This window comes from Bradyrhizobium sp. MI1.10, assembly GCF_055811035.1.
Map to the genome: position 1 here is coordinate 37,512 of NZ_JBVVPN010000014.1, position 56,279 is coordinate 93,790.

The 56,279-nt window shown below is 63.3% G+C and carries 48 protein-coding genes; 26 read left to right on the plus strand and 22 right to left on the minus strand.

All coding sequences use genetic code 11. The features are described 5' to 3' along the window. The first annotated feature begins 355 nt into the window (after positions 1-355). Complete coding sequence (locus AC0L3K_RS16465; RefSeq protein ID WP_473366361.1) at positions 356-2,623, plus strand: cation:proton antiporter domain-containing protein; 2,268 nt, start codon at positions 356-358, stop codon at positions 2,621-2,623. Here the strand turns inward: AC0L3K_RS16465 and AC0L3K_RS16470 are convergent. Beyond that, positions 2,620-5,778, minus strand: coding sequence for an efflux RND transporter permease subunit (locus tag AC0L3K_RS16470; protein ID WP_473366362.1), 3,159 nt, complete (start codon positions 5,776-5,778; stop codon positions 2,620-2,622). The genes AC0L3K_RS16465 and AC0L3K_RS16470 overlap by 4 nt on opposite strands. 15 nt (positions 5,779-5,793) lie before the next feature. Next, positions 5,794-6,987, minus strand: a complete 1,194-nt coding sequence (locus AC0L3K_RS16475) for an efflux RND transporter periplasmic adaptor subunit (RefSeq protein WP_473366363.1) — start codon at positions 6,985-6,987, stop codon at positions 5,794-5,796. A gap of 255 nt (positions 6,988-7,242) precedes the next feature. On the opposite strand from AC0L3K_RS16475, the gene AC0L3K_RS16480 reads away from it, so the two are divergent. Then, positions 7,243-8,061 (plus strand): ABC transporter substrate-binding protein, encoded by an 819-nt coding sequence (locus AC0L3K_RS16480; RefSeq protein WP_219684269.1) that lies wholly within the window; start codon positions 7,243-7,245, stop codon positions 8,059-8,061. Between the two features lie 129 nt (positions 8,062-8,190). Here AC0L3K_RS16480 and AC0L3K_RS16485 read toward each other — a convergent pair whose 3' ends face one another. The 4 genes from AC0L3K_RS16485 to AC0L3K_RS16500 form a co-directional block, all read right to left on the minus strand. Beyond that, positions 8,191-9,264 (minus strand): hypothetical protein, encoded by a 1,074-nt coding sequence (locus tag AC0L3K_RS16485; RefSeq protein WP_473366364.1) that lies wholly within the window; start codon positions 9,262-9,264, stop codon positions 8,191-8,193. Positions 9,265-9,305: 41 nt separating this feature from the next. Next, entirely contained in the window at positions 9,306-9,755 is a 450-nt protein-coding gene (locus AC0L3K_RS16490) for a cupin domain-containing protein (RefSeq protein WP_007595617.1), read from the minus strand. A 77-nt stretch (positions 9,756-9,832) separates the two neighbouring features. After that, positions 9,833-11,674: an ATP-binding protein gene (locus AC0L3K_RS16495; protein ID WP_473254557.1), complete on the minus strand. Its 1,842-nt coding sequence runs from the start codon at positions 11,672-11,674 to the stop codon at positions 9,833-9,835. Between the two features lie 142 nt (positions 11,675-11,816). Then, entirely contained in the window at positions 11,817-12,449 is a 633-nt protein-coding gene (locus tag AC0L3K_RS16500; RefSeq protein ID WP_007595614.1) for a cupin domain-containing protein, read from the minus strand. A 220-nt stretch (positions 12,450-12,669) separates the two neighbouring features. Between AC0L3K_RS16500 and AC0L3K_RS16505 the strand changes: the two genes are divergently transcribed. From AC0L3K_RS16505 to AC0L3K_RS16535, 7 genes are all read left to right on the plus strand, one after another. Then, the gene (locus AC0L3K_RS16505) at positions 12,670-14,361 is read left to right on the plus strand and encodes a peptide ABC transporter substrate-binding protein (protein WP_007595606.1); all 1,692 of its coding nucleotides are present in this window, start codon (positions 12,670-12,672) and stop codon (positions 14,359-14,361) included. A 27-nt stretch (positions 14,362-14,388) separates the two neighbouring features. Continuing rightward, positions 14,389-15,339, plus strand: a complete 951-nt coding sequence (locus tag AC0L3K_RS16510; protein ID WP_219684265.1) for an ABC transporter permease — start codon at positions 14,389-14,391, stop codon at positions 15,337-15,339. 3 nt (positions 15,340-15,342) lie between these two features. Continuing rightward, complete coding sequence (locus tag AC0L3K_RS16515; protein ID WP_473254558.1) at positions 15,343-16,218, plus strand: ABC transporter permease; 876 nt, start codon at positions 15,343-15,345, stop codon at positions 16,216-16,218. A gap of 58 nt (positions 16,219-16,276) precedes the next feature. Next, positions 16,277-17,605, plus strand: a complete 1,329-nt coding sequence (locus tag AC0L3K_RS16520) for an NAD(P)/FAD-dependent oxidoreductase (protein ID WP_473254559.1) — start codon at positions 16,277-16,279, stop codon at positions 17,603-17,605. Between the two features lie 12 nt (positions 17,606-17,617). Continuing rightward, positions 17,618-18,544: a 2-hydroxyacid dehydrogenase gene (locus AC0L3K_RS16525; protein WP_473366365.1), complete on the plus strand. Its 927-nt coding sequence runs from the start codon at positions 17,618-17,620 to the stop codon at positions 18,542-18,544. 201 nt (positions 18,545-18,745) lie between these two features. Next, positions 18,746-20,614 carry an ABC transporter ATP-binding protein gene (locus AC0L3K_RS16530; RefSeq protein ID WP_473366366.1) on the plus strand — a complete coding sequence of 623 codons (1,869 nt, stop codon included), beginning with the start codon at positions 18,746-18,748 and terminating at the stop codon, positions 20,612-20,614. A gap of 270 nt (positions 20,615-20,884) precedes the next feature. Beyond that, positions 20,885-21,811 (plus strand): AraC family transcriptional regulator, encoded by a 927-nt coding sequence (locus AC0L3K_RS16535; RefSeq protein ID WP_473366367.1) that lies wholly within the window; start codon positions 20,885-20,887, stop codon positions 21,809-21,811. A gap of 2 nt (positions 21,812-21,813) precedes the next feature. Here the strand turns inward: AC0L3K_RS16535 and AC0L3K_RS16540 are convergent, their stop codons facing one another. Then, entirely contained in the window at positions 21,814-22,740 is a 927-nt protein-coding gene (locus AC0L3K_RS16540) for a catalase family peroxidase (protein ID WP_473366368.1), read from the minus strand. 570 nt (positions 22,741-23,310) lie between these two features. Between AC0L3K_RS16540 and AC0L3K_RS16545 the strand changes: the two genes are divergently transcribed. Together AC0L3K_RS16545 and AC0L3K_RS16550 are read left to right on the plus strand one after the other, a co-directional pair. Continuing rightward, a complete protein-coding gene (locus tag AC0L3K_RS16545) occupies positions 23,311-23,826 on the plus strand; it encodes a hypothetical protein (protein ID WP_007595598.1) in 516 nt (171 codons plus the stop codon). A 317-nt stretch (positions 23,827-24,143) separates the two neighbouring features. After that, on the plus strand, positions 24,144-27,473 hold the full coding sequence (locus AC0L3K_RS16550) for an adenylate/guanylate cyclase domain-containing protein (protein WP_473366369.1): 3,330 nt from the start codon (positions 24,144-24,146) through the stop codon (positions 27,471-27,473). Between the two features lie 129 nt (positions 27,474-27,602). Here the strand turns inward: AC0L3K_RS16550 and AC0L3K_RS16555 are convergent, their stop codons facing one another. Further along, positions 27,603-28,826 carry a polyhydroxyalkanoate depolymerase gene (locus AC0L3K_RS16555; RefSeq protein WP_007595596.1) on the minus strand — a complete coding sequence of 408 codons (1,224 nt, stop codon included), beginning with the start codon at positions 28,824-28,826 and terminating at the stop codon, positions 27,603-27,605. A 182-nt stretch (positions 28,827-29,008) separates the two neighbouring features. Here AC0L3K_RS16555 and AC0L3K_RS16560 point away from each other — a divergent pair, with 182 nt between their 5' ends. Then, positions 29,009-29,665 (plus strand): glutathione S-transferase family protein, encoded by a 657-nt coding sequence (locus AC0L3K_RS16560; protein WP_007595595.1) that lies wholly within the window; start codon positions 29,009-29,011, stop codon positions 29,663-29,665. 278 nt (positions 29,666-29,943) lie between these two features. Here AC0L3K_RS16560 and AC0L3K_RS16565 read toward each other — a convergent pair whose 3' ends face one another. Further along, positions 29,944-30,168 (minus strand): hypothetical protein, encoded by a 225-nt coding sequence (locus AC0L3K_RS16565; protein ID WP_007595594.1) that lies wholly within the window; start codon positions 30,166-30,168, stop codon positions 29,944-29,946. 181 nt (positions 30,169-30,349) lie between these two features. On the opposite strand from AC0L3K_RS16565, the gene AC0L3K_RS16570 reads away from it, so the two are divergent. Next, positions 30,350-30,703: a hypothetical protein gene (locus AC0L3K_RS16570; RefSeq protein ID WP_007595592.1), complete on the plus strand. Its 354-nt coding sequence runs from the start codon at positions 30,350-30,352 to the stop codon at positions 30,701-30,703. A 9-nt stretch (positions 30,704-30,712) separates the two neighbouring features. Here AC0L3K_RS16570 and AC0L3K_RS16575 read toward each other — a convergent pair whose 3' ends face one another. Then, entirely contained in the window at positions 30,713-31,816 is a 1,104-nt protein-coding gene (locus AC0L3K_RS16575; RefSeq protein WP_473366370.1) for a mandelate racemase/muconate lactonizing enzyme family protein, read from the minus strand. Positions 31,817-31,995: 179 nt separating this feature from the next. On the opposite strand from AC0L3K_RS16575, the gene AC0L3K_RS16580 reads away from it, so the two are divergent. The 4 genes from AC0L3K_RS16580 to AC0L3K_RS16595 all read left to right on the plus strand — a co-directional run bounded on the left by AC0L3K_RS16580 (position 31,996) and on the right by AC0L3K_RS16595 (position 36,347). After that, complete coding sequence (locus AC0L3K_RS16580; RefSeq protein ID WP_354201382.1) at positions 31,996-32,829, plus strand: AraC family transcriptional regulator; 834 nt, start codon at positions 31,996-31,998, stop codon at positions 32,827-32,829. A 134-nt stretch (positions 32,830-32,963) separates the two neighbouring features. Further along, entirely contained in the window at positions 32,964-33,890 is a 927-nt protein-coding gene (locus tag AC0L3K_RS16585; RefSeq protein ID WP_473366371.1) for an SMP-30/gluconolactonase/LRE family protein, read from the plus strand. 200 nt (positions 33,891-34,090) lie between these two features. Continuing rightward, entirely contained in the window at positions 34,091-34,684 is a 594-nt protein-coding gene (locus AC0L3K_RS16590; protein ID WP_473366372.1) for a GNAT family N-acetyltransferase, read from the plus strand. Between the two features lie 16 nt (positions 34,685-34,700). Then, a complete protein-coding gene (locus tag AC0L3K_RS16595; RefSeq protein ID WP_473366373.1) occupies positions 34,701-36,347 on the plus strand; it encodes a GMC family oxidoreductase in 1,647 nt (548 codons plus the stop codon). A 553-nt stretch (positions 36,348-36,900) separates the two neighbouring features. Here AC0L3K_RS16595 and AC0L3K_RS16600 read toward each other — a convergent pair. Then, positions 36,901-37,830, minus strand: a complete 930-nt coding sequence (locus tag AC0L3K_RS16600; RefSeq protein WP_473366374.1) for a LysR family transcriptional regulator — start codon at positions 37,828-37,830, stop codon at positions 36,901-36,903. A 95-nt stretch (positions 37,831-37,925) separates the two neighbouring features. Between AC0L3K_RS16600 and pcaH the strand changes: the two genes are divergently transcribed. Continuing rightward, positions 37,926-38,714, plus strand: a complete 789-nt coding sequence (gene pcaH, locus AC0L3K_RS16605; protein ID WP_473366375.1) for a protocatechuate 3,4-dioxygenase subunit beta — start codon at positions 37,926-37,928, stop codon at positions 38,712-38,714. A gap of 4 nt (positions 38,715-38,718) precedes the next feature. Beyond that, positions 38,719-39,345, plus strand: coding sequence for a protocatechuate 3,4-dioxygenase subunit alpha (gene pcaG / locus AC0L3K_RS16610; protein WP_473366376.1), 627 nt, complete (start codon positions 38,719-38,721; stop codon positions 39,343-39,345). Between the two features lie 18 nt (positions 39,346-39,363). Here pcaG and AC0L3K_RS16615 read toward each other — a convergent pair whose 3' ends face one another. Both AC0L3K_RS16615 and AC0L3K_RS16620 read right to left on the minus strand, forming a co-directional pair. Next, positions 39,364-39,975, minus strand: a complete 612-nt coding sequence (locus AC0L3K_RS16615; protein ID WP_473254572.1) for a LabA-like NYN domain-containing protein — start codon at positions 39,973-39,975, stop codon at positions 39,364-39,366. 361 nt (positions 39,976-40,336) lie between these two features. Next, positions 40,337-41,242: a helix-turn-helix domain-containing protein gene (locus tag AC0L3K_RS16620; RefSeq protein ID WP_473366377.1), complete on the minus strand. Its 906-nt coding sequence runs from the start codon at positions 41,240-41,242 to the stop codon at positions 40,337-40,339. Positions 41,243-41,290: 48 nt separating this feature from the next. On the opposite strand from AC0L3K_RS16620, the gene pobA reads away from it, so the two are divergent. Beyond that, positions 41,291-42,463, plus strand: a complete 1,173-nt coding sequence (gene pobA, locus AC0L3K_RS16625; protein ID WP_473366378.1) for a 4-hydroxybenzoate 3-monooxygenase — start codon at positions 41,291-41,293, stop codon at positions 42,461-42,463. Between the two features lie 35 nt (positions 42,464-42,498). On the opposite strand, the gene AC0L3K_RS16630 is transcribed toward pobA, so the two are convergent. Next, positions 42,499-44,649: a CHASE2 domain-containing protein gene (locus AC0L3K_RS16630; protein ID WP_473366379.1), complete on the minus strand. Its 2,151-nt coding sequence runs from the start codon at positions 44,647-44,649 to the stop codon at positions 42,499-42,501. Between the two features lie 18 nt (positions 44,650-44,667). Beyond that, positions 44,668-45,339 carry a hypothetical protein gene (locus tag AC0L3K_RS16635; RefSeq protein ID WP_473254576.1) on the minus strand — a complete coding sequence of 224 codons (672 nt, stop codon included), beginning with the start codon at positions 45,337-45,339 and terminating at the stop codon, positions 44,668-44,670. Positions 45,340-45,963: 624 nt separating this feature from the next. On the opposite strand from AC0L3K_RS16635, the gene AC0L3K_RS16640 reads away from it, so the two are divergent. After that, the gene (locus tag AC0L3K_RS16640; RefSeq protein ID WP_007595548.1) at positions 45,964-46,422 is read left to right on the plus strand and encodes a hypothetical protein; all 459 of its coding nucleotides are present in this window, start codon (positions 45,964-45,966) and stop codon (positions 46,420-46,422) included. A 40-nt stretch (positions 46,423-46,462) separates the two neighbouring features. Here AC0L3K_RS16640 and galE read toward each other — a convergent pair whose 3' ends face one another. Together galE and AC0L3K_RS16650 are read right to left on the minus strand one after the other, a co-directional pair. Beyond that, positions 46,463-47,455, minus strand: coding sequence for a UDP-glucose 4-epimerase GalE (galE, locus tag AC0L3K_RS16645; RefSeq protein ID WP_473366380.1), 993 nt, complete (start codon positions 47,453-47,455; stop codon positions 46,463-46,465). Positions 47,456-47,461: 6 nt separating this feature from the next. Next, complete coding sequence (locus AC0L3K_RS16650) at positions 47,462-47,611, minus strand: hypothetical protein (protein WP_473366381.1); 150 nt, start codon at positions 47,609-47,611, stop codon at positions 47,462-47,464. 239 nt (positions 47,612-47,850) lie between these two features. Between AC0L3K_RS16650 and AC0L3K_RS16655 the strand changes: the two genes are divergently transcribed. Both AC0L3K_RS16655 and AC0L3K_RS16660 read left to right on the plus strand, forming a co-directional pair. Further along, positions 47,851-48,135 carry a hypothetical protein gene (locus tag AC0L3K_RS16655; RefSeq protein ID WP_473366382.1) on the plus strand — a complete coding sequence of 95 codons (285 nt, stop codon included), beginning with the start codon at positions 47,851-47,853 and terminating at the stop codon, positions 48,133-48,135. Between the two features lie 138 nt (positions 48,136-48,273). Beyond that, positions 48,274-48,720, plus strand: coding sequence for a CHRD domain-containing protein (locus tag AC0L3K_RS16660; protein ID WP_473366383.1), 447 nt, complete (start codon positions 48,274-48,276; stop codon positions 48,718-48,720). A gap of 43 nt (positions 48,721-48,763) precedes the next feature. Here AC0L3K_RS16660 and AC0L3K_RS16665 read toward each other — a convergent pair whose 3' ends face one another. From AC0L3K_RS16665 to AC0L3K_RS16675, 3 genes are all read right to left on the minus strand, one after another. Continuing rightward, the gene (locus tag AC0L3K_RS16665) at positions 48,764-49,129 is read right to left on the minus strand and encodes a VanZ family protein (protein WP_473366384.1); all 366 of its coding nucleotides are present in this window, start codon (positions 49,127-49,129) and stop codon (positions 48,764-48,766) included. Between the two features lie 121 nt (positions 49,130-49,250). Continuing rightward, positions 49,251-50,840, minus strand: coding sequence for an EAL domain-containing protein (locus AC0L3K_RS16670; RefSeq protein WP_473366385.1), 1,590 nt, complete (start codon positions 50,838-50,840; stop codon positions 49,251-49,253). Between the two features lie 597 nt (positions 50,841-51,437). Further along, the gene (locus tag AC0L3K_RS16675; RefSeq protein ID WP_162847250.1) at positions 51,438-51,611 is read right to left on the minus strand and encodes a hypothetical protein; all 174 of its coding nucleotides are present in this window, start codon (positions 51,609-51,611) and stop codon (positions 51,438-51,440) included. 1,009 nt (positions 51,612-52,620) lie between these two features. Here AC0L3K_RS16675 and AC0L3K_RS16680 point away from each other — a divergent pair. Genes AC0L3K_RS16680 through AC0L3K_RS16690 form a run of 3 tightly spaced genes read left to right on the plus strand, consistent with a single transcriptional unit; the run spans position 52,621 to position 53,843 of the window. Next, positions 52,621-52,908 carry a hypothetical protein gene (locus tag AC0L3K_RS16680; RefSeq protein WP_473254580.1) on the plus strand — a complete coding sequence of 96 codons (288 nt, stop codon included), beginning with the start codon at positions 52,621-52,623 and terminating at the stop codon, positions 52,906-52,908. 41 nt (positions 52,909-52,949) lie between these two features. Next, positions 52,950-53,366, plus strand: coding sequence for a hypothetical protein (locus tag AC0L3K_RS16685; protein ID WP_007595535.1), 417 nt, complete (start codon positions 52,950-52,952; stop codon positions 53,364-53,366). 57 nt (positions 53,367-53,423) lie between these two features. After that, entirely contained in the window at positions 53,424-53,843 is a 420-nt protein-coding gene (locus AC0L3K_RS16690; RefSeq protein ID WP_473366386.1) for a hypothetical protein, read from the plus strand. A 20-nt stretch (positions 53,844-53,863) separates the two neighbouring features. On the opposite strand, the gene AC0L3K_RS16695 is transcribed toward AC0L3K_RS16690, so the two are convergent. Both AC0L3K_RS16695 and AC0L3K_RS16700 read right to left on the minus strand, forming a co-directional pair. Beyond that, the gene (locus AC0L3K_RS16695; protein WP_473366387.1) at positions 53,864-55,069 is read right to left on the minus strand and encodes a hypothetical protein; all 1,206 of its coding nucleotides are present in this window, start codon (positions 55,067-55,069) and stop codon (positions 53,864-53,866) included. A gap of 773 nt (positions 55,070-55,842) precedes the next feature. Then, positions 55,843-56,235, minus strand: a complete 393-nt coding sequence (locus AC0L3K_RS16700) for a hypothetical protein (RefSeq protein ID WP_473366388.1) — start codon at positions 56,233-56,235, stop codon at positions 55,843-55,845. Positions 56,236-56,279: the final 44 nt, after the last annotated feature.

Sequence of the window (56,279 nt, forward strand, 5' to 3'; positions counted from 1 at the left end):
CCCCCCCCACCAACCCAACATGCCCCCGGGGCCGCCGGGGTGGTGGGCGCGGGGGGCCCCCAATGGACGGGGGATGAGGAGGCACCCTGCGCAGACCACTCATGATGCCACCATGCCAGTGTTTTGCCCGACGGCGCAAGCAGTTTCGGCAAAGACGAAATTTGAGTTTCGCAGAGACAAAATTTTTCTTCAGTCTTTTCAACCTCATCCCTACTGTGCATGGGGTTGTTTTCGCGTTTTTTGGTGTTGTCCCCTTACCCGGCCGCGAACTCAAGGAACTCCGGTTGCCTGCCGCGGGTTCTATCCCCGTCATCCCGGCACCTCGCCGGACCAGACGAAGGGGGAAGAATCCTGCATGCAGTGGAGCCTGCTCCGAACGGTCGGCCTTGCCCCCGCGGCGCTTGTCCTCACCACAATTGCGGCCAGTGCCGAGGGCGGCAAATCGGCCGGTCCGTCCGAATTCCTGCTGGTGGCGCAGATCGTGCTGTTGATCGCGGTCGGCCGCGGTCTCGGCGAGATCATGCAGCGCCTCGGCCAGCCCTCGGTGATCGGCGAATTGCTCGCCGGCATCCTGCTCGGGCCGTCGCTGTTCGGTTGGGTCTGGCCTGACGCGCAGCACGCGATCTTCCCCAAGACGCCCGAGCAGAAAGCGATGATCGACGGCATCGCCCAGTTCGGCATCCTGCTGCTGTTGCTGCTGACCGGCATGGAGACCGACCTCAAGCTGGTCAGGAAGGTCGGCAAGGCCGCGATCGCGATCTCGATCGCCGGCATCCTCGTGCCCTTCGCCTGCGGCTTCGCGCTCGGCGAGTTCCTGCCGGACACGCTGTTGCCGAATCCCCAAGCCCGCCTGGTTGCGTCGCTGTTCATGGGCACGGCGCTGTCGATCTCCTCGGTGAAGATCGTCGCAGTGGTCGTCCGCGAGATGAACTTCATGCGCCGCAATGTCGGCCAGATCATCGTCGCCACCGCCGTCATCGACGACACCATCGGCTGGATCATCATCGCGGTCATCTTCAGCCTGGCCTCGCAGGGGGCGTTGGATATCGCCTCGGTGGCGAAAGCCGTGCTGGGCACGCTCGCCTTCCTCGCCATCAGCTTCACCATCGGCCGCCGCCTCGCGTTCCAGCTCATCCGCTGGGCCAACGACAATCTCGTCAGCACCGCGCCGGTCATCACGGTGATCCTGCTGATGATGTGCGCCATGGCGCTGATCACGCATCTGATCGGCGTTCACACCGTGCTCGGCGCCTTTGTCGCCGGCATTCTGGTCGGCGAGTCCCCGATCCTGACGCGGCAGATCGACGAGCGCCTGCGCGGGTTGATATCCAGCTTCTTCATGCCGGTGTTCTTCGGTCTGGCCGGCTTGAGCGCCGACCTCACGGTGCTGCGCGATCCCCATCTGCTGATGCTCACCGGCCTGCTGGTCGTGATCGCCAGTGTCGGCAAGTTCGGCGGCGCCTTCGTCGGCGGAACCGTGGGCGGGCTGAACACACGGGAGTCGCTGGCGCTCGCAAGCGGGATGAACGCGCGCGGCTCGACCGAGGTGATCATCGCCACCATCGGTCTTTCGATCGGCGTGCTCAGCCAGAACCTGTTCACGATGATCGTGACCATGGCGATCGTGACCACGATGGCGATGCCGCCGATGCTGCGTGCGGCGCTGGCGAAGCTGCCGATGAACGAGGAGGAGCAAGAGCGCCTGGAGCGCGAAGAGTTCGAGAAGCGCGGCTTCGTCGCCAATCTCGAACGTCCCTTGCTGGCAGTAGACGAAAGTGTCAACGCCACCTTCGCCGCCCACATTGCCGGCCTGATCGCCGGCATGCGCGGTCTGCCGATCACGGTGCTGCACATCGGCAAGCGCGCCAAGGATCAGGAGAAGGGACGCGACGAGGAGGAGAGCCCCGAAGCCGTGGTGAAGAAGGCCGCCGAGACCGTCTCCGCCCATGGCGATGGCGACGCCGGCAGCGTCGATGTCGTCACCCGGGCAAAGCGTGCGGAGCTCGGCGAGGCCATCGCCGACGAAGCGCGCAAGGGCTTCGATCTCCTGGTCATCGGCGTCGACAAGGTTGCTGCCGCCAAGGATCGCTTCGATAGGAAGATCGAGGACATCGCAGCGAAGTTCGAAGGACCGCTCGCGATCGTGGCGGCCAAGGGCAAGCACCTGAAGCAGCCGATGCCCGAGGCGCTCAACATTCTCGTTCCGGTCTCCGGCAGCAGCGTCTCCAAGCGCGGCGCGGAGGTCGCGGTCGCGCTGGCGCAGGCGGGATCAGGCTCGCTCCGGGTGATCTATGTCGCGACGACGCGCGACAAGGGCGCGCAACGCGGGGCCTCTCGGGGTCTGAGTCACGAGGCCGGCATCCTGAAGGACGCCAGCGATCTTGCCGCCCGCTACGAGGTCGACATCACCACGACCTTGCGCGCGAACCGGGCGCCGGAAGCGGCGATCCTGCGCGAGATCGAGACCACTGACGTCGATCTCGTGGTGATGGGCGTCGATCGCATCCAGGCCGATCACCTCTCCTTCGGTGGCGTCGCCGACGCCGTGCTCAGGCAGGCAAAAGTCTCGGTGCTTCTGGTCTCAAGCGGCGAGGCGCGGCAGGTGGCTGCGGAGCAAGCCTAGGACTTCACCTCGGCCACTGCCACCGCCTTCGGAATCTTCTTCGACGCACGCCAATTCTCGAACCGCTGCACCACCACGAAGAACGCCGGCACGAACAGCACCGCAAGGCAGGTCGAGGCCAGCATGCCCGAGAACACCGTGATGCCGATCGACTTCCGCGCGCTGGCGCCGGCGCCGGTCGCGATCACCAGCGGCACCACCCCGAGGATGAAGGCGAACGACGTCATCAAGATCGGGCGGAAGCGGGCGCGCGCAGCTTCGATCGCGGATTCCAGCACCGGCTTGCCATCGCGGCCGTGCAGCTCGAGCCCGACCTCGACGATCAGGATGGCGTTCTTGGCCGACAGCGCGATCAGCAGGATCAGGCCGATCTGGCAATAGAGGTTGTTGTCGATCTTCAGGGCATTGAGGATCAGCATGGGGCCGAGCAACGACAGCGGCACCGCCAGGATCACCGAGATCGGCGCGTACCAGCTCTCGTACTGGCCGGCGAGCACGAGATAGACCAGCAGCATGGCGAGCCCGAACACCCAGTAGATCTGGTTGGAGACGGCCTTCTCCTGATAGGACATCGCGGTCCATTCGTAGCCGGTGCCCGGCGGCAGCGTCTTGTCCGCGATCTCCTCCATCAGCTTCAGCGACTGGCCGGAGGAGTAGCCCTGCGCGGGGAGGCCGATGACGGTTGAGGACGGATAGAGATTGTAGAGGCTGATCAGCGACGGACCGGTGGCCGGCGTGATCGTGGCGACCGTGCCGATCGGGATCATGTCGCCGTTCGAGTTGCGCACCATCATGTTGGCGATGTCGCGCTCGGTGACGCGGAAGGCCGGATCGGCTTGCGTGTAGACCTGGAACACGCGGCCGAACTTGTTGAACTGGTTGACATAGGACGAGCCGAGATAGGTCGACAGCGCCGCGAACACTTGGTCCGTCGTGACATGCAGCGTCTGGGTCTTGATGCGGTCGATTTCGACGTTGAATTGCGGCACCGAAGAGCGGAACGAGGACTGGACGCGCTGCAGCGCGCTCTGGCTCTGGCCATTGCTGACCATCGCGCCCGTGATGGCCTGGAGCTTGGCGAAATCGCTGTTGCCGTCGCGCAGCTCGACCTGCATCGAGAAGCCGGCCGCGTTGCCGATGCCCTGGATCGGCGGCGGCGGCAGCACCAGCGTGCGCGCCTCCATGATGACCGCGAGCTTGTCGTTCAGCCCGTAGACCAGCGAGCGCAGATCCTCGCCCGGTCCTTTGCGCGCGTCCCAGTCCTTCAGGATGATGTAGGCGACGCCGGCGTTGGCAAGGCTGGCGCTGTTGTCGAGCGCGGAGATGCCGGCGATGGTGATGACCTGCTGGACTCCGGGCGTGTCCTTGATCAGCTCGCTCGCTCTGTCGAGCACCTTCTGGGTCCGCTCCAGCGCGGCACCGTCAGGGAGTTGCACGGCGGCGATCAGATAGCCCTGGTCCTCGATCGGCAGGAAGCCGGTCGGCACGCGGGACAGGCCATAGCCGCCGATCACGATCAGCACCAGTGCGATCGCGACCGAGATCGTGCTGTTCCTGCACAGCACGCCGATCAGTCGGATGTAGCCGCGCTCGACGCGGTTATAGACCGCGTTGAAGCCGCGATAAAAGAAGTTGCGCTGCTCGGGCGGCACTGTCGGCCGCAGCCAGAGCGCACATTGCGTCGGCTTCAGCGTCGCCGCGTTGATGGCGGACAGAAGCGCGGTCGCCGCGATCACCAGCGCGAATTGCGAATAGATGCGGCCGGTGAGCCCGGCGAGGAACGACGCCGGCAAAAACACCGAGATCAACACCAGCGTGATGCCGACGATCGGCGCGAACAACTGGTCCATTGCTTTGATCGCGGCGTCGTGGCCGTTCATGCCCTGCTCGATGTTGTGGGCCGCGCCTTCCACCACGACGATGGCGTCGTCGACGACGATGCCGATCGCGAGGACGATCGCGAACAGCGTCGACATGTTGATGGTGAAGCCGAGCGCCGCCATGGCGGCGAAGGCGCCGATGATGGTCACCGGCACAGTGGTCGCCGGCACCAGCATCGCGCGCCAGTCCTGCAGGAACACCAGGATGACGACCAGCACCAGCAGGCCGGCCTCGATCAGCGTCATGTAGACCTCGTGCACCGAGGCCTGCACGAATTTGGTGGTGTCGAACGGCGTGTCGTACTTCATGCCCTGCGGGAACGCCTTCGCAAGCTCCGCCATCTTCTTCTCGACGGCCTGTTCGACCTGGAGCGCGTTGGCGCCCGGCGACTGGAACACGCCGATGCCGGTGGCCGGCTGCTTGTTTAGCGAGAAGATCTGGCTGTAGGTCTGCGCGCCGAGCTCAACCCAGCCGACGTCGCGCACCCGCGTGACGTCGCCGCTGGTGCCCGATTTGACGATGATGTTCTCGAACTCGGTGGTGTCGTCGAGCCGGCCGTTGACGTTGAGTGTGTACTGAAACGCCTGGCCCGGCGGCGTCGGCGGCGCACCGACCTGGCCGGCCGAGACCTGCTGGCTCTGCTGCTGGATCGCCTGGATGACGTCCTGCGGCACCAGGCCACGGACCTGCAGCTTGTTCGGATCTAGCCACACCCGCATCGAATACTGACCGGCGCCGAACACGGTGACGTTGCCGACGCCGGGCAGGCGCGAGAGTTCGTCGCGGAGGTTGATGGTGGCGTAGTTGCTCAAATAAAGGCTGTCGAACGTCTTGTCGGGCGAGGTCAGCGTCACGAATAGCAGGATCGAGGTCGATTTCTTCTGGACAGTGACGCCCTGGTTCTGCACGGACTGGGGCAGTTGCGACAGCGCGCTGGAGACCCGGTTCTGCACCAGCACCTGCGCGAAGTTGAGGTCGGTGCCGATCTTGAACGTCACGGTCAACGTATAGGTGCCGTCGGAGCCGCTGTAGGACTGCATATAGAGCATGTCCTCGACGCCGTTGACCTGCTGCTCGATCGGCAGTGCCACGGTGTCGATCACGGTCTTGGCGCTGGCGCCGGGATAGCGGGTCGTGACCTGCACCGTCGGCGGCACCACGTCGGGATACTGCGCGATCGCGAGGTTGAACAGCGCGACGCCGCCGATCAGGATCATCAACAGCGCGATGACGTTCGAGAGGACCGGCCGCTCGATGAAGAATTTTGAGATCATGGCAGGCGCTCCTACTTACTTGGCAGACGCCTGCGGCTGCTCGATCTTCGTCACCTGCGGATCGATCTTCTGGCCCGGAATCACCCGCAGCAGTCCTGCGGTCACCAAGCGGTCCTCCGGCTTCAAGCCGCTTTCGATGACGCGCAGGCCGTTGTCGACGGGACCGATCTGCACCTTGCGCTGCTCGACGACGTTGTCGCCGTTGACGACGAGGAGATAGCGGCCGCCCTGGTCGCTGCCGAGCGCGGTGTCGGGCACAAGCAGGGCGTCCTTCTCCTGGGTGAAGGGCACGCGGACGCGGACGAAATAGCCGGGCAGCAGCACCCGCTTGTCGTTGGGGACGAGACCGCGCACCGCGAGCGTGCCCGTCGACTGGGTGAGGGTCGGGGCGACATAGTCGAGCTTGCCCTCATGCGGATAGCCGGCCTCGGTCTGCAGGCCGACTTGAATCGGAAATTGCTTCATGTCGGCGGCGGTGAGCCCCCGGCGGGAGGCCTCGGCACGGATGCGCAGCACGTCCTGCTCGTTGACGGTGAAATTCACATAGATCGGGTCCATCGCGACGATGGAGGCGAGTTGAGTCGGGGAGGAGACCCCGACGAGCTCGCCGATCGAGACCATATGCGCGCTGACGACGCCGTCGAATGGTGCGCTCACCTTGGTGTAGCCGTAGTTGACTTCGGCGAGGCGGGTGTTGGCCTGGGCCTGCTGGAGGTTGGCCTGTGCGTTGTCGCGGTTCGAAGTCGAGCTGTCCAAAGTCGCTTGCGAGACCGCTTGCCGCTGCACGAGATCGCTCTGCCGCTTGAAGTCGGCTTCCGCCTGCCGGAGCGAGGCCTGCGCGCCGGCCTCGGCCGCCTGCGCCTGGTCGAGCTTGAGCTTGTAGGTTTCGGGCTCGATCGTGAACAGCTGGGCGCCCTGCTTGACGAAGGCGCCGTCCTGGTAGTCGATCGATTGCAGGAATCCCTGCACGCGTGCGACGAGATCGACATTCTTGACCGGCGCGGTGTTGCCGGTGGCCTCGACATACCGCGTCACCGGGCGCTGTACGGGCGTAGCCACGTCCACCTTGGGCGGGGGCGGGGCGACGAAACTGTTCTTGTCCTCGCAGCCGGTGAGTGCGGCCACGGCCATCGCGGCGGCCAGTGCCCGCCCGACATGTCTCCACGCTCCGTTGCTTCGTGCGGGAGATGCGGGATTCGCGCAGGTCATTCGGTGGCCCCCGGTTGCTGTCTGTCGGGGCGGGAGGCTATCAACAAATGCCCGGACGTGGAACACCATAGCCATGGCAGTCGTCGGCCTTGCACCGCAGACTGCGCTGTGGCCTTTGGCAGCTTTGCCGTCACAAACCGCTTTTCATCGCGCGCACGATCGACCAGAATTATGTCACAGGCTGAGCGACGGCGCGCGAAGCGGTCGGGACAAAAAAGAGAAGAATAAAAGAAGAAAAGGTCGGGAGATCATGACATGCCCACGCCTCTCCAGTCGGTGCTTAAATCGGTCCTTGCCGGCCTCGTTCTCGCCGCGGCGGTTGCCATGCCCGCGCTAGCCGATGGCCTGAAGGACGAGATCGCGCCGACCGGCAGGCTGCGGGTCGCGATCGCGATCAGCCCGGCGGGCGGCGCGTTCTGGTCCACCAAAACCGAAGCCGGCTATGCCGGCGTTCCGGTCGATCTCGGCAAGGAGATGGCCGCCCAGCTCGGCGTGCCCGTCGAATATGTCGTGCACCAGAATTCCGGCCAGATCACCGATGCCGCATCGAAAGGCACTCTTGAAAAAGGTGCTTGGGACGTCACCTGGCTCCCCAAGGATCCCGAGCGCGAGAGCAGGATGACGTTCGGTCCGATCTACGAGGTCGCGGATGCCACCTACATCGTCAAATCAGGCTCGAACGTCACCAATTTCGCCACGCTCGACCAGGTGGGCATCAAGGTCGCGGCCGTCAACGCCACCACCACCATGCGCGGCGCGGTTGCCCATCTGAAGAATGCGAAGGTCACGGGCTACCAGACCTATGACGAAATCTTCGGCCTCCTGAAGAGCGGCGAGATCGACGCCTTCGCGCTGTCGCGCGACCAGCTCAACAAGATGGCGCAGAAGATTCCGGGCACGCGAGTGCTCGACGAGACCTTCAAGAAGACCGTCACCGCGGTCGCCGTCCCGCTCGGCCATCCCCAAGCGCTGACCTTCGCCGCCAAGTTCATGAACGAGGCGGTGACGAACGGCACCTTGCGCAAGGCGTATGACAGCAATGGCCTGAAGGACACTCCGATCCGCACCGAGTAGGACAGGCCAGTGCGATCGGATATGAACAGCTAGGAGGCTGCCGATCATGCTCGGCCTGCATGGTTCGAGATGCCCGCTTTGGCGGGCTCCTCACCATGAGGGTTTGATGTCCCGCCGCAAACCGCGACCTCAGCGCGGCTTGATCTCCGCATACTTCGCCATCGCCTTCTCGAATTTCCGCTTGAACAGCCACATTGCGCCAAGGATCTCGCGGAAGCTTGCCGAGGTGCGCGCCCGGTCGGCCTGTCCGAATGCGAAGATGCTGTTGTTGCGCAGGTGCTTCATGATCGTCGGACTGGACACCCTGTAGTTCAGGAGATCGCCGGACTTGAGCGCCGACCGTGTCGGCGTAGGAATGATCTGGATCAGCTCGAACAGCTTCATCTGCTCGATCCGGTCGGGCAGCGTCTTCACGATTCCTGGGATCTCCCGGAAAACATCCGCATGCGAGTTCATCAGGCCATCGCGTACGTTGGTCCAGTGATTGAAGCGATGATCGGTACCGCTGGCCCGCGCCTCCTCCTTGTCGTCGCGCGCACTCAACCCGGGATCGGCCGCCGCGATCTCGCCCTTGATGGCTTCCCATTTCCTGCGGCCGTTGCGGTCCTCGGACGGGCCGGTCTGGAAGCTACCCATATAGGTGTTCGAGCGTCCGTTGCGGACGTTCTGCTTGCCGTTGGTTTCGGCGAAGAACAGCCCGAGGCTGATCCGGCCCGCGGCCTCGGCGTGGTCAGGCGCCAGCCCCTTCGCGCGTGCGATCGCGACCGCGAGATCGACCACGTCCTTGAACGGCGTCGCCGAGTTCTGCGCGCCCGCCGGCGGCGCTTCCATGATGTCGAACAGTATTGAGTATTCGTCGATCAACGGTTCGATATCGGCGTCGAAATAGGCTGGAGGAATTTCGAATTTGTTGGGCCTGCCGATCCGGGACGGCATGGCGTCGGTGAGATCCTTGTAAGCACTGATCACGGCGACGCGTGCCAGATACAGCGCTTGGCCCGGCAGGTTCGGCAGCGGCTGCTTCGCCTCGATCTGGCGCCGCCGCTCGGCCAGGATTGCCTTGAAATCGCCGAGCGCACGCTCGTAGGCCGCAACCGCTTCCGCTTGCCTGGCCGTGAGCGTTTGCGCCTGGCTCGGAACGAACGTCGTAAGGAGCAGTCCAAGCGCCGCGATGATGGCGAGGAGTTGACGTCGTGCAGTCATGGCCGGTTCCCCCAACGATTCGTCGGTCGGGGGATCGTAGCCTAGTCGTTGGCTTCGGGCGGCAGGAAGTCGACCTCGTGCAGCGCCGAGATGCGCACGACCTCGGCCGGGTCGGTCAGGTCATGGAGCTGATTGAACAGCGCCTCCAGCTTCTGCATCGGCGAGACCCAGAACAACGCGCGGGCCGGTTTGTCGGATTTGTTGAAATAGCCGTGCGGGATGCCGCGCGGCAGGCGCACGAGATCGCCGGCATGGGCCTTGACCCATTTGCCGTCGAGCTTGAGGTCGAGCGTGCCTTCCTGCACCAGGATGAATTCGTCCTGGGTCGGATGGATGTGCACCGGCACGAACTGGCCAGGATCGCTGTTGGTCTCGAACGCGAAAGTGGACTCGGTGACGGCCTTCGGGAAGTAGACCTGGCCGAGGATGTTCCAGGTCTTGCCGCCATAGCCCGTACCGTTCGCGGTGATGCCCTTTTCGAGTGCAGTCATGGCTCGCCTCCAATGGGATTGTAACCGAGACGGAGTGTTGCGCAGCAGCCATGCGCTGTCCATGCGCAAGACGCGCCCTACCGCCTGTCGCGTTCAGCGGCCTGCCTGCGCAGAAAGCCTTCGAGATCGGCCTGCACGGAATAGGGCGTCGGGATCGGATCGCCCGCGTCGTCGACGGCGGTGTCGAGAGAGCGGCGCAGCATGCGCGCGAGCTCGGCCTTGCGGTAGGGCTTTGTCAGAAGCGGCGCGCCCTTGGTGGCGCGTCCCTGCGCATGCGGGGCGTCGTAGGCGTAGCCCGACGTGAATAGCACCCGCAGCGAGGGGCGCGCAGCCACCATCTCGTCGGCGAGCTCTCGTCCATTCAAGCTGCCGGCCATCACGATGTCGGTGAAAAGCAGGTCGAAGGGCGTTCCTTCGGCGGCGATGGCGAGCGCCTCGGCCGCATTGGCGGCCGGGATGACCTTGTAGCCGAGGCTTTCGAGCTGGACCGTGACGTACTGGCGGACGTCGCGGTCGTCCTCGACACAAAGAATGGTTTCCGTCCCACCCACGACCTTGCGCTCGTCATAGCCGGCGGGGCGAAGCGTGCTCGCCTCCGCCTTCGGCAGGTAGATCGTGAAAGTCGTGCCGCGTCCTTCCTCGGAAGCGACCTTGATGCCGCCGCCGGACTGCTTGATGAATCCGAACACCATGCTGAGCCCGAGCCCCGTGCCCTTGCCGACGTCCTTGGTCGAGAAGAAGGGATCGAAGATTCGCTCCAGAATGGCCGGCGGAATGCCGGTGCCGGTGTCGGCGATCTCGATCTCGACATAGTCGCCGGCATAGCCGGCCCCGACCGCCACCGCCTCGCGGACGCCGAACACGACGTTGCGCGTCGTCAACGTCAGTCTGCCGCCATCCAGCATCGCGTCGCGGGCGTTGATTGCGAGGTTGAGAAGCGCCGAGCTCAATTGGCCGCGATCGACCAGGGCGAGCCAGACGTTGCCGTCGAGCCGGGTCACGATCTCGATCTTCTTGTCGAAGGTTGCCAGCAGCAGCTTTGCGAGCTCTTCGAGCAGTTCGTTGATGTCGCTCTCGGCCGGCTTGAGCGCCTGCTTGCGGGCAAAGGACAACAGGCTCGACGTCAGCGCGGCGCCGCGGTCGGCGGCGTCGCTGATCAGCTTGGTGATGGTGGCGAGCGGCGGATTGTCCTTCACTGCGTCGGCGAGGATCTCGATCGTGCCCGTGATCACGGTGAGCATGTTGTTGAATTCGTGCGCGATGCCGCCGGTGAGCTGGCCGACAGCCTCCATCTTCTGGGCCTGGATCAGCTGCTCCTCGGCGGCGCGCTTCCGCGTGACGTCCTTGACGAAATTGTTGATGAGGGTGCGTCCCCCGAGGTGGAGCGCCGTGCTGGACGCCTCGATCAGGATGTCATCGCCGTTTCGGTGCAGCAGGGTCGCTTCGAACCGGATGCCGATCGGCGTATCCGACAATTCCGGCAGCAGCCGCATCATGCGTTGCCTGAAGCCGTCGCGCAGCGGCTCGGCGATGAGGAGGTTGACGACGTCGGTGCCGAGCGCCTCCTTGCGCGTCCATCCGGTCAGGGCCTCGGCCTGAATGCTCCATTCCAGCACGATGCCGTTCTGGTCGGTCTGGACGAAGGCATCGAGCGCGGTCTTGATGACGGCTTGCGTCAGCTGTGCGCTGGCCCGCGCCTGCTCGGTCAGTTGCGCGGCGGCGCGTTTGTCCTGCGCCGTTTCGATCGCGCGCGTGCACAGACGAGCCAGCAGGGCCGCAATGGCGCCGCTTGCGAGCAGCGCGACGATCTGGGCAATGCCGAACCCGGTGCCGATCGCGGCATAGGAGACGAGGAGAGCCGCCGCGGTCACGATGACCTGCGCGGCCATCGCGAGTGTCAGAAGCCCCCTGAGTTTCATGGTCTCACACCAACGCGTCAGTCGCAGACCCTCGTGTCCGCCCTGTCAATGACCGGCTCCACCTGAGCTACAGATGTGAGCTACAGATTCCGCGCGGCGGCGTCGAGGGGCAATTTGCGGTGGTACCGGGTAGGCCGGCGCTTCAACCTGCCGGCGAATCGGTCTGGCGCAGCGTCGTCACCCAGATCACGCGTGCCGTCTGCTGGGTCGGGTTGTCGAACATGTGCGGCACGATGCTCGGAAAGCGAAAGCTGTCGCCGGCCTCGAGCAGATGGGCCTGGTTGTCGAGCCACAGCCGCAGGCTGCCCGAGAGGATATAGCCCGCCTTCTCGCCGGTGTGCTGCAGGAAGTCGGTGCCGGACGAGGCGCCGGGATTGAGCGTGAGCTCGTAGAGTTCGAGCTGGCCTTTGTCTGCCGGCGTCAACGCTTCCTTGACGACGCCGCTGGCGGTGAGCCGCAGCAGGCGCCGGCTGTTCTTGCGCACGATGTAGCGCTGCACGTCGGCGGGATCGGTGGTCTCGAAGAAATAGGAGATCGGAACGTCGAGCGCGATGCTGAGCAGGCGCAACGTGCGGATCGACGGCATGGCACGCGCGCGTTCGAGCTGGCTGATCATGCCGTTGGAGAGGCCGGTCTTGTTGGCGACGTCCTGGATCGACAGGCCCGCACGCTGGCGCAGCAGCCGCACGGTCTCGCCGAGGCGCTGGTCGACCGCATCGTCGGCCTCGATCGCCGGTGCATCCTTCGGATCGTTGATCTCGCCGCGACCATCCATGTCGCTCTCCCATACATCATCTCAGCCCCGGACAATGGCGGTCTGGAGCTTCAGTCGGAGTGAAAAGGTCGCGCATCCTACCAATCCGATTGACAGCTGTATTTAGTCGTGATGAACTTTTGATAGAAAAATTTAGAAGCACTAAAGCCCACTCCTGTCCTTTTGCCGGGGATCTCGGGGGCGCGGGAGACGGTGCCGCGTGCGAAAACGGAGAGTGGTCATGGCGGACGACACCGGGAAGTTCGGCGTTGGGGCACTGCATCTCGGCAATCCGAACCGCCGTCAGATCTTTCAGCTCGGCGCGGGCGCCGCGGCGGGATGGACGCTTTCGGGCCACGCGTTTGCGCAGACCGAACGCCCGACCAATCCGCCGGACAAGCCGCGCGGGCAGGTGATCGCGGCGCTGTCGCAGGAGCCGACGGTCTTTCATCCCCTGATGCCGGGCATCGAAGTCGATCAGGGCATCTGGTGGCAGGTGTTCTCGCCGCTCTGGTTCATCGATCCCGACGGCAAGTTCGTTCCCGACCTCGCCCGCGAAGTCCCGACCATCGAGAATGGCGGCCTGTCGGCCGACGGCCTGACCTGGAAGATCAAGCTCCGCAGCGACGTGAAATGGCACGACGGCACGGCGTTCACGGCCGAGGACGTGAAGTTCTCGCTCGAGCTGATCAACAATCCCGATTTCCGCGCGCGCAGCCGCGTCGGCCATAGTCTCGTGAAGGACATCAAGGTCGTCGCGCCCGACGAGGTTCACTGGCGCATGGAAGCTCCCTATTCGCCCTACATGTCGATCCTGGGATCGCTGACCTTCATCGTGCCCAAGCACATCCTGGAGAAGGTGACAGATCCGAACGCCTCGCCGTTCCACAATGCGCCCGTCGGTACCGGACCGTTTCGCTGGGGCGAGCGCGTGCCCGGCGACCACATTCAGCTGAATGCCCATACCGGCTATCACGGCAAGGGACCTTACGTTGAGCGCGTAGTGTTCAAGTATATTCCCGACCTGACCGTGCTCTACACCCAGTTCCGCACCGGGCAGGTCGACTACACCGGCCTGCAAGGCATTTTGCCGAACTTCGTGCAGGAGGCGAAGACGCTGAAGGGGCGCAAGATCTTCGTCTCCTCGACGTCGTCGGTGGAGCACATCGCTCCCAATCTGGAGTTCGGCGCGTTGGCGGACCGCACCGTGCGCGAGGCGCTTTATCTCGCGATTAATAAGCAAGCGATCATCGACGCGCTGAACTACGGCTTGCCGACGCAGACTGAAAGCTTCGTGCCGCAGCAGGCCTGGTCATTCCAGCAGGGGCTGCCGCAGCACAAATACGATCCGGCCAAGGCCAACACGCTGCTCGATGCGGCCGGCTGGGTGCGTGGCTCTGGCGGGGTGCGCGAGAAGGGCGGCGTCAAGCTCGAATTCACCAATTCAACGACGTCGGGCAATGCGGTGCGCGAGCAGACCCAGCAATTGCTGATCCAGGACTGGCGCGCGATCGGTGCCGCGATGCGCGTGAACAACATGCCGGCCGCGGTGATCTGGGGCGACTTCTGGCAGCAATCGAAATTCAATTCGGTGATCGTGGGGGTGAATTTCATGCTCGGCAGCGACCCCGACGTGACGCCCCGCTTCGGCTCCGGCGCCATTCCTGCCAAGGGTGGCCGCGGCTACAACACCTATCAGTATCGCAACCCGGAGGCCGATCGGCTTCTCGCAGAAGGTGCCAAGCAGTTCGATCTGGCGCAGCGCAAGACGACCTATGGCACTCTGCAGAAGCTCATCCGCGACGACCTCGCGATCCTGCCGCTATTCCAGGGCTTCATCGCCGAAGGCGTGAAGGAAGGGCTGCAAGGTTTCCGCCCCAACATCAACATGTCGATCAACTGCTGGAACATCCGCGAATGGTATTGGGCCTGATGGTTCAGGTGCGCGAGATCGCCTGAGATGGCCCGTTACGTCGCCAATCGCCTGGCGCAGGCGATCATGTTGCTGGTGATCGTGTCCGCGATCGGCTTCGCCATTCTGCATCTGGCGCCCGGCGGTCCGCTCTCGCAATTCGCGGCCTCCGCGCAGATGACGCAGGAGGATCTCGATCGCGTCACCAGGCAGCTTGGCCTCGATCGTTCGCTGCCGATCCAGTATCTCGACTGGTTCGGCCGGATGCTGAGGGGGGATTGGGGCCACTCGTATCGCGACGGCGAGGCGGTGCTGTCGGTGATCTCGTCGCACCTCGGCGCCACGCTGGAGCTGATGGCGACGGCGACCATCATCGCGGTGCTGCTCGGCGGCTGGATCGGTGTGCTCGGTGCGCTGCGCCGCTATTCGCTGTTCGATTCGCTCGCGACCGTCGGCGCCATGATCGCATTGTCGATCCCGACCTTCTGGTTCGGACTCGTCACGATTTATATCTTCTCCGTGAAGCTCGGCTGGTTGCCGGCCGGCAACCGCGAGACCGTCGGCGACGGCTCCTTCCTCGACCTTCTGCATCATCTGATCGCGCCGGCCCTGGTGCTGGCGCTGGTCGAGACCGCGATGTGGGGCCGCTTCATGCGTTCCTCGATGCTCGAGGTCATCAACCAGGACTACATTCGCACCGCGCGCGCCAAGGGCATGCCGGAATGGCGCATTCTCACCGTGCATGCGCTGCGCAACGCCCTGCTGCCGATGATCACCGTTGCCGGCCTTCAGTTTCCGACGCTGCTCGGCGGCGCGCTGGTGGCCGAAACTGTGTTCACCTGGCCCGGCATGGGGCGCCTGTTTCTCGATTCCATCGGCTATCGCGACTACCCCGTGGTGATGGGCATTTTGATGTTCTCGGCGATCATGGTGCTGATCGGCTCGCTGCTCGCCGACATCCTCTATGCCGTCGTCGATCCCAGGATACGGGTGGGCTAGGCGATGACGAGCGCAGCCCTCTCGACCGTTCAGCTCGCGCCGGGCCATGCCGCCTGGCGCCGCTTCCGCCGGCACCGGCTCGCGCTCGCGGGCGCCGTGATCATTCTGGTGCTCGTCCTCGGCTCGGCCTTTGGTCCCTATCTGCTGCCGTTCGACGACACTTATATCGATATCATGAAGCGGTTCGCACCGCCGCTGTCGGGCGCGCACATCCTCGGCACCGACGAACTCGGCCGCGACGTGCTGGCGCGGCTGATGATGGGCGCGCGCGTCTCGCTGTCGATCGGCTTCGTCGCGATGGTGATCGCGATGGCGGTGGGCATCGCCGTCGGCGCCTTCGCCGGCTTCTATGGCGGCGTCATCGGCGCGGTGCTGATGCGGCTCGTCGATGCCATGCTCTGCTTTCCGACCATCTTCCTGCTGCTTGCGCTCGCGGCGCTCATCGAGCCCGGCTTCGTCACCACCACCGTGCTGATCGCGGCAACTGCCTGGATGTGGGTGGCCCGCGTCGTCGAGGCCCAGGTGCGCTCGCTGCGGGAACGCGAGTTTGCGGTAGCTGCACTCGCGTTCGGCTCGTCGAACCTGCGGATCATGTTCCGCGAACTGGTGCCCAATGCGATCGCGCCCATCGTGGTGGCGGCGACGCTGAACGTCGCCAAGTCGATCCTGCTGGAATCCTATCTCAGCTATCTCGGTTATGGCATCCAGCCGCCGGCCGCGAGCCTCGGCAACATGCTCAACAACGCGCAGATCTATCTTACCAGCGCGCCCTGGCTTGCGATTGCGCCGGGCCTCGCCATCACGCTGGCGGTGACGAGCTTCAACTTTCTCGGCGACGGCCTGCGCGACGCGCTCGATCCGCGAATGAACATCCCATGATCTGCAAACTAGCGATGAGCAAGCTTGCTCCGATCGAACTGAATATCTGGAGTGCCCCATGTCCCCGCCGCTCACCCGTATAAACAGCGATGAACGCCTGCCGGCGCAGGTGGACGTCGTCGTCATTGGCGGCGGCGTCATCGGCGTCTCCGCGGCCTATCATCTCGCGAAGAAGGGTCTCTCCGTCGCCCTGGTCGAGAAGGGCCATGTCGGCGGCGAGCAATCGAGCCGCAATTGGGGCTGGTGCCGCCAGCAGGGTCGCGCGCGTGAGGAGATCCCGCTGGCCCGCGAGGCGCTGCGCCTGTGGGAAGACATGCAGAACGATGCCGGCGTCGATGCCGGCTTCCGCCGCACGGGCGTGCTGTTCCTGACAAAGAGCAAGGACGAGCTCGCCAGCTGGGAACGATGGGCGGCAACGGCGCGCGAGATGCAGGTCCACTCCACGGTCCTGACGCCGGCGGAGGTCGCCGAGCGTCTGCCCGGCAACGCCGAAAAATGGGTTGGCGGCCTGCACACGCCGAGCGACGGGCGCGCCGAGCCCTCGATGGCCGTGCCTGCGCTTGCCACCGCCGCGCGAAAACACGGCGTCACCATTCATCAGGGCTGCGCCGCGCGTGGACTTGAAACGCAGGGCGGACGGGTGAGCGCCGTCGTCACCGAGAAGGGCACCATTCGCACGCAATCGGTGTTGCTGTCCGGCGGCGCCTGGTCGTCGCTATTCTGCCGCCGCCACGGCATCGAGTTGCCGATCGGCCTTGTCAATGCGACCGCGTGCCGGACCACGCCCGGGCCGGAGATTACCTCCGGTGCGCTCGGCACCGATTTCTATTGCATCCGCCGCCGCCTCGACGGCGGCTTTACGCTGGCGCTGCGCAACCGCGGCACGGTCGAACTGTCGCCCGATCTGTTCCGCTACGCGCGAACCTTCTGGCCGACCTATCTGCATCGCAAGAACGGGTTGAAACTGTCATTCGGCAAATCCTTCTTCGACCAGCTCACGCGGGGCACCAGTTGGAGCTTGGACAAGCCGTCGCCGTTCGAGACCGAGCGCGTGCGCGATCCCGCGCCTGACATGTCGCTGGTCAATGCCGCGCTGGCTTCGCTGATCAAGTCGAATCCTGAATTGAAGGACATCGAGATCGCGGAAGCCTGGGGCGGCACGATCGACTGCACGCCGGATACCATCCCGGTCATCTCGCCGGTCGACGCCATGCCCGGCTTCTTCCTCGCTACCGGCTTCTCCGGCCACGGCTTTGGCATCGGTCCTGCGGCCGGCAAGCTCGCCGCCGACATCGTGACGGGAGCGACGCCGCTGGTCGATCCCGCGGCCTACAGCCACAAGCGCCTGATTGATGGCCGCCGGCTCGCGCCGGTCAGCCCGTTCTGAGGGTTTTGCGGCATGACGCTTCTCTACAAGGCCAACATGGTTCGCGGCGCTGAATGGGCGGGCTTCTTCGCCGAGCGCGCGCCCGATGTGCCGTTCCGGCTCTGGCCCGACATCGGCGATCCCGCCAACGTCCGCTATCTCGTGGCGTGGGTGCCGCCGGACGACATCGCGACGACTTTCCCAAATCTCGAGCTCGTCTTCTCGGTCGGTGCGGGCGTCGACCAGTTCGACGCGTCAAAAGTTCCGCCGCACATTCCGCTGGTGCGCATGCTGGAGCCGGGCATTGCCGAGACGATGGTCGAATACGTCACCATGGCGGTGCTCGCGCTGCATCGCGACCTCCTGCCCTTCATTGCCCAGCAGAAGGAACAGGTCTGGCGCGAGATCCGGATCACGCCGGCCAAACGTCGGCGCGTCGGCGTGATGGGCCTCGGCCAACTCGGCCAGGCCGTGCTCGAACGGCTCAGAGCTTTCGATTTTCCACTTCTCGGCTGGAATCGCTCGCCGCGCGAGATCGAGGGCGTCGCCTGTTGCGCAGGCATGGAGACGTTGCCGGATTTCCTTGCGCAGACCGACATTCTCGTCTGCCTGTTGCCTTTGACCGATGAGACCCGCGGCATCCTGAACGCGGATCTGTTCGCGCGCCTGCCGCGCGGCGCGTCGCTCGTCAACGTCGGGCGAGGCCCGCATCTGGTCGAAGCCGACTTTCTCGCAGCGCTCGACAGCGGCGCGTTGTCGGGTGCCGTCCTCGATGTCGCCGAGCCGGAGCCGCTGCCTGCGGGTCACCCTTTCTGGAGCCATCCGCGCATCCTGGTCACGCCGCACAATGCCAGCATGACCACGCCGGATACGGCGGTCGATTTCGTGCTGGATGTGATCGCGCGCCACCGCCGCGGTGAAGAATTGCCGGGGCGTGTCGATCGTAAGCGCGGTTACTGAGGATGCGATGATGATGGTGACATCGATCCAGCCACGCGGTCCTCTTACCTCTCCCGCTTGCGGGAGAGGTCGCGCCGAAGGCGCGGGTGAGGGCTCTCTCCTCTTGGGGGTTCTCGACTGCGGAGATACCCTCTCCCCAACCCTCCCCCGCAAGCGGGGGAGGGAGCGCGCTGTCTCCGCGGCAGGCCTTAGGGGGTATGCATGAGCAGCGGCGCAAGCGTGCCTGACCACGTCGCTGCCAACGCGCAGTCGCCGGTGCTGTCGGTTTCCGGCCTGACGACGTCCTTCATGCGCGAACGGCAATGGAGTCCCGTCGTCCGCGACGTATCGTTCGATGTCGCCTCGCGAGAAACGGTGGCGATCGTCGGCGAGTCCGGTTCGGGCAAGAGCGTCACCGCGCTCTCGATCATGCGGCTCATTCCGAAGGAGAACGGCCGAGTCGAAGGCCGCGTCCAGCTTGCCGGCCGCGACCTGCTGACGCTGCCCGAAGCGAGCATGAAGGACGTTCGCGGCAACGAAGTCGCCATGATCTTCCAGGAGCCGATGACGAGCCTCAATCCGGTGCTGACCATCGGCTTCCAGATTGCGGAAGCGCTGATCCAGCACCGCGGTCTGTCGCGTGCGGCGGCGGAGGTCGAGACCATCCGCCTGCTCGATCGTGTTCGCATCCCCGCGGCGAAATCGCGCTTCCACGAGCATCCGCATCGCTTCTCCGGCGGCATGCGCCAGCGCGTGATGATCGCGATGGCGCTGGCCTGCAAGCCGAGGCTGCTGATCGCGGATGAGCCGACCACGGCGCTCGACGTCACGATCCAGGCCCAGATCCTGGAGCTTCTGAAGGAGCTTCAGCAGGAAGAGGAGATGTCGATCCTCTTCATCACCCACGACATGGGCGTGGTTGCCGAGATCGCGGACCGCACCGTGGTGATGTATGGCGGCCAGGCGGTGGAAACCGACCATACCTCGCGCATCTTCGCAGCCCCTTCGCATCCCTATACGAGGTCACTGCTCGCGTCCGTGCCGCGCCTCGGCTCGATGGATGGGCGGACGCGGCCGATGCGTTTTCCGATCGTGGACAAGCAAACGGGAACCTCGGACGAGCCGGCGGAGACGCCCGATACGGTCTCGATTGCCGAGCGACCGCTGCTCGAAGTCTCCAACCTCACGACGCGCTTTCCGATCCGCTCGGGCCTGTTCGGCAAGGTCTCGGGCCGCGTCCATGCGGTCGAGAACATCTCCTTCACCCTGCGCGCCGGGGAGACGCTGGCGCTGGTCGGCGAATCCGGCTGCGGCAAGTCGACGACGGGCCGCTCCATTCTCAAGCTGACGGAGCCGGACAGCGGCACCGTTCTGATCGACGGGCGGGATGTGCTGGCCATGAACCCCCGCACCTTGCGTGACTTTCGCAAGCAGATGCAGATCGTGTTCCAGGATCCGTTCGCGAGCCTCAACCCCCGCATGTCGGTGGGAACGGCGATTGCGGCCCCATTGCTCGCCAACGGGCTCGCCACGGCGTCGCAGGCGCGGGAGAAGGTCGCCGACCTGCTCGTTCGCGTTGGTCTCACCGCCGACATGGCCGCGCGCTTTCCGCACGAATTCTCCGGTGGCCAGCGCCAGCGCATCTGCATTGCCCGCGCGCTCGCGCTCGGACCCAAGCTGATCGTTGCGGACGAAGCTGTCTCGGCGCTCGACGTTTCGGTCAAGGCACAGGTCGTCAATCTGATGCTGGACCTTCAGGCCAGCATGGGACTTGCCTATCTCTTCATTTCCCACGACATCGCGGTGGTCGAGCGCATGAGCCATCGCGTCGCGGTGATGTATCTCGGTGAGATCGTCGAGACCGGTCCGCGCGCGGCCTTGTTCGGCAATCCGCAGCATCCCTATACGAAGAAGCTGATGGCGGCCGTGCCGGTGCCCGATCCAGCGCGCCGCGGCACCAGGCGCGAGGTAGCGAACGACGAGATCAGAAGCCCGGTGCGCGCGGCCGACTTCCAGCCACCCGTTCGGCAATATCGCGAGGTGTCGCCGGGCCACGTCGTCCAGATCTGGGGCGAGGAATGGTCCAACTGACGTGCGCAGGCCGCAGATCCTTTCCAAAATGCACGATGAGGTCGCGCAGCGATCTGCCGGGCAGGTCAACGGTGTTGTCTTTCGCCCTGCCGGGCCTGTGACATCACGCTGAAATCACAATGAAATCATCGCGTCGCGACCCGGTGCGACGGCCGGCCGCGCCAGCTTCGTGCTATGCGCTGCAGCTGGACCGTTGGCCGTCGATCTCCGATAATGCGCGGATCTCGGGAAGGCCGGCGAAGGCGTGCCTTTACGGATGGATTTACTAGAATGACACAAGCAGGCGTCTACGGGCAGAGGCTCGGGCAGGGCCTTCGCTCCAAGCAAGCACCGGTCCTGATCACGCGTTCGCTGCACAGCGCCGAGCTCGCGGTCACCGAGGTTCGCAATGACGATCCGACGCCGGATATTTCCGGTTCCCTGGCTGCGGAAGATGCCTATCTCCTCAGCCTGAAACTCCGCGACTATCCGGATTGCGAATGCTGGGAGGAGGGCCGCTGTGTCACCAAGGCGGATGTTCGCGCAGGTGCGACCTATCTGTACGACCTCAAGCGCGACCCGCGCTATGTGATCGACAAGCCGTTTCACTCGCTCTTCTTCTATTTGCCGCGCTCGGCGCTCAACGGCATTGCCAGGCAACCGGGCGGGCCGCGCGTTGGCGAGCTCAGCTACGAGCCAGGTGTCGGTCATGACGACGAGGTCGTTCGACATGTCGGTGCCTCCTTGCGGCAAGGACTGTGCCGGCCCGACGAGACCAACCAGCTTTTCGTCGATCACATGATGCTTGCGCTCACCGCCCATGTCGCCCAGACCTATGGTGGGCTGAAGCCAGCCGCAGAACCGAGCCGCGGCGGTCTCGCGCCATGGCAGGTGAAACGTGCGTGTGACCGGCTCGATTCCGATCTCTCGGGCAAGATCGCGCTGCAGCTGATCGCGACCGAGCTTGGTCTGTCAGTCAGCCACTTCTCACGCGCGTTCCGGATCTCCACCGGACTGCCGCCGCATCAATGGCTGCTTCAGCAGCGCGTCAAGGCGGCCAAGCAACTTATGACAGTTCGCGACCTGCCGTTGTCCGAGATTGCCATATCGGCCGGATTTGCCAATCAGAGCCATTTCACGCGCGTGTTCTCGTCCATCGTCGGCGTCAGTCCGGGCGCATGGCGCCGCGAAACGGATGGCGGACGGGACAAGACTTGAACTTACCGGCGCTTCGCCAGCGAGATCGTGTAGGCCGTGCGGCGCGCCGCAAAGATCTCGTCCGGCGGATGGCCGATGCCGTCGGCAAGATTGGCGGGATTGAAGATGGAGCCGTCGCAGGCCTCGTTGGCCTCGAGGCTGGTGATGACGATCGTCCCTAGCCGCACCTGCTCACGGTTGTCCTCGTCCGGCCATCGCAGGGTCACGTCCATGGTGGGATCGCCGGGACGGTCGAGCAAGGCCATCACGTTGAAGCGGACATCGCCGGCTGCGATCCTCCGCACGAGATCGTCATGCAGGAAATCAGCCGACTTCGCCCTCGCTTCGTCCTCGCTCAAGGTGACGTCACCGCCCACAGGCGCGACCTTGAACTTGATGAAGCGGGTTTCACCCTTGGCGTTCGTCGCGGGAAAGGCGTGCACGCCCCAATAAGTCGTGCCGGCAAAGCTGCCGGGCAGCCGGCGTGCCGCGACGTAATTCGCCTGGTTCAGTGTTTCAGGATTGGCCGCGGAAAAGGCCCGGACCTTCTCGATGTCAGGCTTGCCGTCCGCGCCCGGAATGCGCGCCTCGAGGAAGGCGAGCATCTGGTCGAGCGTCCGTGCAAAATGCACCGGAGCGGTTTCCGTCAGGATGTCCGAACGATGGGCATCGTCGCCAAGCCTGAAGCTGAAGCCGCGCAGGACGAGATTGTTGGTGTCGGTCACCCCGGGATTGCCGCCGCCAACGGAGAAGCGCGCCAGCACGCGCGAGGGCTTGGTGAAGCTCAGCGATCGCGTAATCTCTGCCGCGCGATCGGACGGGGCATAGGTCCCGCGCACACATCGACCCTTGGCGAAGCTCGCGCGCACCTTCGGCGGATTGCCTGCGACCGCCTTCAATGCATCGACGACCGCGGCGGGTGTTGCAGCGGGGGTGGGAAGTTCGGACATGGCTTGGCCTCCGGCGCGAGCGGCATGGCCAGGTTTTAGGTCTGGTGCAGCGCCGGCGTCTTTCCCAAAGCCGCGCTGCCTTGTCCGATCCTGCTGATTGCTTGCTCGCGCTTCGGGAATTCACGTGGGCAAAACATGGTATGAGTGGATAGATCTGATGTCGGCGAGACGCGGGACAACTTGTTTACTGATGGCTCTTTCAGCTCCCGCGCTCCCGGGTCTCGCGACGATGCAGACTTGTCCTCCGGAAATTGTGATCGGATAGAGCAACGGGGAACCGCGTTATGTGAACCGTCTCATATTTCACCACTCTCTTTTCGAGCTATCACTCCCGCAAGAAATTGCCGCACCCGGATTTAACTGACTGGCACGGGTGAGATGCAATGCCTGCGTAGCCGCGTGCTCGCAGCTTCGGATTGGCTCTCGTCTTGCTCACGAGCAAGCCAGCCCCATCACTCAGCACAGATTTTTCAGAAGTTGGAATCAAGGCAATCGCAAAACGCGTCCACGAGGCTGCCTCTATTCGGGGTCGGCCGGTAGGCCGCTACTTACCTAAGAAGGAGACCCCCAATGAAAATTAGTGATGCAATCTCCAGCGCATTTTCCCTAACGAGGGGCTCCGGCAATCTTCGGATCGCTCGTTCCGGTCTGATCAGGTCGGCCCATCTTCTTGAAAGAATTGGGCTCGCAGCCGTTGGGGCCTCTTGCGGCCTCTATGTGGGTGCGGCCCTGTTGCGTGAGAAAGGCGGACTGTTTGAAAGCGGCTGGATCGTGCTGATAACGATGCTCTACGGAGCTCTTAGCTATTACGTCGGAATTGATTTGTCTCGCAGTGTCGCGCGGAAGTCGATTTCGAGCACCTCGGAAGAGTGGAATGGTTCCGAGCCGGCTGAGATCATGAGTGCGGCCGGAACGTTCGGCGCCGCGATTGCCGCAACTCTGTCCGTCAGCATCCTTGTCCTTGATCATAACCCAGCCAATGGGCTGATAGCCTTTGTTGCCGGCTGTTGGGTGGTTGGTTCTTCGCTCCAAGTCGCGGCGGGCACGATGGCTCGCAACTACGAAGCACGCATGGACAAGCAATGAAGGAATTGTGCTCACCCAATAACGTCTGCTTGGCGTCATGACGAGAGCACAAGCCGCAGCGTTGGATTCGGCTTCAGGTCCCGAGTGAGTCGTGATCACTCATCGCAACCTCTGTCGTGCAACGCTGCGTGAAGACGATGTTTGGTAGCGCAGTCGTTCGCATCGGGCGGCGACCCGGCTTGGAAGTCGTGTCGGTACTGAGTAACCTAAATTATCGCACAACAAACAAGACGTGCCATCATGGCGATGTTGGGATATCGTCCCCGCGCCGTGGTCCAAAATCCTGCTAACCGCCAACCACACGATCGGTGGAGCCAATGCAGATTGCGGAGTGGCTCGACAAACTGGGGCTTGGGCAATACGCAGAGCGTTTTGCCCAGAATGCAATCGACGTGGGCATCCTCCCCGAACTGATGGACGAGGACTTTGATAAGCTCGGAGTCCTGCTAGGCCATCGCCGCAAAATGCTGCGTGCTATTGCCGACCTCGATCCAGCCGCGTTGATCGCATCGCCGACGCCTCCTCAGGACGCCGAGCGGCGCCACCTCACCGTTATGTTTTGCGATCTGGTCGGCTCGACCGCGCTCTCGGCGCGTCTCGATCCCGAGGATATGTGGGAAGTGATCCGGGCCTACCGCGCCGCCTGCGCGAGCGTCGTTGCGGCTTATGACGGCAGGATAGCCAGATTCGTCGGCGACGGAATACTCGTCTATTTCGGCTATCCTCGCGCCCACGAGGATGATGCGGAGCGCGCAGTGCGAGCGGGTCTCGACACTATCTCCGCAATTGGGCAGCTCAAAACAGGCGCCGACGAACGGGTTGAACTGCGCATCGCAATTGCGACAGGGCTTGTGGTGGTCGGTGACCTCATCAGCGGAGATGCGTCAGAGGAACAGGCAACCGTCGGCGACACACCAAACCTCGCCGCTCGGCTCCAGAGCCTGGCGGAACCGGGCGCGGTCGTCGTTGCTTCGTCGACGCGCCGGCTGCTTGGTGATCTCTTCACGTTTCGCAATCTCGGCCGCCGTGAGGTCAAGGGCATAGCCGAACCCATCGCAGTCTGGGCGGTGGAGGGAGCGATCGCATCCGAGAGTCGCTTCGAGGCGGTCCGCGCGGTACGCTCGATCGGCTTTGTCGGCCGCAGGGACGAGATCGAGTTCACTCTCTCGCGCCAGCGGCTGGCATGGCAGGGGCAGGGGCAGATGGTATTGATTTCTGGCGAAGCGGGCATCGGCAAGTCGCGCATTGTCGCAACGCTGTCCGAAAGCCCCTCGTTGGGGCCGCACCGCCGGGTGCGATATCAGTGTTCGCCCTACCATATCAACAGTGCGCTCCATCCCTTTGTCGCGCAGCTCGAGCGCGCCGCCGGCATCCGGTCGCACGACACGCCTGGGCAAAAGCTCGACAAGCTCGAGGCAATGCTGGCGCTTGGAACACAGCAGGTCGCCCAAGCGACACCGCTCATTGCGGCTCTCCTTTCGATTCCCACCGACGACCATTGTCCGCCGCTGAGTTCGAGCCCGGCGCAGCAGCGGCGACAGACATTTGCCGCCCTTCTGGATCAGCTTGAGGGGTTGGCGCGAGAGCAACCCCTGCTGATTATCTGCGAGGATATGCATTGGGCCGATGCCACGACACTTGAGCTGTTCGATCTCGCGGTCGATCGGATCAGAGGCCTGCCGATACTCGTGCTCATGACATCCCGGCCAGAGTTCGAGCCCTCCTGGTCGGGCCTTGCCAACGTTAGTCTGTTGCGGCTCGACCGACTCGATCGGCAGGACTCGCGCGCGCTGGTCGAACAGGTGGCCGTTGGTCGCCAGCTGCCACGCGAGATGATGAAGCAGATCATCGATAGGACGGATGGCATCCCACTATTCGTCGAGGAATTGACCAAGATGGTGCTGGAGTCCGGGCTACTCGTCGAAGATGCCGGGCGCTATCGCCTCGATAATCCGCTCCCGCCGCTCGCTATTCCCGCGACGCTGCAGGATTCGCTGATGGCGCGGCTTGACCGGCTGGCCCCAGTCAAGGAGTTGGCGCAGATAGGCGCCGCCATCGGTCGCGACTTTTCATACGCGCTGCTGAGATATGTGGCGGGACGCGATGATCTGACGCTGAGCGCTGCGCTAGCGCAACTCGAAGAGGCCGAACTGCTGGTGCGTCGCGGGGCTCCGCCCGAAGCAAACTATAGTTTCAAGCACGCTCTCGTTCAGGAAGCGGCCTACGAGAGCCTGCTCAAGAGCAAACGGCAGGTGCTTCACAAGCGCATCGGCGATGTCCTGCGCGAGAAGTTTCCAGTCGTCGCCGAGACTGAGCCGGAAGTTCTGGCACACCACTTCACTGAGGCGGGGCTGAACGAGGTCGCCCTCGAATGGTGGCGCAAGGCGGGCCTGCAGGCGCTGAAACGCTCCGCCTATTCCGAGGCGATTGCACATCTCGGCAAGGCGATTGCCGTCGCCGATGAGCTGCCCGATGAGCACGACCGGATGATGAGTAGGCTACATCTTCAAATCGCATATGGCCGTGCATTACGGGGCAGCCTCGGGCACAGCGCTCCCGAAACGGTAGCCGCATGGACGCGCGCCCGACAGTTCGCAGCCGACATCAATGATCCGGTTGAACTTGCGCCAGTCCATTCGGGTCTCTTCAATGCCTGCCTGACACACGGCGAACTCGCGCCGATGCGGGCGCTGGTGGATGCCATCGTGAACGCCGCTGAACGGCGACCGGACTCACCGGTGGCCGCCGTCGTTGCACATTGGACGGGCGGGGTTACCTGCTGGTTCGGGGGCGACTACTTGAACGCGAGAGTACATCTTGAGAAGGCACTAGAGATCTATGGTGACGAGCCGGATCCCGCGACGTTTAGGGGCTCGGCACTGGATCTCCCATTCGTGATCATGAGGTTTCTTGCCCTGGTGCTTTGGCCGCTTGGCAGGATCGCTCGCGCACGTCGCCTCGCCGTGGAAGCGATAAGTGCTTCCGGAGAAAAACGGGCGCTTTCTCAGGCCAATGCGCTTGTTCATCGAGCTGTGTTCGACGGACTGTGCGGGGGCATGTTGCAGCAAACAGAGACGATCCTGGCGCTCGGTCTCGCTCGCGACCACACGATGCCGCTGTATGTGGCCGCCGGCACCTACCTGAATGGCCTGGCCAAGTGGCGTGCCGGCGACGGAATGGCCGGGCTAACGGAAATGCGTCGCGGCTGGACCTTGCTGCACGAGAATGACTGCTACCTCTGTGAGCCGTTTTGGGGGATGCATGTCGCGATGGCGGATGCAGAGTCGGGCCGACTCGAAAACGGGCTCGAAATCTTGAGCGGATTGATCGCATGGGCGGGGCAATCCGGTCAGCATTGGCTTGATGCCGAGCTGCATCGCGTCTACGGGGAGCTTTTGTTGCGTCATGATCCTTCGGACCTAGCCAGTGCCGAAAATGCGCTAAACCGAGCGCTGGAAATCGCACGGCACCAACAGGTGAAGACTTTCGAGCTGCGCAGCGCCCTTGGACTTGCACGCCTGCACAAGACAAATGGCCGAGCGGGCGCGGTATCCGAGGTGCTTGCTCCCGTGCTCGCTGAATTCGATGCGGAGCGCAATCTTCCCGAAGTCGTTGAAGCCAGAGAGCTGCTCAAGCAAGTGCATTAGGCACGTGCGGTTTCTCTAGCTGGCCGTTTGGTCAGGAGAGGCGTCGAGATCCTGCCCCAGCATCTCCGGTCGCCTCACTGCAATGCGCGTTGAAGTTCGCTCGTGACGTACGGGCCAGGGGCTGACGGGTTACGAATTCACGTGCACAAAATCCCGCAGCAGCGGGTAGATCTCGTTGTTCCAGCGCTTGCCCGAGAACACGCCATAATGGCCGACGCCGGCCTGCATGTGGTGAACGCGGCGGTAGGCGCGCACGCCGGTGCAGAGGTCTTGCGCGGCCAGCGTCTGGCCGATCGAGCAGATGTCGTCCTTCTCGCCCTCGACCGTCATCAGCCCCATGCGGCTGACGGCCTTGGTGTCCACCGGACGTCCCCGATGCATCAGCTTGCCCTGGGGCAGAAGATGCTCCTGGAACACGTCGCGCACGGTCTCGATGTAGAATTCCGCGGGCAGATCCATCACGGCGAAATATTCGTCGTAGAAGGTCTTGATGCTGGCCGCCTTCTCCTTCTCGCCCTTGGCGATGTGATCGGCGAGATCGATATGCTGCTTGATGTGGCGCTCGAGATTCATCGAAACGAAGGCGGTGAGCTGCACGAAGCCGGGATAGACTTTCCGCAAGGCACCGCGGCACTGCATCGGCACGTAGTTGATCAGGTTCTGCTCGAACCAGTCGATTGGCCTGCTCTTGGCGAATTCGTTGACCCTGGTCGGCTGGATGCGCGTGTCGATCGGGCCGGCCATCAGCGTCAGCGTCGCCGGCCGCGAAGGATGGTTGCCCTCGCACATGATCGCGGCGGCCGCGAGCGCCGAGACCGAGGGCTGGCAGATCGCGACCATATGCGGGCGCGGGCCCAATTGGCCGAGGAAGTCGATGAGATGCTCGGTGTAGTCGTCGAGCCCGAAACGGCCCTCGCTGCGGGGAATGTCGCGCGGATTGTGCCAGTCGGTGATGTAGACGTCGTGGTCCTGCAGCAGCGTCTTCACGGTGCCGCGCAGCAGCGTCGCGAAATGGCCGGACATCGGCGCCACCAGCAGCATGCGCGGCTGCTCGCCCACGCCCTCCTTCTTGAAACGCAGCAGCGAGCCGAACGGGGTCGCGTAAGCGATCTCCTCGGTCACGGCGACCTCGCGATTGCCGACCATGACGCTGTCGATGCCGTAGGCGGGACGGTGATAGGTGAGGGTGGAGCGGGAGATCAGCTCCAGCGCGGCCGACAGCCGGCCGACGACCTGATCCGACAAGCCCTGCGGCACCAGATTGAGGAATTTGAGCGCGGACGAAGCGCCCGACCGCCACGGCGCCGTCAGGTCCATTTGGTTCTGAAAGGCCTGATAATACATCGACATCATACTGAAACGCCCACCTGTCCCGTGCTGCTATGCAATATCGGAGCCAAACCCGGGATGGGCCGCCCTCAAGATTGGCACGTCGCTTGCTGCTCTTTTTGCGGGAAGCACAGGCGCTGCGCACTCCCGCAGTCCGGGCGGGGTGCATGTCTTAGGCGTGAGTCACAGGCGTGAGGGAAGGCCACATGGCGAAGGCGACACTGACCATCAGCAGCAAGAACTATTCGTCCTGGTCGCTGCGTGGCTGGCTGCTGACGAAATTTTCCGGGCTCGATTTCGAGGAGATCGTCACCGCGCCGGACGACGCGTCGGCGCGCGCCGAAATCCTGCTGTTGTCGTCGTCGATCCTGGTGCCGTGCCTGCGGCACGACGGCGCGGTCGTCTGGGATACGCTGGCGATCGGCGAATATCTCAACGAGGCGATGCCGAATGCAGGGCTGTTGCCCGCGGATCGCGTCCAGCGCGCGCATTGCCGCTCGATCTGCGGCGAAATCCATTCCGGCTTCACCACCTTGCGCGCCTCGCTGCCGGTCAATTTGAAGGGGCACTTCCCCGGCTTCAAGATCTGGTCGCGCGCGCAGGCCGACATCGATCGCGTCTGGGCGATCTGGCGCGACTGCCTGGACAAATCGGGCGGGCCCTTCTTGTTTGGCGAGACCCGCACCATGGCTGACGCGATGTACGCACCGGTAGTGACGCGCTTCGTGACCTATAACGTCAAGCTCGAGCCGCAACTGCAGGCCTATGCCGATACCATCATGGCCATGCCGGAGATGAAGGAATGGATCGCGGCGGCAAGGGATGAGCCGGCCGAGATCGAGGAGCTCGAGGTCGAATATTAGGCAGGCCGGCTGCCATCTGCCTGTTTTGGGAGCGAGCATCCAACCGCCGCACCCAGCCGTCATGTCATTGAAGCCGTTAACTTTTGACGCCGGTGGCCGGCTGGCCCTGCTCAGGCGCTGCGCAGATATTGTGTGCGCCTGGTGGCCAGTTGCGACATCTAGCCGTGAACAGGCGCGTACGGGGCCCTGCGGCTGATTCGGACGTGATTCGTTCGGGCCGCGTTCCGAAGGTTAAGACGGGACGCGGCCCCGTTGCATTTTGAGACAGAAATCAGTGCTCAGGCCACGCCCGAATGCTTCATGCGCGGGACGCGCCAGCCGATAACGGTAGCTTCGACTGCGACACCAGCCGTGTGGTTCTGCCAGCGTCCCTCGACATAGCGGCAGGCGAACGGCAGCTGATAAGTCCCGCTGTGGTCCTCGCACAGCACTTCGACTGCAAGGCCAGGCGGCGGTTCTCCGGCGCCGTCGAATTCCGCCAGTCGTCTGTCGCGCGTTGCCATCAAAAACTCCCCTAAACAAAGCCGCGAAAGGAGCGCCCATTTCCTCCGCGTGCAGATCATCGCTCCCCGTCCGAGGGAACAGCCGCAAGCTCAACGCGAGAATGCGGTGCGAGTGTGGTAGCCTCGACAGGCTGCGTGCAAAAAGCGCACATTGCCGTGATTGATTTGACGAGGAACCTGCATGCTGCTTCGAAGCACCGGCGCTTGTTTCGCGATGGTACTCGCCACGCTGGCGATTGTGTCGGTCCGCGCGCAGGACGTGCCCGGCATCGAGATCTGCACCGTCGAGAAGACCATGGAGCGCCGCACCAGCTGCCTCCAGAGCAATGTCGACTTCCTCCAGAAAACGATCACCAAGCTGAACCTCGATCACCAGCAGAAGCTGGACGCCGCGGCTCGCCAGATCGATGCGTTGAAGACGACCGTGGCCGGTTTGCAGAAGACGCTCGGCGATCTCCAGGCCGCGCAGGCGAAGACCGCCGAGGATGTGAAGAAGAAACAGGATGCGCCGCCGCCAAAGGATGCGGCGAAATAGCCGCCGCGCTCAGGCGACGCGATATCGCTCCATCACGCTGCGGTCGGGCTCATGGCCGAGCCCAGGTCCGGTCGGCACCGCGACATGGCCGGTGGCATCGACATCGGCGCGGCCGCCCCAGAGGCAGGCCTCGCGCTTCAGGTAAAACATCTCGACGAACCCGTCGTCGCGCCCCGCCAGGAGATGCAAGGTCGCCAGCAGGCCGGGGCCGAAATACGGGGAGTGCGGAACGACCTCGACGCCGACCCGATCTGCGAGCGCTGCAACCTTGAGAAATTCCGTGATGCCGCCGACCTTGATCACGGACGGCTGGGCGTGGCTGACCGCGCCCGCATCCATCATCTGGCGAAATTGATATTCCGTGCAGGCGTTCTCGCCGGCGGCGACGCCGAGCCCGCCCTTGCTGCGGACTTCGGCGAGCGCCGCAAAATCCTCCGGCGGCCAGACCGGCTCCTCCAGGAACATCGGCTGCGCGTCCCGGCATGTGCTGGCGAACGCGATCGCCTCTTCGCCTGATAGCGGGCAGTTCATGTCCACCATCAGCGGAATGCCGGGCCCGATCGCCGCCCGGGCGGCAAACACCGCCGGCGCCGTGGTCTCGTGCAGCTTGATGGCGCCGTAGCCGAGCGCGAGCGCCTTCTTGCATTCGGCGGCGATATTGTCGGGCGAGCCGATCCGCAACAGGCTCGCATAGGCCGGAATGGCCGGGCGCCTGGTGCCGCCGAGCAGGCGGTGCAGCGGCACGTCCTTGATCTTGGCGGCGAGGTCCCACAGCGCGATGTCGAGCCCGGAGATCGCGAACATGGTGATGCCGTAACGCCCGAACAGATGCAGGTTACGCTGGATCTGCTCCATGACCGCGGGAATGCCGGCGGCATCGGGAACCTCCAGCCCGCGGGCCTGCGGTGCGATCATTTCCTCGACGGCACTGCGCGTGGTGCGGGGGCAGACATAAGCAAAGGCATCGCCCCAGCCCGTCAGCCCGGCGTCGGTGGTGACCTCGACGATCACCATGTCGAGGGCGGTGATGGCGGAGGCGCCCTGACGGAAGCTCGCGACACCGGCGTCATAGGGGATGCGGATATGGTGCGGCCGCACATCGGTGATCTTCATGACACGGTTCCTCCTGCTTTCTTATGAGCGGTTTCAAGAACAACCCGAGTGTAGCCATGAACGCCCGGACGTTGCCAGAGGCTGGTCCGGCGTTATCCTCTTGCGGGACCGCAACGCCGATCAAGCGAAACCCGCGGACTTCCATGCATCATGGTCGCGCTTCGAACGAGAGAAACGCCATGAACCCAGCCCAGCGCGCGCTCTGGTATGTCGAGAGCCATCTGGCCGAGCCGATGACGCTCGACGAGATCGCTGCGATATCGGGCGTGTCGCGGTTCCACATCGTGCGCGCGTTTGCCGCGGCTACCGGCCTGCCGGTGATGCGGTACGTGCGCGCGCGGCGGCTGAGCGAAGCGGCGCGCAGTCTTGCGAACGGCGCGCCGGACATCCTGTCGCTGGCGCTGGAGGCGGATTACGGCTCGCACGAAGCATTCACCCGCGCGTTCCGCGACCAGTTCGGCACCACGCCCGAAGCGGTGCGGGCCGCGCAATGCACCGGCCATCTCAAGCTTCAGGAGCCGATCCTCATGGACTCAACCATCGCAGACAAACTCGCCGCCCCGCGCTTCGAAACCACAAGGGCCTTCCTCGTCGCTGGCATCAACGAGCGCATCTCCTGCGACAACGGCGCGGCCATTCCTGGACTGTGGCAGCGCTTCCACCAGGAGGTCGCCGACATTCCCGCGCGCGTTGGGCCCGTCGCCTATGGCGTCTGCTGCAACGGCGACGATGCCGGCAATTTCGACTACATCGCCGGCGTCGAGGTCGCCGATTTCTCCGAGCTGCCGCGCCGTTTCGGCCGTATCCGTATCCCCGAACAGCGCTACGCGGTGTTCACCCACGCCGACCACGTCGCCTCGATCAGGCGTACCGTCAACGCGATCTGGAATCAGTGGCTGCCGGCCTCCGGCCTGAAGGCTGCCGATGCACCGAATTTCGAGCGCTACGACGAGAACTTCGATCCCGCCACCGGCAATGGCGGCCTGGAGATTTGGATACCCGTGCGAGATTAGCGCGCAACGCTGGCATACCATCCCGCTTGCTTGGCAAGCCCCGGCGACTTTGTCATAACCGCAGGCAATCTTGCGTGTGGGGCCCGTGCCGGACATCCCGTGCAAGTCATAACAAGCAGCCGGGAGGGTCCCACATGTCCAACGTCCGCGTTCTCGCCACCGACCTCGAATTTCCCGAAGGGCCGGTCGTGATGCCGGACGGCTCGGTCGTGCTGGTGGAAATCCGCGGCCAGCGCCTGACCCGCATCCATCCCGACGGGCGCAAGGAGATCGTTGCGAAGATTCCGGGCGGCCCGAACGGTGCAGCTCTCGGCCCCGACGGCGAGATCTACATCTGCAACAATGGCGGCTTCTCCTGGATCCCGACCCGCAACATGATCATGCCGGGTCCGCAGCCCGACGATTACCTCGGTGGCTCGATCCAGCGCGTCGATCTGCAATCCGGCCAGATCGAAACCGTCGTGACGCGTTGCGGCGAGCACGATCTGCGCGGGCCGAACGATCTGGTGTTCGACAAGCAGGGCGGCCTCTGGTTCTCCGATCTCGGCAAGCGCCGCGCGCGCGAGATGGACGTCGGCGGCATGTACTATCTCAAGCCCGGCATGAAGGAGATCGTCGAGGTCGTTCATGGCGTGTTGCCGGCAAACGGCATCGGCCTGTCGCCGGACGAGGCCACCGTCTACATAGCGGAGACGCCGACGGGCCGGCTCTGGGCCTACGAGCTGTCCGCGCCCGGCACGCTGAAGCCGCGCGACGTGATCTATCGCGGCGAGCGGGGCAAACCGATCTGCGGCCTCGGCGGCTACCAGATGTTCGACTCGCTGGCGGTCGAAGCGAACGGCAATGTCTGCGTCGCCACCCTCGTCTCCGGCTGCATCTCGGTGATCGCGCCCGATGGCACCCTGGTCGAGCAGGTCCCGACCGGCGACCGCGTCACCACCAACATCGCCTTCGGCGGCCCCGAGCTGAAGACCGCCTACATCACGCTCTCAGGCAAGGGCGAGCTGATCGCCATGGACTGGCCGCGCGGCGGTTTGCCGTTGAATTTCCTGAACAAGTGAGCCAAGCCGTCATTGCGAGGAGCGAAGCAATCCGGCAGACCCTCACCCTGAGGAGCGCGCCCTTCGCGCGCGTCTCGAAGGGCGAGGCCACCAGCAGGGCCTTCATCCTTCGAGACGCGCGTGCCGCGCTCCTCAGGATGAGGAGCTGACAGCCTGGATTGGTTCGCTTCGCTCGCAATGACAACAGAGAGAGACCTGCAATGCCCTGGCCTGATCCTATCACCCTGCGCGGACAGCATGCCGGTCTGGAGCCGCTGTCGCATCAGCACCGCGAGGGGCTGATCGAGGCCGTGAAGGATGGTGAGCTCTCCACCATCTGGTACACCGCGATTCCGACGCCGGACAACATGGGCAAGGAAATCGACCGGCGGCTCGGTCTTCAGGCCGCGGGCTCGATGCTCCCCTTCACCGTGTTCGATGGCAACGGCAAGATCGTGGGCATGACGACCTACATGAACATCGATGCCGCCAACCGCCGCGTGGAGATCGGTTCGACCTGGTATGGCAAGAGCGCGCAGCGCGGCCCACTCAACACGCAGTGCAAGCTGCTGCTGCTCACCCACGCCTTTGGAACCCTGGACTGCATCGCGGTGGAATTCCGCACCCACTTCTTCAATCACCAGAGCCGCCGCGCCATCGAGCGTTTGGGCGCCAAGCAGGACGGCATCCTGCGCAGCCACCAGGTCGCGCCGAACGGCACGCTGCGCGATACTGTGGTCTACAGCATCACCGCGGCCGAATGGCCGACGGTGCGAACGCATTTGAATTATCAACTCAACGACAAGCCGCGCTAGAGGCGGCCGAGGCACCATGGACAGATTTGATTATGTGATCGTCGGCGCGGGCTCCGCCGGTTGCGTGCTCACCAGCCGCCTGAGCGAAGACCCTGCCACCAGCGTCTGCGTGCTCGAGGCGGGCCCGAGCGACTGGCATCCCTACATCCATCTGCCGGCTGGCTTCATCAAGACCTTCCACATGAAGAGCATCAACTGGGCCTACCAGCAGGAGGTCGGGCCCTGGACCGGCGGGCGCAGCATCTACGCGCCGCGCGGCAAGACGCTCGGCGGTTCGTCCTCGATCAACGGCCATATCTACAATCGCGGCCAGCGCATGGATTTCGACACCTGGGCGCAGATGGGCAATCGCGGCTGGGGCTATGCCGACGTGCTGCCCTACTTCCGGCGGCTGGAGAAGCGCATCGGCGAGGGCGAGGACGTTTACCGCGGCCGCGACGGCAATCTCACCGTTACCACCATGAACTGGCGCGATCCGCTCTGCGAAGCGTTCATGGAAGGAGCGGTCTCGCTCGGTATCCCCCGCAACCCCGATTACAACGGCGCGAAGCAGGAAGGCGTCTCCTATTGCCAGCGCACCATCGATAAGGGCTTGCGCGTCTCCGGCGCCACCGCCTTCCTCAAGCCGGCGATGAAGCGGCCGAACGTGCATGTCCATACCCACGCGCACGCCACCGAGATCATCTTCGAAGGCAAGCGCGCCGTCGGCGTGCGCTACATGAAGGGCGGCTCTGGCGGCACGCCGGTCGAGGTCCGCGCCAACAAGGAAGTGATCCTGTCCGGCGGCACCTATAATTCGCCGCAGCTGTTGCAGTTGTCCGGCATCGGCTCACCGGATCTGTTGCAGGCCCACGGCATCGCCGTGCGTCACGCGCTTCCGGTCGGCGAAGGCTTGCAGGACCATTACGCCCCGCGCACGGTCGCGCGCGTCAAAGACATCAGGACCATCAACGAGCTCCGCCGTGGTCTGTCGCTCTGGGTCGAAGCGCTGAAATGGGCCACCACGCGCGGCGGCCTGCTCTCGCTGTCGCCGACCATGGTCTATTGCTTCTGGCACTCCGGCGAGAGTGCGGATTCGTCCGATCTCCAGCTCACCTTCACACCGGCGAGCTACAAGGAAGGCGTGCAGGGCCAGCTCGAGGACGAGCCCGGCATGACCGTGGCCTCCTGGCAGCAGCGCCCCGAGAGCCGCGGCTATGTCCGCATCCGCTCGTCTGATCCGTTCGCGCCGCCGATCATCCAGACCAACTATCTCGACGCCGAGCTCGACCGTCGCGTCATCGTCGGCGGCATGAAGCTCGCGCGCAGGCTTTTGAAGAGCGCGCCGCTGTCGCCCTATTACGCCTACGAGGATTTCCCGGGACCCAACATCAATACCGACGACGAGTTTTTGGCCGCCGCCACCGAACGTGGCACCACCACCTTCCACCCCGGCTGCACCTGCCGCATGGGCCCGGTGGATTCGACCTGGGCGGTGGTCGACGACCAGCTCCGCGTTCACGGGTTGGAAGGCCTCCGCGTCATCGATGCCTCCGTGATGCCGCGCATGATCTCGGCGAATTTGAATGCGTCGACCATGATGATTGCTGACCGCGCCTCGGACCTCATCCGCGGCAAGCAGCCGATGGAAGCCGCCCGCGTGCCGGATGCTGCGGTGGCGTAGCAAGGTCTCGTGCCCCGGACGCAGCGCAGCGCTTCCCCGGCGATGCGAAGCATCATCCGGTGCAGCGGTGCGCTGCAGAGCCGGGGCGCATATCTTGGCGTTACGCCGTGTCGCTCCTGGGTCCCGGCCCTGCGTAGCAGCGTTTTACGCTGCAGCGCGTCCGGAGCTGTGAGTGTGTTGTCAATCGGCCCATCGTCCCGTCGCGTAAAACACCCCGCCACGCCGTCAATCCCATTTCACAATATTGCGCCGCGAGGACGCGAAGGCGTGTCTGCGATTTGAAATGCGAGTTGGAGAAGGGGATGCTCGCCCTTGCTCCGTCATTGCGAGCGCAGCGAAGCAATTCAGTCTGTCACCGCGGACGGATTCTTATCGAAAGGTCACGCGGTATGGGCCCTGGCTTTCGCCAGGATGACCCGTAGGTTGCACTGTGCTTCAATTTTATGATTTCAGCCCGTATTTTCTTCGTGCAACTGCTGGTTCGCGAAGGCGGCGTTTTCCTTGCGGAATCACACAGGACTTGGGTGTGGCTTATGCGCCGCAGCCGGGGTGTTCAGCGGCCCGCGGCCGTCGCCGCGATGATCTCGAGCTGGTTCCTGATCCAGCGGTGGGCCGGATCTTTCTGATAGCGCTGGTGCCAGACCATGAACATCGGCAGCTCGGCTAGGGTTCGCGTGCGCGAGGCCAGCGGAATCCGCACCTGCGCGAAGCCGTGCATGACGCCGGGCGCCAGCAGGCTCGGCATGCTCGCCAGCATTTGCGAGCCACGCAGGAAGGACGGCACGCCGGAGAAGCTCGGCACCGAGATCGCGATGTCGCGGTGGAAGCCGTTGGCTGCAAGCCGGCGATCGAAGTCGAGCCGCTCATTGTCAGTGTAGACCACCGTGATGTGGTGCGCCGCGAGATAGGCACCGCGCGTAGCCGGCGCAGCACGGGCTTTGGGGTCGTAGTAACAAACGTAATGGTCCTGCAGCAGGCGCTTCTGCACGATGTCCACGCCGGATGGCGGCAGCGGCGTGATCAGCAGGTCGCAGCGGTTTTCCCGGAGCATCGCCGGCGAGGGCGACTGCGAGGGGATCACGCGCAGGTTCAGGCTCGTCACCTGCGCTGCGACATGATCGAAGAACCGCGGAAGCAGCAGGTCGCGCTGGAAGTCGTTCGCGGCGATTGTCAGCGAAAGCTGCGCGCCCGCCGGCTCGAACGTAACGCCGCCGGCAAAGCTCCGCATCTCGTCGATCAGCGCCCGCGCCTTTGCCGCGAGCGCCTGGGCGTGCGCCGTGGCGACAATGCCGCGGCCGGATTTGGCAAACAGCGGATCGCCGACGATCCGCCGCAGCTTGTTCAGGGCGTGGCTGACCGCGGATTGCGTCAGGCCGAGCCGCGTTGCGGCCGCCGTCACCGAGCCTTCTTCCAGCACGGCCAGGAACAGCTCCAGCGCGTGGCCATCGAGAGCCAAATGATCGATTTTCTTCATGGAATTCATTATAATCGATCTATTTATCTTGAGAATAGCCGGCGCCATTATGTCCCGATAAATCGTGCGCCCCAACGGGAGCTCTTCAGGGAGAGACAACGCCGATGCATGCCCAGGCGCCAGCCTTGCGGGATCCCCGCCTCAACCGCCCCGAGCCGTTCACGCCGCCGCTCGGTGACGGCGGCTTCTTCCAGCGCGACCGCTCCATGCATCCGCCGGCGCACGCGCCGGGCTATAAATCCTCGGTGCTGCGTTCGCCGCGCCACGCGTTGCTGTCGCTTGAGACTTCGGTCTCGGAGATCACGGGGCCGGTGTTCGGGCACAACGATCTCGGCCCGCTCGACAATGATTTGATCCGCAACTACGCCAAGGACGGCGATCCCGTCGGCGAGCGCATCATCGTCCACGGCCGCGTGCTGGACGAGACCGGCCGCGGCGTATCGAACACGCTGGTCGAGTTCTGGCAGGCCAATGCCGGCGGTCGCTACCGGCACAAGAAAGACACGTATCTGGCGCCGATCGATCCGAATTTCGGCGGTTGCGGTCGCGCACTGACCGACGACACCGGCTACTATTATTTCCGTACCGTGAAGCCGGGGCCCTATCCGTGGCGCAACTACGTCAACAGCTGGCGTCCCGCTCACATCCACTTCTCGGTGTTCGGCTCGGGCTTCGCACAACGTCTGATCACCCAGATGTACTTTGAGGGCGATCCCCTGATCCCGGTCTGCCCGATCCTGACGACGATCCCGGACAAGGATGCGCTGGAGCGCCTCGTCGCGCCGCTCGACCTCAATGCATCGACTCCGTTCGATTCGCTCGCCTACCGCTTCGACATCGTCTTGCGCGGCCGGCGCTCCACTTACTTTGAAAATCGCACCGCAGGGAACTAGGTCCATGCCGCAGCCGCTCAACTACCTCAAGGAAACCGCCTCGCAGACGGCCGGGCCCTACGTGCATATCGGGTTGATCCCGGCCATGGCCGGATTCGACATTTTCGAGAGGAACTTCTCCAATGTGCTGGTGACGCCGAACACGCAAGGCGAACGCATCACGCTGGAGGGCAAGGTGATCGACGGCAGCGGCACGCCGCTGCGTGACGTGCTGCTGGAGATCTGGCAGGCGAACGCGACGGGCCGCTACAACCATCCGGCTGATCGGTCAATCGGCTCGCTGGACGAGGAATTTCGTGGCTGGGGCCGCGGCGGCTCCGACTTCGAGAGCGGTCTCGTCACCTTCGAGACCATCAAGCCGGGCGCGATCATCGACAAGACGGGCCGCAAAGGCGCGCCGCACATCAATGTCTGGATTGTCGCGCGCGGTATCAACATCGGTCTCAACACGCGCCTCTATTTTTCGGACGAAGAGGCCGCCAACGCCGCCGACCCCGTGCTCAACCTGATCGAGCATCCGGTCCGGCGCTCGACGCTGATCGCAAAGCGCAGCGAACGCGCTGGCAAGATCGTGTATTCCTTCACGATCAATTTGCAGGGGCCGGAAGAGACGGTGTTCTTCGACGTGTGAGAGCCGCCGCCCGAAGGTTCACTCCACCTGGTCGCCGCGATCGATCGCTACGCGCGCGCGGAATTGCGGTGACTGACGCATCTCGCGCGATCCCGGCCGATTGGCCGGATCGCGCCCCACTTTTGGTTGCAGTTCTGCCAAATCGATGAATATGTCCGCCTGTCGGCGCAGCTCGTCGGCGACCATGGCTGGCTGAGTGGAGAGTGTGGAGACGACCGTCACGCGGACACCGAGGCGTTGCAGGGCTTCCACCAGCGAACGAAAATTCCCATCGCCCGAGAACAACACGATCTGATCGACGTGCTCGGCGAGTTCCATCGCATTTACGGCGAGGACGACATCCATGCTGCCCTTCACCTTGCGGCGGCCGGTGATGGCGTCGACGAATTCCTTCGTGAGTTTCGTGACGACGGTGTATCCGTTATAGTCGAGCCAATCGATCAACGGACGGATTGACGAATACTCCTGATCCTCGACGACGGTCGTGTAGTAGAAGGCCCGCAACAGCGCACCTCGGCTTTGGAATTCGCCGAGCAGTCGCCTGTAGTCGATGTCGAAGCCGAGCGCCTTGGAGGTGGCATGGAGGTTGGAGCCATCGATAAAGAGTGCGATCTTCTCAATCGAAGACATTATGCACAAATCTCCAGTTGTACGCGAAAGGTGGCCGGTCCAACCGCCGGGGGCGGTGTGTCGGCCGGAAAAACATTGAAGCCACCGATGGCTTGCCGAAAAAGCAGCGCAGACGACCGGACAGGGGCGGCCGTCTTGCGCCCAGGTTAGGGAGGATACAATGCCCACCGGCGCCAGGGCGCCGAATGCAGCCAGGCTAAGGCGCGCGCATTCCCTACTCAATTGTACTGAGGTAAAGGGCGCCTATCCAAAGGATAGGGCCCCATATACGAAGGTTAAGTGGCAGCGCTGGCAACAAAGGCCATTGCGGTTCCCAGCGTGGCCTTCGACCACAGGCGCGCCTGATCGATCGGCCGATTTGTCAGCCTTCCTCGCCGTGGAGCTGCGCGCGAAAGGCGCGCGGCGACACGCCCGTGGCGGCGGCATAGACCCGGCTGAAATAGGCGGGGTCCTCGAAACCCAGCGCATAGGCGATCGTCGAGACCGGCAAATTGGTGTAGACGAGGTTGCGCCGCGCCTCGCGGATCAGCCGGTTGAGGATCAGGTGCGAGGCGGTGTCGCCGGTTGCCGTCCGCGTTACCCGGTTGAGATGGGTCGTCGTGATCGACAGCGCGCCCGCATAGTCCGCAACGCTCCAGCGTTCCAGATGATGCTGTTCCAGCAGCGCCTCGAAGCGGCGGAATAGTCCGCTTTCAGCCGTGCCGTTGCCTCCGCTCTCGCCAGTGAGTGCGCGGGCCACCAGCCCGATCATGGCTGCCGAGAGTGCACGCAGCACATGCGCTCGGCCGAAATCGCGCGCGGCGTGTTCGGCAAAGATCTGCTTCATGGTGGTCCGGATCTGCGGCGTGCCGCGTATCACGGCCGAGTGCGACAAGGCACCGCGCAGTCCTTCGGAGACGAGCAGCGCTTCGTCCAATATTTCCGCGGCGATGGTCAGCACCCAGCCCTGGGTATCTGGCACGAAACGGAAGCCGTGGACGTGGCCGACAGGCACGTTCACGATTTGCATCGGCTTCAGCTGCACCACGCGCCCGTCGAGCGTGGCTTCGCCGCCGCCGCGCTCGATCAGCAGCACCTGGTGCAGCCGGGCATGGCGGTGCACGGCCAGCGTCCAGTCGTGCAGCACCGAGCGCGAGGCAATCGTCTCGCAATGCACGACATCGGGCAGATCGCCGGACTCGCCGAACAAATTGTAGACCCGGATCGCCGGGGCGGGGGCTGCGCGTCTCATGTTCGAATAGTACAAGATAAAGACGAAAGCCTCCATCGGTCAGCGGCGCTGAATCTGCAAGAAAGTGCAGAGGAGGACGCAAAAATGAAAGTTCAGGTCTGTATCATCGGCGGCGGGCCCTCCGGGCTGCTGTTGTCCCAGCTCCTGCACCTCAAGGGCATCGACACGGTCGTGCTGGAAAAATCCAGCCGCGACCACGTGCTTGCCCGGATCCGTGCCGGCGTGCTCGAACACGGCTTCGCCAGGCTGATGCGCGAGGCTCAGTGCGGCGAGCGGATGGACCGCGAGGGTGAGATCCACAAGGGATTCGAGATCGCCCATGATGGGGTGCTGTCCCAGATCGATCTTTACAAGCATTCCGGCGGCAACTCGGTGCTGGTCTACGGCCAGACCGAGCTGACGCGCGACCTCTACGAGGCGCGCGACCGCCTCGGCGGCAACGTCGTGCATAATGCCGAGGACGTGACGCCGCATGATCTCACCTCGGACCGTCCTTACGTGACCTATCGTTCGAATGGCGAGACCGTCCGAGTCGATTGCGATTATATCGTCGGCGCCGACGGCTTTCACGGCGTCAGCCGCAAGTCGATCCCGAAGGACGTGCTGCGGGAATACGAGAAGATCTATCCGTTCGGCTGGCTCGGCGTGTTGTCGCGTACGAAACCGGTGTCGCCGGAGCTGATCTATGTGAAACATGAGCGCGGCTTCGCGTTGTGTTCCTTGCGGTCGCAAGTGCTGAGCCGCTACTACGTCCAGGTGCCGCTCACCGACAAGGTGGAGGACTGGAGCGACGATGCGTTCTGGGCCGAGCTGAAGCGTCGTCTGCCGGACGAGGTCGGCGGCCGCCTGATCACGGGACCGTCCATCGAAAAGAGCATCGCGCCGTTGCGCAGCTTCGTCGCCGAGCCGATGAGCTACGGTCGCCTGTTTCTCGCCGGCGATGCCGCCCACATCGTGCCGCCGACCGGCGCGCGCGGGCTGAACAGCGCCGCCTCCGACATCTATTATCTCTACCACGCCATGCTCGCGCACTATCAGAACGACGATGATTCCGGGCTCCAGGGCTATTCCGCCAAGGCGCTGGCGCGGATCTGGAAGGCGCAACGCTTCTCGTGGTGGATGACGATGCTGCTGCATCGCTTCCCCGACCGGCTCGAATACGAGGACCGGCTCCAGCAGACGGAGCTGGAATATCTCCTTTCGTCTGAGACGGCACAGCGCCTGCTCGCGGAGAATTATGTGGGACTGCCGTTCTAGCGTGGAGTGGACCCGAAAAGCGGTGCGACGCTGCGCTACTTTCCTTCCAGAATATTCACCGGCGTCCAATCCGACCCCGGTGGATTTGTAGCGAGCGCAGTCGCGCGCTTGCCAAAAAGCGCTGACGCCGGATCCATTTCCGCCGTTCGCCCGAACGCATCAGCCGCCTTCGCAAACTCCCTTGCCCGCCAGCACGCCAACCCTTCCGCATACGCGGCGGCAACCTTCGTCTGCCCGGCACTCTCCGTGCCCTTGTCCGCGAGGGGCTCGAACACCTTGATCGCCTCGCCGCGTCCTATCAATTTGATGGCGTCGAGCTCGCGCCAGGCGAAAGTATCGCCTGTCTGCGCGACAGTCGTTTCTGACGCCATGATGGCGGTGCCATAATATTTGTTGGCGCCTTCGAGCCGCGAGGCGACGTTCACGGTGTCGCTCATCACGGTGTAGTTGAAGCGGCGGCGGGAGCCGATATTGCCGACCACGGCCTCGCCGCTGTTGAGCCCGATGCGGTGCGACAGGCCGTGGCCGGCGAAGGCGGCGCTGCCGGCGTTGAGCTCCGCCAGCTTTGCGTGACATTTCAGCGCCGCGTGAACGGCGTTGCGCGCGTGGGCCGGATCGTCGGCGGGGGCACCGAACATGGCGACGATGGAATCGCCGATATATTTGTCGACATAACCGCCATGGCTCTCGATGATGTCGGTCATGGCGGAGAGATATTCGTTCATCAGCGTCACCAGCTCGCCCGGCGTCATCGTCTCGGCGATGGAGGAGAAGCCGCTCAGGTCGGAGAAGAACATCGTGACGTTGCGCATTTCGCCGCCGAGCGCCGGCATCTTGCCGGAGGCTACCATCGTCTCGATCACCTCGGGCGCGAGATAGAACGCAAAGCTCCTGCGCAGGAAACGCTCGTCACGATCGGCCAGCACGAAACGGTAGCCGATCATCATCGCGAGTCCGGCAAGGCTTGCGAGTGCCGGCTCGGTCAACGGCAGCGCCAAGGCATGGACGAATGCACCGACGGCCACAGCGGCGTATACGGCGGTGAGGCCGAGCCATGCGATCAGTGCGCCACCCGGTGCGAGCACGCAGGCCGCGCAGGCCACGATCGCTGCGAACACGATGGTGAGAATGCTCCGCAGTGGAAAGCCGAGCTCGGTCACCGCATCGCGTTCGATCAGATTTCGCACCGCGTTGGCATGCACGAAGACACCGGCAATGTCGCTGCGAGCCTTCTGTGCGGTGTTCGCCGGGACGGGCAGGGCGCATCGTGGCCCCGGCGTTCCGTCATACCCGCCGGACAGCCGCATCGAGGTGAGCTTGCGGTCCGCGAAATTGAGGACGGTCCCGAGCAGCACGACCTTGCCGTCGAAGGCGCGACGGAAGAAGTCGCGGTCACCTTTCTCCACGCAGGCACGCAGGTCGGCGAAGGAGAAGGTCGGAATGTCGCGGCCCAGTCGTCGAAAATTGAGCGTCAGTGTGTTCGGCACGGCGCTCGGAATTGCATAACCGAACAATTCGGTTGCGCCGGAAGGTGCGATCTCGGGCTTTCCACCGAGCGCGCGCGCGGCGAGCTCGACCGCCATCGTGGGGACCGGCTTACCGTCGATCGAGAAGCTGAGCGGCATTCGCCGGATCACGTCATCAGTGTCGGTATGGACGTTGAGGGAACGGACAGCATTCTTCACCGCAAATCGCTGTGCGGAGTAAGGCGCGTCCGGATGGTCGTTGCTCAGGATCTCGCCGAGGACCAGTTTGCCGTTGTCGGAAAGCTTCCGCAAGGCTATGAGATAGTCCCGGTCAAAACCCTTCATACGGTCGCCGAGCGGCGCGTCGCCGAAGGGAATCTCCGACTGCTCGATCGAACTCGGAAAGATGACGTCGAAGCCGATGACCTTGGCACCGCCGTCGCTGATACTCCCGAGCACCCGGCCGATCTCGCGCGTCCAGGTCTGCGTTGGCGATCCCTTGAACGGCGGAGTGTCGTAGGTCTCGCCGTCGATGGCCACGACGACGACCGGTGATGTCGCGGGATCGCGGTGGTCGCCGACGAGCTTGCCGCGCAGTGCCGTGAGGATGTCGAGCGACAGGCCCTGCAGCGTCTCGAACGGCGGAGACGTGACGACGGCGCCTGCAAGAAGCGCAATCAGGATCGCTGCAACGATGTCCCGTCTGCCGATCCGCCGCATCGCCCCGTCGCTAGCTGCCTATTCGAGCCGCAGCAGGCGTCCCACGATCGGCGTCGGCGACGACGTGGCGCTGGGATCGACCTGGAAGGCATAACGCTTGGTGCCGAGGATGGCGAGATAGCTGCCGCCCGGCGTCAGCGACTTCCCGGCCTTGGCGAAGTCATAGAACTTGCCGCCGACCATCGTCTCGCTCTTGAGCGGCACGCTGATCGTGGGCTCCTTGCCATCGGTGCGTTCGATCACCAAGGTGCTGCCGCTCTTGGCCTGCACTAACGGCGCGACGCCGTAGAGCGTCGGCAGCTTGGCCGGAGCGCTGCCCTTGGCGTCCGACCGCATGGTGCGGAAGGTCGTCGCGGCACTCTGGTTCGCCTCGCGCTCCGACAGTTTTGCCGCGTTGGTATCGCAGGGCACCTTTTCCCGCTTGACCTCACCGAGTTGCACGGTGCTCTGCTCGGTGCCGACCATGATGACGCCTTCGCTGATGGTCTCGCGCTGGCACGATTTGAGATAGCTGAGCGTAATGGTTGCCTTGGGCCCCAGCTTGATGATCTTGCCCGGCGCCACGTAATCCATGAACGCGACACCGTCGACCTTGCCTTGCACCTCCTCGACGATGGCGGCCGGGGTCTCCGCCAAAGCGGGGGCAGCAAGACAGCACGCGCCGACAACAGCGCCGATCAGGCTTTTCATGGGAATTCTCATCCAATTCGACCGATACTTGCCCGGTCCCCGTCCAGGCCCGATGCTTAGCAGCGAAACGCCCAGGCAAGTGTGACCGGAATCACTCTCAGATATTGGTGCACTCTATCAGGAAGAGGTTCAAACCGGCGACCGGAGAAAACAGTGCGCCGGCAAGCTGTTGGCCGGATGGATAATTTCATTCGGCTGGGACGGCCCCGACCGGGTGGCCCTCCGCTGCACTCTCTATAATGGGCGCGAGCGTGATAATGAGAGCCAGCGTGGCTCGGTCTTCTGGTGCGGCGTCGTCTGTTGACCGGCCGCGATCTCCACGACTTTGTCCCATCGCGACAGGAAGGCTGGCTGTCACGAACTGGTTGGAGTTGAGAGCGGTCATATGCAAGCTGCCAAACGAAGTCGGCACGCCGATCGCTTTTAGCGCGGTATCCAACGAAGTCCAGCTTTCTTGCCCGCTGCACGGGGGAACGTGCGCCCGCCCGCGTCGCTGCGCGTCGGCAGCAATTTGACTGGCTCGCTTTGCAGGACGTTAACCGTGGCGGAATGCTCCCCGCGCGGGTCATTGTCGCGCCCCAGAGTTGGTCGCAAATACGTTTGGGTTTTACGGTGGATGTTTTCATGCTGAGAGACGGCAAATATGCGGCCTGGTTCAGGACCCCGCGCGGTCAGGGCACGGGCGTCGTGCATCTGGCGGAGGGACGAATCTCCGGCAGCGACAGCTTCTTCACGTATGGCGGCTCTTACCGAATCGACGAGCAGCGCTTCACGGCGGTTCTGACCACGCGGCGACATGCCGAGGGGCCGCCGACCGTGTTCGGGCTCGACGAAGTCGAGGTCAAGCTCTCGGGCGTGTGCAGCGGCGCCATGGCGACCTGTTCCGGAACGGCCGAGCAGGCGCCCGATGTGACCTTCGAGGCGACGCTGATTTACAGCCAGGACGAGGTGCCCGCCGTTGAGGCCAGAGGTGCGGTCGTGAAGCTCAACGCCGACAAGCTGCCCAAGGGTCTCGACGGCCGCTCGCGATCGCGCCATCCGTTTGCGCCGGGATCGCTCGGCTCAGAACGGAATAGACCATAAGGCCACGTCTCATCCCGCCTGATCGACTTCGACGATGTCGTCAGGGCTGCTTAAGCGGATGAGCCCTCTGGTGCCAGGCCCAGGCGGTGCGGATCACAGTCGGCAGATCCGAATGTCGCGGCACGAAATTCAGCACTTTTCGCGCTGCGGAGGGATCGGCGACCAGATAGGTGGGATCGCCGGCGCGGCGCGGTTTCATGGTGTGGGGCACCTCGCGCCCGGTCTCCTGCCTGATGGCAGTCAGAATTTCCCGCACCGAAAAGCCGGAGCCGGTGCCCAGATTGAAGCTCCCGCCGGCATGCCCTTGTTCCAGCAGCTTCAGCGCCGCAACATGCGCCGCGGCGAGGTCGGTGACATGGATGTAATCGCGGATCGCGGTGCCATCGGGCGTGTCGTAGTCCTCGCCGAACACGGCAAAATCGACATGGCCCTGTAATGCCATCATGGCGCGCGGAATGAGATGGGTTTCATTGTCACGCAATTCGCCGATGCCGCCGGCAGGATCGGCGCCGCTGGCGTTGAAATAGCGCAGGCAGAACGCGCCGAAGCCGTAAGCGGCGCGGTAATCGGCGAGCATGCGCTCGATCATCCACTTCGATGCGCCATAGGGGTTGATCGGCGCGCAGGGGAAGTCTTCCGGCAGTTCCTTGGAATCGGCATTGCCGTAGACGGCGCCGGTCGAGGAGAACACGATACGATGGCAGCCCGCATTGCGCATCGCCTGCAATAGCGACAGCGTGCCCTGCACATTGTTGATGTAGTACTTTTGCGGGTCGGTCATGGACTCGCCGACGAGGCTCGCCGCCGCGAAATGCATGACCGCCGTGATTTTGTGCTCGGCGAAGGCGCGCGCCAGCGTGGCGCCGTCGAGCAGATCGCCTGTTACCAGCGGGCCGGCGACGAACCCGCGATGACCTGTCGACAGATTGTCATAAACGACGGGCTGATAGCCGGCCGCGGTCAGGGCGCGGCAGGCATGCGAGCCGATATAGCCTGCGCCTCCTGTAACGAGGACAGTCGGTCGGTCGGTCATGTCTGCTTACCTCGAGGTGAAATCAACGATCATCCATGCGTCCGCGGCCAGCACCAAATCGGCACACAGCACGAGCACCGCAAGCGTCAACCATTCGAAACGCTTGCCGAAGGCGGGGACACGCCGCGTGGCACCACGGGACACGACATCATTCAAGGAGAGGGTTTCCGAAGTGACCTGTCCCAATGCGATTGCCTCAGTTCGACAGTTGATCGATCTGGTGAGCATAGATTGATCTTCGCCGTATGCAACCCACCGGGGGCTCGCCACGATTGTCCTTCTTCGTTTAGCTCGCATTGACCCTATCATTGCGAAACGGTCGGCGCGCGCATCGCGGCAACCGAAGCTTTAAGCACGAAAAATAAGCTGATGCCGAGTAAAGGAGTGACTGAAACATGGCACAGATCTGGATGACTTATGACGAACTCGCCGGGCTTAGTGGCTGCACGCCTGCCGAGGCCAGAATGCGGGCCATCCATTTGTCACTTGACCGCCGCAAAAGCCGCGATGGCGCAACCCGCGTTAAGCTCGATCTGGCGCTGACGGCTAAATTTTTCGCATCTGTCCGGGACGCCGGTTTTGATCTGGACGGCGCCATCGAGGCGCTCCAGGCCACCCATCGCCAGATGGCAGAACTCCTGTCGCCGAACCAGTTCCAGGGCCGGCGCTGGTCGGCTTAGCCCCCGCATGCACGCTCCGGGCACGAGGAGCCGAGATTCTCGCGATGCTTGTTCCGAATCAGGCATAAATCTCCATCCGGATTTTCCATTGCGGGCCGGGTTAACCGCAGCGGGCCGCAGAGCCTGTAGGAGGATGCCATGAGGAACGACAGCGATCGAGGCTACGCGACACTGTTGGGAGCGGCGATGCTGGGCGGGCTGATCATCATGACAACCGCAACGGCAAACGCAGAGCTTGTGAAGTTGCAGGCCGATTTAAAAGGCAGCAATGAAGTGCCTCCGAACAACTCGCCTGGAACAGGCAACGCCGAGGCGACCTACGATACCGAGGCGAAGACCCTCACCTATACGGTCAGCTTTTCCGGCTTGACCGGGCCAGTCATGGGGGCACATTTCCATGGCCCCGTGGAGCCCGGCAAGAACGCCGGCATCGTGCTGCCGTTCAAGACGGTGCAAAGTCCGATTCAGGGGAGCGCAACACTCACGGAAGCTCAGGCTGCGGATCTGCTGGCCGGGAAATGGTACGCGAACATTCATACGGCCGCGAACCCGGGCGGTGAACTACGCGGACAAATGATAAAATAAGGACGGTAACTTCCCGATGCGGACGCGCAGACCCGGCATCTGCTCAGGAGGGCGGTCTCGGTAAGAAGGCCAGGATTGTTTGAGCGAGGAGGACCCCGACGGTCCCGCCTGCTGCTTTTTGCAGCACGTCCAGGAAACCCGGGTCACGATCGGGCGTCATTGCTTGCAGGATTTCGAGTCCCATTGCGACCGCCACGACAAGCGCGCATGCGAGAGTGAGCCGACCGGGCAACAGGAAGGACAAAAGAAATCCCAGCAACCCGTAGGCGCTGAAGCGCTCGATCACGACGACCCAATAAGCCTCGTGATGACCGATAAGCACGGGTCTCCCCGCCAGTCTCGCAAGCGTGGCATAGACGATGAGCGCGAAGCAGATTCCTGCGGCTGCGATAAGGTGGTTTCGGCGCATTGGACGACCATAGCCGGACCGGAGCCAGGCCGCGTTGAAAGATGAGAGTATCGTTAAGGCTGATTGAGCAGGGCGCCCGGTGCGGCGCGTTTTGCCGTCTCGGGTTAACGGCTCAATCCAGTCAGGCCACCAACACCGCGTCGGTCGGCAATTTAGCGCTCTGCGCCAAGCAGCGTGACTCGACCAACTCGTTGAATCGCGGGAAGGGCAGTGGGGCGGAGACGAGATAGCCCTGCCCCTCCTCTACGCCGGATGAAATAAGCGCCTGGACCTGCTCTTCCGTCTCGATGCCTTCCGCGACCACCGTCATTTGGAGGTCCTTCGCAAGTGCGACCAGCATCTCCACGATCGTGGCAGTCGATGCGTCCACGGTGATCGTGTCGACGAAAAATTTGTCGATCTTGATTGTATTGGCGCCCAGGCCCTTGAGCCGAGATAGCCCGCTGTGACCGACGCCGACGTCGTCGATGGCGACGCGAAACCCGTAGTCCCTGAGTTCGCTGACCACGGCTGCGGCGCGTGCGAGGTCGTCGAGTTCGTCGCGCTCGGTCACCTCGATGACGATCTGGCGCGCGGAGACGTGCGCCGCCATGACTGTGCGGCGAAGCGTTTCAATGAAGCCTGCACTCAAGAGATGCTTTGGCACGACGTTGAGGGAGAGCTTGAAATCCTTGTTCGCTTTCAACAACGGTTGCAGATCCGACAGCGCTGATCGCAGGATCTGCCAGGTCATGACCTCGATGCGGCCGCTGGATTCCGCGAGCGGGATGAAGTTCATCGGAGGCACGACCGATCCGTCTTTGAGCAGCCACCGAGCCAACACCTCGCAGCCCTTGATCCGACCGGTCTTGAGCTCGAAGATTGGCTGGTAGTACGGCTTGAATTCGTTCGCGGCCAGCCCGCGATCGAGATCGGCGACGGGCCCTTCCATGCGGCGGCTCCGCGCCAAAAGCTCGCCGAAAAGCGCGCCGATTGCAAACGCTATGGCCAACGCCGGCCAGTAGGCCTCGCTGTTCCACGTCGAGAGGATGCCGCGTTCGAGGCGGATGGTCGCATGGAGAGGGAATCGAGCGGAATTTTTGTTGAGATCGATCGGGGCCTGCAAGGCTTTGTCGGGATCGAGCAGGAATTCGCCAAGTTTCTCGCCGTTGCTCAAGGCGAGGATCACTTCGCTATGGGCGCGCAACTCGGCGGGCATGATGTCGAACAGGCTGGCGTTGACGCCAAGAATGGCGACCAACGCGGCATTGCCATTGATGTCTTTGAGCACGCCCAGAGCATCGCCGCCGAATTGCTCGACACGGAAGAGCGAAAGGCTCTTGTCGTGCGAGGGAAGCATATCGCGGCGGTCGATCCATCCCTTGTCGAATTCCAGCGTTTCGGAATAGGCCGAACAGATCACCGAGCCATCAGGGTTGACGAGGCGCACGTCCTTGATCGCGGAGCGCTGGTAGACGTGGAGCCGGATCGCCTGCAGCGTCGCGGGCCCGCAATCGGCAAGGTCGCGCCGCGCGAGTTCGCCCAGGCTCGCGCCGGCAAAATCGACCGCAAATTCGGCGCGACGCAGAACGACTTCGGTCAATTCGTCGAGCTGATGGGTCTGCTGGTACCGAATGAACGAAGTTGCCGCAAAGTGGCCGGCCGCGCCGAACAGGGCCGTGCTCGCGAGCACAAGCGCCGCAAATGCGAAAGTCGGTCGCTGCAATCTCATTCGGCCCGGCGGAACAGAGGGAAGCGTCGGCCGATCTTAGTCAGGACGCGCTAAAATAGGGTTTAATGCCCGGACGGGGCATGTGGAACCGGCCTTTGGGGGTTGGGCAGGCGAAGTGACCCGTCTGCCCCCGGGGCCGGGGCCCTATCGAAAATGCCTCTTAACCTTCCGCTCCCAAGTTCTGGCGGCCCATTCGATGGCGGAGGGAAGCGGGTGCGGGATTGTAGGGCGCGATGGGAGCCTGCCGGGTGCTGCCACCATGCTGTGGCCGGGTGGCTCGCAAGCGCAAGACCACGAAGGCGATATTGATAGCCAACCAGACCAGAATGACGGAAATGGCAAGATGTGCCACGGCCAGACCTCGCGATGAAGTTGGAGTCAACGCGAGCGCGCTGGTTCGGTTCCCTGGCGAACAGGGTTAGAGCGCGTTTATTTCATGCAGCTGGATTCGAGGCTTTCGAGCGGACGGTGGTCTCACCTTGGCTTGAGTCCTGGCTCCAGTCCGATGAGCAACACGTCGCATTCGTTCTTCGTCAGAATCGGAGATCGCGCGCCCGCGGTCATCCATGACGTCGTTGGCGAAACACCGCCGCACGCCTAGGCCTTTTTCCTCGCCTTCGTTTTCAACGAAAGACCAAGGCGCAAGGCCATGCGCTTGATCGCATCGGGCGATCGTCCGAGCTGTTTCGCCGCCTCCTCCAATGAAGCCGAAGACTTGGCCAACTCCATCAGCCGGCGGTCTTCCTTGAACGACCAGGGCTTGCGCGCCATAACCGAAATCATCCTCTCGTCGAGACAAAGACAAAGCCGCCAAGCGGACCCATGTCGCTCGACGGCTTTGCTTGGGTGGGGCCGAGCTTGGGGAAACCCGGTGAGACGATGGGATAAGCGATCGGTGAGACTTCGCAACAAACAACGCGGATTAAGCTAACCGCTCAACCTTAACGCGTCTAATCCGGACTTCGTGGCTCCGTATTATCACGGAGATTTCAATGCTGATCAGCAGCGGCCGTCGCCGTGTTTTGAGTGGTTCGAAGCCGAACTTATCGACCGGCGATTCTGAAGGCTGCATGGACCGGGGCCGTCGACGTGAACCCGGATTAACATCCGGCCGGATTTAACTTCAACAGTGAGACGTTTTGGTCTTTCCGGGCCCCCGGCCGTCGGGCGACGACCAAACTTCGATCAACTCTTGCACAATCTTCATCGTCGCCTGACAAAACCTTCAGCGGCGCCGATCTTGAAGTCGTCACAACGACAAGATGAAATGCAATGGGAGGAACGCGCCGGAAAAATGGGACGTTCAAATGTTGGCAATCGTGGTCTTGGGTTCGATCTTCGCCGGCGGTTTTGCTTGCGGCTATGGTGCGAGGGCGTGGCGCTCGCGAAAGCGATCGGCAAGATATCGTCTCTATGCCCTATACTCCCGCGGCAACAGGGGCGGGACGAAGTCGGTCGCCGTCGTAATGGTGGAATCTCGCGCGTGGCCTGTTTGCCGGACGATCTCAGTGGCATGATCGAAATAACCATGTACGGTTAGGTTAACTTGTCGCAACTCTTGAGAGCCTAGCCGACGTCACCTAGAACATATCGATTGACAGCGAAAGTTTAGTCGCCCCGATTTTTCCGGGGCCCGCGTTAGGGTAGGCGTAAATGGCGTATCTGATTGCGTTGTTGAGCGCGATAATTTGTATCCTTGTTTTGATGGTTTTCGTTCGCGACTATGATCGACACCTGAAAGATCTTCCAGGTCCTTGGATCATGGACGAGGCTCATTCGAATGACTGAAAGGCACAACGCGCCCCGCAGGTATTTCGTTGATGCGCAAGGGAAACGGGTGCTGATAGGGCTGTCGCTTCCGGAAACGGCCGAGTTCGAAGCGCTGGATGTGACATCGGGAGAGACGGTTGAAATCGCGGCCGAAATCGGTCTGAGCGATGGAGCCGCCGCGGCGGACGAAGCTCGATGGCGTGAGCTCTATTCCAAACACGAAGGAGCCTGGCGGGCGTGGATCGTACAAAGCCAGGCGGAGCGGCCACAAGGTTCAAGCTTTGTTAACTATGTCTGACCGATGTTAGCGGTCCAAATCTCGAACGTGGGATGGCCCAAATGTTTCAGCTGTTCCTGAGAGCGCGCGCACACAACTTTCTCAGCTCCCGCCGTGAGGACAAGGGCTTCAAGGCCCGTACCGTCGAGCGCGATGCGGAGACGGACCGCGTTCGAATCGATGCCGTCATGGTCGCGATCGATGCGGCATTGCGCGATGCGGAGAGGGAGCAGGTCGGCCTCGGACGACGCGTTGATGACGCACTTGCGCGTGCATCCGTCACCTTCGGAAACGGCACCGATGAATATCTCGAACGGGAGCCGATCGACAGCCATCATCAAGATCTCTTTGCCGCCGATATCTCCAACGGCCAGCGGCGGCTCAAGGAATTGGCAAACACCATCACTCACTTGAGGTTTATCAGGACCGCGATGCTCACGCGCTTTCCGAACCTGAAGCCGCCGCAGCTCAATAGCTAGGATCGAGGCTTTGGCTCGGCATCTGCCGTCTGGTGAAAAGCAGCAGGTCCGGGCGCGATGGATATCTCGGCCCGAGAAGCATCATCTCTCGCAGAGCAGCTTCTGCCACCAGACATTTCGGCGCCGCTTTGCCGTTTGGCTCTTCTGTCCTTTTTGATATGGTCCCGTCCTGTTCTCGGACGGATTGAAGGAGCGAGCCAGGTGATCTCCAGAAATTTGCAAAGGTCGATGGGATTGGCATTTGTTTTGGCTATTGGCGCACCAGTCACGGCTTCGGCCGTCACGGTAGAAGTAGCGCGCGCATGCGACGCAGCTTTGGCCAAGGCCTTTCCCCCAAAGCAAATCGGCAATCCCGCTGCGGGCAGCGCCGGGACTGTCAAGGAGCGGCGCGATTATTTGAGCAAATGCGTCGCGAACAACGGCAAGGTCGATGATGCTCCGGCGGATGCGCCTAAAGACGCCAAGGCCAAGAAATAAACGAAACGCGTCGCGCCACTTTAGCGTCGCGGCGGGCAGGGGGAGTAGAACGCGCCGTTCGTTGCATTGATGCGTTCGACGCATTGGTTGGGATCAGTCGGCGTCCCGGCCACCGTGAAGTCATAGCCCATACCTTTGACGACCACGACGTAGCGACCCGGCGAAAGCGTAAAGCCGTCCTGCTCCGGCTGCAGCGATAGCATTCGCGGCTGATCCTCGACCGGACCTACTTTGTAAGGGTAGGACATGCTGCGGATGACCCAGGTGTCGCCGGCAGTGACCATGGCCGCTTTCCCGGATGCATCGACGCCCATCGCTCGGGAGACTTTTGCGACCACCCGAACCTCGGTCCCGGTTGCATCGACACCACCGTCGGGCCTGAACACAATGAAGCTGACATCTCCGCTTGTCAGGGTCGTTGCGCTCGGCGTGTTGATTGCCGCTGAGATCGCGACACGACGGTCCGGAATCTTCCCGGCGACCGGCTTGAGCTCCTGAAGCTGGCCCTCGCTCAGGGCGTAGACGCCAAACGCTGTCGGCAACGGCGTCGAGGGTTGCGCAGCTGGCGTCGGCTCCTTCGGTTGATCCGGTGTCCGTTCGACACTCTCACCGCTCGATGGAGTCACAGCCACGGTGGGTTGAGGCTCGGGGCTTGCCGAGGTGCGCTTGGACAGCGTCGTGGACTGCCACAATGAGAGGGATTGCGTCCTCAACCGCGGCCAATAAGTAACCGCCGCGCTGGCGCCGGCAATGACGACCAGGATGGCGGCTAATCGCATGAGGGAGTTAAGGATGCCGCTTCGCTGAGATTGGTCGAGCGGTCCGGGCCGCGCGACAGAACCGCGCCTGGTTTCCGCCGCCGTCGGGACGGGCGGCGAAGGCGGAACGGGCTGAGGAGCCGGGGGATCGAGTGGCGACTGATGCGAAGCGACGTCTAGGGCCGACTCCGGCGCTTTGGACAGCGCGTCGCGCTCGTTGCGTTCAAATGATAGCTCGACGTCCCGAATGGCGCGTTCGAGCACTTGCTGGAGCTCGCGTGATTCCCGTGCGTCGCCATAGGTGAATTGTTCCAGAAGCTTGATCCGGGCAAGCTCGTACACAATTTCCCGGATCTGCCGCGGGTCGCCGGAAATGTCGCGAATTCGCCCGGACAGTAGACGCACAAACCCGGCCTTGATCGCGTGCGTATTTGGCGCGCTGGCGGCGGTGTCGCTGGGGTCCGTCATCAAGGCCGATCAAATAACCCGAAACAGGCTGTTTCGCTAGGCTTTTCGGCGTCAAATCCCATCTCTGCGAAAGTCGCTCTGATCGCCAACCTTGCAAGAGCCCTTGTCGAACAGCTTCGGGGGCTTGCTTTTGGGCAGAAAGCTGTGACAGTTCGACGAGCTCCTCTTTCCGGTATGTTGATCATGCGCGACGGTTTCATAGCACTCACGTTTGTGGCTCTCCTTGTGCAACCTTGTTTTGCACAAGGGACCAAGGACAAAGCCAATTTGACGAGCACCAGCATCGTGACGACCCCTACGAAGAAAACCCAAACGGCCCAGAGCGCCTCCCGACCCACAGCCATTCGAACCCTGGCGCCGGGCAAGCTGCCGAGCGGGATGGCGGCTCAGGGGGTCTGGAGAGACGGCAAGCTGATCGCCGTGCCTCGGCAATGACGCCCAAGCGACCGTGAAGGAACGGTGATCGCCTCCCCGACGTTCTCGCTTGGGAGACATCTCATGAAACGATTAGTCCTGACCGCAGTCGCGCTTTTTGTAACAGCAAGTACGTTGGGCCCAAGCATCTGGGTCCCAAGCGCTTTGGCCCAGGGTGTCAATGATCCGTCGACGCCCAACCGAAATGTCATCATCGTCAATCCCTCGCAGCCCTCGCCGAGCACGGCTACGCCGAATATTCCGAGCCAGATTCAGCCACCTCTGGTCAGCGGAGGGCGCGCACGTCCCTATTATGGCAACAGATCGCGGGGTAGCGGGTCGAGCAGGCGCTAGTCTGGCTACTGTGCGTTGGGTGTCATTCCGCCGCCGCTGGGGAAGTTGCTGGATTTGAGCGCCATTCCACTGACGCGAAAGCGGACATTTCCTGCCAGGTACAAATAATCCGAGGTCGTGCTGCTGACGGTCCGCACCTCGACATAGGTCAGCGTGATCGAACCCACGCTTGGGGTTACCTGGGTGATGTCGACAAACCGAGCTCCCGGGAAAAGCTTCTGGTCGAGGCCATAGAAGATCTTTTCCCGCTCTGACCACAGCACGAAGTGACCGCCGGTCTTCTGATCGACAGCTTCGTATTGCGTATGGATCACTTGCGGGTATTCGATCTGGCCTGCCGCTGCAAAGTGAGTCCCCAAAAAGATCGCCAGAATCAGGAAAGTAATGTTGCGGACCACTGGTCAATACCCTCGCGCGCTAAAGCACAAAGCTTGCCCGCGAT

What these genes read in the sequence shown, in the direction of transcription:
- AC0L3K_RS16570 (WP_007595592.1), top strand. Translation starts at nt 30,350, where the DNA reads ATGCTGCTTCGAAGCACCGGCGCTTGTTTCGCGATGGTACTCGCCACG.
- AC0L3K_RS16495 (WP_473254557.1), bottom strand. Translation starts at nt 11,674, where the DNA reads ATGAAACTCAGGGGGCTTCTGACACTCGCGATGGCCGCGCAGGTCATC.
- AC0L3K_RS16520 (WP_473254559.1), top strand. Translation starts at nt 16,277, where the DNA reads ATGTCCCCGCCGCTCACCCGTATAAACAGCGATGAACGCCTGCCGGCG.
- AC0L3K_RS16470 (WP_473366362.1), bottom strand. Translation starts at nt 5,778, where the DNA reads ATGATCTCAAAATTCTTCATCGAGCGGCCGGTCCTCTCGAACGTCATC.
- AC0L3K_RS16620 (WP_473366377.1), bottom strand. Translation starts at nt 41,242, where the DNA reads ATGGAGGCTTTCGTCTTTATCTTGTACTATTCGAACATGAGACGCGCA.
- AC0L3K_RS16465 (WP_473366361.1), top strand. Translation starts at nt 356, where the DNA reads ATGCAGTGGAGCCTGCTCCGAACGGTCGGCCTTGCCCCCGCGGCGCTT.
- AC0L3K_RS16595 (WP_473366373.1), top strand. Translation starts at nt 34,701, where the DNA reads ATGGACAGATTTGATTATGTGATCGTCGGCGCGGGCTCCGCCGGTTGC.
- AC0L3K_RS16630 (WP_473366379.1), bottom strand. Translation starts at nt 44,649, where the DNA reads ATGCGGCGGATCGGCAGACGGGACATCGTTGCAGCGATCCTGATTGCG.
- AC0L3K_RS16525 (WP_473366365.1), top strand. Translation starts at nt 17,618, where the DNA reads ATGACGCTTCTCTACAAGGCCAACATGGTTCGCGGCGCTGAATGGGCG.
- AC0L3K_RS16535 (WP_473366367.1), top strand. Translation starts at nt 20,885, where the DNA reads ATGACACAAGCAGGCGTCTACGGGCAGAGGCTCGGGCAGGGCCTTCGC.
- AC0L3K_RS16555 (WP_007595596.1), bottom strand. Translation starts at nt 28,826, where the DNA reads ATGATGTCGATGTATTATCAGGCCTTTCAGAACCAAATGGACCTGACG.
- AC0L3K_RS16680 (WP_473254580.1), top strand. Translation starts at nt 52,621, where the DNA reads ATGACTGAAAGGCACAACGCGCCCCGCAGGTATTTCGTTGATGCGCAA.
- AC0L3K_RS16545 (WP_007595598.1), top strand. Translation starts at nt 23,311, where the DNA reads ATGAAAATTAGTGATGCAATCTCCAGCGCATTTTCCCTAACGAGGGGC.
- AC0L3K_RS16530 (WP_473366366.1), top strand. Translation starts at nt 18,746, where the DNA reads ATGAGCAGCGGCGCAAGCGTGCCTGACCACGTCGCTGCCAACGCGCAG.
- AC0L3K_RS16665 (WP_473366384.1), bottom strand. Translation starts at nt 49,129, where the DNA reads ATGCGCCGAAACCACCTTATCGCAGCCGCAGGAATCTGCTTCGCGCTC.
- AC0L3K_RS16490 (WP_007595617.1), bottom strand. Translation starts at nt 9,755, where the DNA reads ATGACTGCACTCGAAAAGGGCATCACCGCGAACGGTACGGGCTATGGC.
- AC0L3K_RS16550 (WP_473366369.1), top strand. Translation starts at nt 24,144, where the DNA reads ATGCAGATTGCGGAGTGGCTCGACAAACTGGGGCTTGGGCAATACGCA.
- pcaG (WP_473366376.1), top strand. Translation starts at nt 38,719, where the DNA reads ATGCCGCAGCCGCTCAACTACCTCAAGGAAACCGCCTCGCAGACGGCC.
- AC0L3K_RS16480 (WP_219684269.1), top strand. Translation starts at nt 7,243, where the DNA reads ATGCCCACGCCTCTCCAGTCGGTGCTTAAATCGGTCCTTGCCGGCCTC.
- AC0L3K_RS16640 (WP_007595548.1), top strand. Translation starts at nt 45,964, where the DNA reads ATGCTGAGAGACGGCAAATATGCGGCCTGGTTCAGGACCCCGCGCGGT.
- AC0L3K_RS16515 (WP_473254558.1), top strand. Translation starts at nt 15,343, where the DNA reads ATGACGAGCGCAGCCCTCTCGACCGTTCAGCTCGCGCCGGGCCATGCC.
- AC0L3K_RS16615 (WP_473254572.1), bottom strand. Translation starts at nt 39,975, where the DNA reads ATGTCTTCGATTGAGAAGATCGCACTCTTTATCGATGGCTCCAACCTC.
- AC0L3K_RS16565 (WP_007595594.1), bottom strand. Translation starts at nt 30,168, where the DNA reads ATGGCAACGCGCGACAGACGACTGGCGGAATTCGACGGCGCCGGAGAA.
- AC0L3K_RS16675 (WP_162847250.1), bottom strand. Translation starts at nt 51,611, where the DNA reads ATGGCGCGCAAGCCCTGGTCGTTCAAGGAAGACCGCCGGCTGATGGAG.
- AC0L3K_RS16510 (WP_219684265.1), top strand. Translation starts at nt 14,389, where the DNA reads ATGGCCCGTTACGTCGCCAATCGCCTGGCGCAGGCGATCATGTTGCTG.
- AC0L3K_RS16660 (WP_473366383.1), top strand. Translation starts at nt 48,274, where the DNA reads ATGAGGAACGACAGCGATCGAGGCTACGCGACACTGTTGGGAGCGGCG.
- AC0L3K_RS16485 (WP_473366364.1), bottom strand. Translation starts at nt 9,264, where the DNA reads ATGACTGCACGACGTCAACTCCTCGCCATCATCGCGGCGCTTGGACTG.
- AC0L3K_RS16505 (WP_007595606.1), top strand. Translation starts at nt 12,670, where the DNA reads ATGGCGGACGACACCGGGAAGTTCGGCGTTGGGGCACTGCATCTCGGC.
- AC0L3K_RS16590 (WP_473366372.1), top strand. Translation starts at nt 34,091, where the DNA reads ATGCCCTGGCCTGATCCTATCACCCTGCGCGGACAGCATGCCGGTCTG.
- AC0L3K_RS16685 (WP_007595535.1), top strand. Translation starts at nt 52,950, where the DNA reads ATGTTTCAGCTGTTCCTGAGAGCGCGCGCACACAACTTTCTCAGCTCC.
- AC0L3K_RS16560 (WP_007595595.1), top strand. Translation starts at nt 29,009, where the DNA reads ATGGCGAAGGCGACACTGACCATCAGCAGCAAGAACTATTCGTCCTGG.
- AC0L3K_RS16670 (WP_473366385.1), bottom strand. Translation starts at nt 50,840, where the DNA reads ATGAGATTGCAGCGACCGACTTTCGCATTTGCGGCGCTTGTGCTCGCG.
- AC0L3K_RS16575 (WP_473366370.1), bottom strand. Translation starts at nt 31,816, where the DNA reads ATGAAGATCACCGATGTGCGGCCGCACCATATCCGCATCCCCTATGAC.
- galE (WP_473366380.1), bottom strand. Translation starts at nt 47,455, where the DNA reads ATGACCGACCGACCGACTGTCCTCGTTACAGGAGGCGCAGGCTATATC.
- AC0L3K_RS16580 (WP_354201382.1), top strand. Translation starts at nt 31,996, where the DNA reads ATGAACCCAGCCCAGCGCGCGCTCTGGTATGTCGAGAGCCATCTGGCC.
- AC0L3K_RS16540 (WP_473366368.1), bottom strand. Translation starts at nt 22,740, where the DNA reads ATGTCCGAACTTCCCACCCCCGCTGCAACACCCGCCGCGGTCGTCGAT.
- AC0L3K_RS16655 (WP_473366382.1), top strand. Translation starts at nt 47,851, where the DNA reads ATGGCACAGATCTGGATGACTTATGACGAACTCGCCGGGCTTAGTGGC.
- pobA (WP_473366378.1), top strand. Translation starts at nt 41,291, where the DNA reads ATGAAAGTTCAGGTCTGTATCATCGGCGGCGGGCCCTCCGGGCTGCTG.
- pcaH (WP_473366375.1), top strand. Translation starts at nt 37,926, where the DNA reads ATGCATGCCCAGGCGCCAGCCTTGCGGGATCCCCGCCTCAACCGCCCC.
- AC0L3K_RS16600 (WP_473366374.1), bottom strand. Translation starts at nt 37,830, where the DNA reads ATGAATTCCATGAAGAAAATCGATCATTTGGCTCTCGATGGCCACGCG.
- AC0L3K_RS16635 (WP_473254576.1), bottom strand. Translation starts at nt 45,339, where the DNA reads ATGAAAAGCCTGATCGGCGCTGTTGTCGGCGCGTGCTGTCTTGCTGCC.
- AC0L3K_RS16695 (WP_473366387.1), bottom strand. Translation starts at nt 55,069, where the DNA reads ATGACGGACCCCAGCGACACCGCCGCCAGCGCGCCAAATACGCACGCG.
- AC0L3K_RS16585 (WP_473366371.1), top strand. Translation starts at nt 32,964, where the DNA reads ATGTCCAACGTCCGCGTTCTCGCCACCGACCTCGAATTTCCCGAAGGG.
- AC0L3K_RS16475 (WP_473366363.1), bottom strand. Translation starts at nt 6,987, where the DNA reads ATGACCTGCGCGAATCCCGCATCTCCCGCACGAAGCAACGGAGCGTGG.
- AC0L3K_RS16690 (WP_473366386.1), top strand. Translation starts at nt 53,424, where the DNA reads ATGGATATCTCGGCCCGAGAAGCATCATCTCTCGCAGAGCAGCTTCTG.
- AC0L3K_RS16500 (WP_007595614.1), bottom strand. Translation starts at nt 12,449, where the DNA reads ATGGATGGTCGCGGCGAGATCAACGATCCGAAGGATGCACCGGCGATC.